At 71.1% G+C, this 55,704-nt stretch carries 55 protein-coding genes and 5 tRNA genes (2 of these 60 only partly in view); 27 read left to right on the top strand and 33 right to left on the bottom strand.

Annotated elements, in window-relative coordinates:
• Together AXK61_RS17525 and AXK61_RS17520 are read right to left on the bottom strand one after the other, a co-directional pair.
• Positions 1-187, bottom strand: the 5' end (the start) of a protein-coding gene (locus tag AXK61_RS17525) for a CoA transferase (protein WP_068569328.1). 1,301 nt of this gene lie to the left of the window's left edge; 187 of the gene's 1,488 nt are visible here — the first part of the coding sequence; its start codon is at positions 185-187; its stop codon lies off the left edge, out of view.
• Positions 184-1,971, bottom strand: a complete 1,788-nt coding sequence (locus AXK61_RS17520; protein WP_156485729.1) for an acyclic terpene utilization AtuA family protein — start codon at positions 1,969-1,971, stop codon at positions 184-186. Before AXK61_RS17520 ends, AXK61_RS17525 begins: the two co-directional genes overlap by 4 nt.
• Before the next feature lie 120 nt (positions 1,972-2,091).
• Between AXK61_RS17520 and AXK61_RS17515 the strand changes: the two genes are divergently transcribed.
• Positions 2,092-3,012 (top strand): LysR family transcriptional regulator, encoded by a 921-nt coding sequence (locus AXK61_RS17515; RefSeq protein ID WP_068569327.1) that lies wholly within the window; start codon positions 2,092-2,094, stop codon positions 3,010-3,012.
• On the opposite strand, the gene AXK61_RS17510 is transcribed toward AXK61_RS17515, so the two are convergent.
• Positions 2,975-3,412: a VOC family protein gene (locus AXK61_RS17510; protein ID WP_068569326.1), complete on the bottom strand. Its 438-nt coding sequence runs from the start codon at positions 3,410-3,412 to the stop codon at positions 2,975-2,977. The genes AXK61_RS17515 and AXK61_RS17510 overlap by 38 nt on opposite strands.
• Positions 3,413-3,492: 80 nt before the next feature.
• On the opposite strand from AXK61_RS17510, the gene AXK61_RS17505 reads away from it, so the two are divergent.
• Both AXK61_RS17505 and AXK61_RS17500 read left to right on the top strand, forming a co-directional pair.
• Positions 3,493-4,353 carry a helix-turn-helix domain-containing protein gene (locus tag AXK61_RS17505; protein WP_139057704.1) on the top strand — a complete coding sequence of 287 codons (861 nt, stop codon included), beginning with the start codon at positions 3,493-3,495 and terminating at the stop codon, positions 4,351-4,353.
• Between the two features lie 22 nt (positions 4,354-4,375).
• Positions 4,376-4,789, top strand: a complete 414-nt coding sequence (locus tag AXK61_RS17500; RefSeq protein ID WP_068746481.1) for a VOC family protein — start codon at positions 4,376-4,378, stop codon at positions 4,787-4,789.
• A 127-nt stretch (positions 4,790-4,916) separates the two neighbouring features.
• Here the strand turns inward: AXK61_RS17500 and AXK61_RS17495 are convergent, their stop codons facing one another.
• Positions 4,917-6,221, bottom strand: coding sequence for a KasA/KasB family beta-ketoacyl-ACP synthase (locus AXK61_RS17495; RefSeq protein WP_068569323.1), 1,305 nt, complete (start codon positions 6,219-6,221; stop codon positions 4,917-4,919).
• Positions 6,222-6,701: 480 nt separating this feature from the next.
• Here AXK61_RS17495 and AXK61_RS17490 point away from each other — a divergent pair, with 480 nt between their 5' ends.
• The gene (locus AXK61_RS17490) at positions 6,702-7,064 is read left to right on the top strand and encodes a hypothetical protein (RefSeq protein ID WP_231855588.1); all 363 of its coding nucleotides are present in this window, start codon (positions 6,702-6,704) and stop codon (positions 7,062-7,064) included.
• Between the two features lie 68 nt (positions 7,065-7,132).
• Here AXK61_RS17490 and AXK61_RS17485 read toward each other — a convergent pair.
• The 3 genes from AXK61_RS17485 to AXK61_RS17475 all read right to left on the bottom strand — a co-directional run bounded on the left by AXK61_RS17485 (position 7,133) and on the right by AXK61_RS17475 (position 7,417).
• Positions 7,133-7,204 (bottom strand) — tRNA-Val (locus AXK61_RS17485).
• A 49-nt stretch (positions 7,205-7,253) separates the two neighbouring features.
• A tRNA-Cys gene (locus AXK61_RS17480) sits at positions 7,254-7,327 on the bottom strand.
• 17 nt (positions 7,328-7,344) lie between these two features.
• A tRNA-Gly gene (locus AXK61_RS17475) sits at positions 7,345-7,417 on the bottom strand.
• A 258-nt stretch (positions 7,418-7,675) separates the two neighbouring features.
• Here AXK61_RS17475 and AXK61_RS17470 point away from each other — a divergent pair.
• Positions 7,676-7,747, top strand: a tRNA-Val gene (locus AXK61_RS17470).
• Positions 7,748-7,834: 87 nt separating this feature from the next.
• Here the strand turns inward: AXK61_RS17470 and AXK61_RS17465 are convergent.
• Positions 7,835-8,341 carry a hypothetical protein gene (locus tag AXK61_RS17465; protein WP_068746480.1) on the bottom strand — a complete coding sequence of 169 codons (507 nt, stop codon included), beginning with the start codon at positions 8,339-8,341 and terminating at the stop codon, positions 7,835-7,837.
• Positions 8,342-8,768: 427 nt separating this feature from the next.
• Here AXK61_RS17465 and AXK61_RS17460 point away from each other — a divergent pair, with 427 nt between their 5' ends.
• The 4 genes from AXK61_RS17460 (at position 8,769) to AXK61_RS17445 (ending at position 11,164) form a co-directional block, all read left to right on the top strand.
• The gene (locus tag AXK61_RS17460) at positions 8,769-8,999 is read left to right on the top strand and encodes a hypothetical protein (protein ID WP_068572634.1); all 231 of its coding nucleotides are present in this window, start codon (positions 8,769-8,771) and stop codon (positions 8,997-8,999) included.
• 95 nt (positions 9,000-9,094) lie between these two features.
• The gene (locus AXK61_RS17455) at positions 9,095-10,003 is read left to right on the top strand and encodes an acetoacetate decarboxylase family protein (RefSeq protein ID WP_068572636.1); all 909 of its coding nucleotides are present in this window, start codon (positions 9,095-9,097) and stop codon (positions 10,001-10,003) included.
• Between the two features lie 49 nt (positions 10,004-10,052).
• Positions 10,053-11,024 (top strand): NAD(P)H-quinone oxidoreductase, encoded by a 972-nt coding sequence (locus AXK61_RS17450; RefSeq protein WP_068572892.1) that lies wholly within the window; start codon positions 10,053-10,055, stop codon positions 11,022-11,024.
• Positions 11,025-11,088: 64 nt separating this feature from the next.
• Positions 11,089-11,164, top strand: a tRNA-Gly gene (locus AXK61_RS17445).
• A 38-nt stretch (positions 11,165-11,202) separates the two neighbouring features.
• On the opposite strand, the gene AXK61_RS17440 is transcribed toward AXK61_RS17445, so the two are convergent.
• A complete protein-coding gene (locus AXK61_RS17440) occupies positions 11,203-11,424 on the bottom strand; it encodes a hypothetical protein (protein ID WP_068572638.1) in 222 nt (73 codons plus the stop codon).
• A gap of 105 nt (positions 11,425-11,529) precedes the next feature.
• Between AXK61_RS17440 and AXK61_RS17435 the strand changes: the two genes are divergently transcribed.
• Positions 11,530-13,092, top strand: a complete 1,563-nt coding sequence (locus tag AXK61_RS17435; protein ID WP_082789410.1) for an acyl-CoA carboxylase subunit beta — start codon at positions 11,530-11,532, stop codon at positions 13,090-13,092.
• 22 nt (positions 13,093-13,114) lie between these two features.
• On the opposite strand, the gene AXK61_RS17430 is transcribed toward AXK61_RS17435, so the two are convergent.
• Together AXK61_RS17430 and AXK61_RS25110 are read right to left on the bottom strand one after the other, a co-directional pair.
• On the bottom strand, positions 13,115-13,633 hold the full coding sequence (locus tag AXK61_RS17430) for a CGNR zinc finger domain-containing protein (RefSeq protein ID WP_068572641.1): 519 nt from the start codon (positions 13,631-13,633) through the stop codon (positions 13,115-13,117).
• Between the two features lie 7 nt (positions 13,634-13,640).
• Positions 13,641-13,808 carry a hypothetical protein gene (locus AXK61_RS25110; RefSeq protein WP_156485728.1) on the bottom strand — a complete coding sequence of 56 codons (168 nt, stop codon included), beginning with the start codon at positions 13,806-13,808 and terminating at the stop codon, positions 13,641-13,643.
• A gap of 113 nt (positions 13,809-13,921) precedes the next feature.
• Here AXK61_RS25110 and AXK61_RS17425 point away from each other — a divergent pair, with 113 nt between their 5' ends.
• On the top strand, positions 13,922-16,177 hold the full coding sequence (locus AXK61_RS17425; protein WP_082789409.1) for a heavy metal translocating P-type ATPase: 2,256 nt from the start codon (positions 13,922-13,924) through the stop codon (positions 16,175-16,177).
• Positions 16,178-16,182: 5 nt separating this feature from the next.
• Positions 16,183-16,491, top strand: coding sequence for a metal-sensitive transcriptional regulator (locus tag AXK61_RS17420; protein WP_068572646.1), 309 nt, complete (start codon positions 16,183-16,185; stop codon positions 16,489-16,491).
• A gap of 198 nt (positions 16,492-16,689) precedes the next feature.
• Here the strand turns inward: AXK61_RS17420 and zapE are convergent, their stop codons facing one another.
• Positions 16,690-17,715 (bottom strand): cell division protein ZapE, encoded by a 1,026-nt coding sequence (zapE, locus tag AXK61_RS17415; RefSeq protein ID WP_068572648.1) that lies wholly within the window; start codon positions 17,713-17,715, stop codon positions 16,690-16,692.
• Between the two features lie 59 nt (positions 17,716-17,774).
• On the opposite strand from zapE, the gene AXK61_RS17410 reads away from it, so the two are divergent.
• From AXK61_RS17410 to msrB, 4 genes are all read left to right on the top strand, one after another.
• Positions 17,775-18,386 (top strand): dihydrofolate reductase family protein, encoded by a 612-nt coding sequence (locus AXK61_RS17410; RefSeq protein WP_068572649.1) that lies wholly within the window; start codon positions 17,775-17,777, stop codon positions 18,384-18,386.
• A 76-nt stretch (positions 18,387-18,462) separates the two neighbouring features.
• The gene (locus tag AXK61_RS17405) at positions 18,463-20,010 is read left to right on the top strand and encodes an alpha/beta fold hydrolase (RefSeq protein WP_156485727.1); all 1,548 of its coding nucleotides are present in this window, start codon (positions 18,463-18,465) and stop codon (positions 20,008-20,010) included.
• 74 nt (positions 20,011-20,084) lie between these two features.
• The gene (locus tag AXK61_RS17400) at positions 20,085-21,320 is read left to right on the top strand and encodes a glycosyltransferase family 87 protein (protein ID WP_068746476.1); all 1,236 of its coding nucleotides are present in this window, start codon (positions 20,085-20,087) and stop codon (positions 21,318-21,320) included.
• Between the two features lie 9 nt (positions 21,321-21,329).
• Complete coding sequence (gene msrB / locus AXK61_RS17395) at positions 21,330-21,746, top strand: peptide-methionine (R)-S-oxide reductase MsrB (RefSeq protein ID WP_068572654.1); 417 nt, start codon at positions 21,330-21,332, stop codon at positions 21,744-21,746.
• 18 nt (positions 21,747-21,764) lie between these two features.
• Here msrB and hemQ read toward each other — a convergent pair whose 3' ends face one another.
• The 3 genes from hemQ to hemE are packed head-to-tail and all read right to left on the bottom strand — an operon-like array spanning position 21,765 to position 24,835.
• Complete coding sequence (gene hemQ, locus AXK61_RS17390; protein WP_068746475.1) at positions 21,765-22,466, bottom strand: hydrogen peroxide-dependent heme synthase; 702 nt, start codon at positions 22,464-22,466, stop codon at positions 21,765-21,767.
• A gap of 33 nt (positions 22,467-22,499) precedes the next feature.
• Positions 22,500-23,765, bottom strand: a complete 1,266-nt coding sequence (gene hemG / locus AXK61_RS17385) for a protoporphyrinogen oxidase (protein ID WP_068746474.1) — start codon at positions 23,763-23,765, stop codon at positions 22,500-22,502.
• Positions 23,762-24,835, bottom strand: a complete 1,074-nt coding sequence (gene hemE / locus AXK61_RS17380; RefSeq protein ID WP_068746473.1) for a uroporphyrinogen decarboxylase — start codon at positions 24,833-24,835, stop codon at positions 23,762-23,764. Before hemE ends, hemG begins: the two co-directional genes overlap by 4 nt.
• Positions 24,836-24,930: 95 nt before the next feature.
• On the opposite strand from hemE, the gene AXK61_RS17375 reads away from it, so the two are divergent.
• Both AXK61_RS17375 and AXK61_RS17370 read left to right on the top strand, forming a co-directional pair.
• Positions 24,931-25,548, top strand: coding sequence for a DUF3000 domain-containing protein (locus AXK61_RS17375; RefSeq protein WP_068572663.1), 618 nt, complete (start codon positions 24,931-24,933; stop codon positions 25,546-25,548).
• Between the two features lie 7 nt (positions 25,549-25,555).
• Positions 25,556-26,776: an HRDC domain-containing protein gene (locus AXK61_RS17370; protein WP_068746472.1), complete on the top strand. Its 1,221-nt coding sequence runs from the start codon at positions 25,556-25,558 to the stop codon at positions 26,774-26,776.
• An 11-nt stretch (positions 26,777-26,787) separates the two neighbouring features.
• Here the strand turns inward: AXK61_RS17370 and dxs are convergent, their stop codons facing one another.
• The 3 genes from dxs to AXK61_RS17355 are packed head-to-tail and all read right to left on the bottom strand — an operon-like array spanning position 26,788 to position 30,626.
• The gene (dxs, locus tag AXK61_RS17365; protein WP_068572667.1) at positions 26,788-28,713 is read right to left on the bottom strand and encodes a 1-deoxy-D-xylulose-5-phosphate synthase; all 1,926 of its coding nucleotides are present in this window, start codon (positions 28,711-28,713) and stop codon (positions 26,788-26,790) included.
• 40 nt (positions 28,714-28,753) lie between these two features.
• Positions 28,754-29,956 carry a class I SAM-dependent RNA methyltransferase gene (locus tag AXK61_RS17360; RefSeq protein WP_068572669.1) on the bottom strand — a complete coding sequence of 401 codons (1,203 nt, stop codon included), beginning with the start codon at positions 29,954-29,956 and terminating at the stop codon, positions 28,754-28,756.
• Complete coding sequence (locus AXK61_RS17355) at positions 29,940-30,626, bottom strand: DUF3159 domain-containing protein (protein ID WP_068746471.1); 687 nt, start codon at positions 30,624-30,626, stop codon at positions 29,940-29,942. Before AXK61_RS17355 ends, AXK61_RS17360 begins: the two co-directional genes overlap by 17 nt.
• Positions 30,627-30,664: 38 nt before the next feature.
• Between AXK61_RS17355 and AXK61_RS25920 the strand changes: the two genes are divergently transcribed.
• Positions 30,665-31,363 (top strand): hypothetical protein, encoded by a 699-nt coding sequence (locus AXK61_RS25920; RefSeq protein ID WP_068572671.1) that lies wholly within the window; start codon positions 30,665-30,667, stop codon positions 31,361-31,363.
• Here the strand turns inward: AXK61_RS25920 and AXK61_RS17345 are convergent.
• The gene (locus AXK61_RS17345) at positions 31,347-32,168 is read right to left on the bottom strand and encodes a DUF3710 domain-containing protein (RefSeq protein ID WP_068572673.1); all 822 of its coding nucleotides are present in this window, start codon (positions 32,166-32,168) and stop codon (positions 31,347-31,349) included. The genes AXK61_RS25920 and AXK61_RS17345 overlap by 17 nt on opposite strands.
• A 57-nt stretch (positions 32,169-32,225) precedes the next feature.
• A complete protein-coding gene (gene dut, locus AXK61_RS17340) occupies positions 32,226-32,687 on the bottom strand; it encodes a dUTP diphosphatase (RefSeq protein ID WP_068572675.1) in 462 nt (153 codons plus the stop codon).
• A 23-nt stretch (positions 32,688-32,710) separates the two neighbouring features.
• On the opposite strand from dut, the gene AXK61_RS17335 reads away from it, so the two are divergent.
• Positions 32,711-33,202, top strand: coding sequence for a DUF3093 domain-containing protein (locus tag AXK61_RS17335; RefSeq protein WP_068572677.1), 492 nt, complete (start codon positions 32,711-32,713; stop codon positions 33,200-33,202).
• A gap of 69 nt (positions 33,203-33,271) precedes the next feature.
• Here the strand turns inward: AXK61_RS17335 and AXK61_RS17330 are convergent, their stop codons facing one another.
• Entirely contained in the window at positions 33,272-33,571 is a 300-nt protein-coding gene (locus AXK61_RS17330) for a DUF4193 domain-containing protein (protein WP_068572678.1), read from the bottom strand.
• Positions 33,572-33,814: 243 nt separating this feature from the next.
• On the opposite strand from AXK61_RS17330, the gene cei reads away from it, so the two are divergent.
• The gene (gene cei, locus AXK61_RS17325; RefSeq protein ID WP_068746470.1) at positions 33,815-34,540 is read left to right on the top strand and encodes an envelope integrity protein Cei; all 726 of its coding nucleotides are present in this window, start codon (positions 33,815-33,817) and stop codon (positions 34,538-34,540) included.
• A gap of 27 nt (positions 34,541-34,567) precedes the next feature.
• On the opposite strand, the gene AXK61_RS17320 is transcribed toward cei, so the two are convergent.
• Complete coding sequence (locus tag AXK61_RS17320; protein WP_197466852.1) at positions 34,568-35,440, bottom strand: inositol monophosphatase family protein; 873 nt, start codon at positions 35,438-35,440, stop codon at positions 34,568-34,570.
• Positions 35,441-35,529: 89 nt separating this feature from the next.
• Here AXK61_RS17320 and ppgK point away from each other — a divergent pair, with 89 nt between their 5' ends.
• Positions 35,530-36,273 carry a polyphosphate--glucose phosphotransferase gene (ppgK, locus tag AXK61_RS17315; RefSeq protein WP_068572683.1) on the top strand — a complete coding sequence of 248 codons (744 nt, stop codon included), beginning with the start codon at positions 35,530-35,532 and terminating at the stop codon, positions 36,271-36,273.
• A 218-nt stretch (positions 36,274-36,491) separates the two neighbouring features.
• Positions 36,492-37,949: an RNA polymerase sigma factor gene (locus AXK61_RS17310; protein WP_068746469.1), complete on the top strand. Its 1,458-nt coding sequence runs from the start codon at positions 36,492-36,494 to the stop codon at positions 37,947-37,949.
• Positions 37,950-38,254: 305 nt separating this feature from the next.
• On the opposite strand, the gene AXK61_RS17305 is transcribed toward AXK61_RS17310, so the two are convergent.
• On the bottom strand, positions 38,255-38,818 hold the full coding sequence (locus tag AXK61_RS17305) for a hypothetical protein (RefSeq protein ID WP_068572687.1): 564 nt from the start codon (positions 38,816-38,818) through the stop codon (positions 38,255-38,257).
• A gap of 107 nt (positions 38,819-38,925) precedes the next feature.
• Here AXK61_RS17305 and AXK61_RS17300 point away from each other — a divergent pair, with 107 nt between their 5' ends.
• The 3 genes from AXK61_RS17300 to AXK61_RS17290 all read left to right on the top strand — a co-directional run bounded on the left by AXK61_RS17300 (position 38,926) and on the right by AXK61_RS17290 (position 41,188).
• Positions 38,926-40,044 (top strand): sensor histidine kinase, encoded by a 1,119-nt coding sequence (locus AXK61_RS17300; RefSeq protein WP_068572689.1) that lies wholly within the window; start codon positions 38,926-38,928, stop codon positions 40,042-40,044.
• Complete coding sequence (locus tag AXK61_RS17295; RefSeq protein WP_068746468.1) at positions 40,041-40,697, top strand: response regulator; 657 nt, start codon at positions 40,041-40,043, stop codon at positions 40,695-40,697. The genes AXK61_RS17300 and AXK61_RS17295 overlap by 4 nt, the downstream gene beginning before the upstream one ends.
• 62 nt (positions 40,698-40,759) lie before the next feature.
• Entirely contained in the window at positions 40,760-41,188 is a 429-nt protein-coding gene (locus AXK61_RS17290) for a DUF6069 family protein (RefSeq protein ID WP_068746467.1), read from the top strand.
• A 69-nt stretch (positions 41,189-41,257) separates the two neighbouring features.
• On the opposite strand, the gene AXK61_RS17285 is transcribed toward AXK61_RS17290, so the two are convergent.
• From AXK61_RS17285 to AXK61_RS17270, 4 genes are read right to left on the bottom strand one after another with little or no spacing between them, the layout of a single operon-like run.
• Positions 41,258-44,431: an acetyl-CoA carboxylase family protein gene (locus AXK61_RS17285; RefSeq protein WP_068746466.1), complete on the bottom strand. Its 3,174-nt coding sequence runs from the start codon at positions 44,429-44,431 to the stop codon at positions 41,258-41,260.
• Positions 44,428-46,161, bottom strand: coding sequence for an AMP-binding protein (locus AXK61_RS17280; RefSeq protein ID WP_068746465.1), 1,734 nt, complete (start codon positions 46,159-46,161; stop codon positions 44,428-44,430). The genes AXK61_RS17285 and AXK61_RS17280 overlap by 4 nt, the downstream gene beginning before the upstream one ends.
• An 8-nt stretch (positions 46,162-46,169) precedes the next feature.
• Positions 46,170-46,802 (bottom strand): TetR/AcrR family transcriptional regulator, encoded by a 633-nt coding sequence (locus tag AXK61_RS17275; RefSeq protein WP_231855587.1) that lies wholly within the window; start codon positions 46,800-46,802, stop codon positions 46,170-46,172.
• Positions 46,803-46,854: 52 nt separating this feature from the next.
• Positions 46,855-48,237 carry an MFS transporter gene (locus AXK61_RS17270; RefSeq protein ID WP_068572701.1) on the bottom strand — a complete coding sequence of 461 codons (1,383 nt, stop codon included), beginning with the start codon at positions 48,235-48,237 and terminating at the stop codon, positions 46,855-46,857.
• Between the two features lie 173 nt (positions 48,238-48,410).
• Between AXK61_RS17270 and AXK61_RS17265 the strand changes: the two genes are divergently transcribed.
• Complete coding sequence (locus AXK61_RS17265; RefSeq protein WP_068572702.1) at positions 48,411-49,343, top strand: alpha/beta fold hydrolase; 933 nt, start codon at positions 48,411-48,413, stop codon at positions 49,341-49,343.
• A 62-nt stretch (positions 49,344-49,405) separates the two neighbouring features.
• Here AXK61_RS17265 and AXK61_RS17260 read toward each other — a convergent pair whose 3' ends face one another.
• The 6 genes in view from AXK61_RS17260 to AXK61_RS17235 are tightly spaced (at most 49 nt apart) and all read right to left on the bottom strand, a layout consistent with a single transcriptional unit that may run on beyond the window.
• The gene (locus AXK61_RS17260; RefSeq protein WP_068746464.1) at positions 49,406-50,923 is read right to left on the bottom strand and encodes a long-chain-fatty-acid--CoA ligase; all 1,518 of its coding nucleotides are present in this window, start codon (positions 50,921-50,923) and stop codon (positions 49,406-49,408) included.
• Positions 50,924-50,927: 4 nt separating this feature from the next.
• Positions 50,928-51,908 carry a phosphotriesterase family protein gene (locus AXK61_RS17255; RefSeq protein ID WP_068572706.1) on the bottom strand — a complete coding sequence of 327 codons (981 nt, stop codon included), beginning with the start codon at positions 51,906-51,908 and terminating at the stop codon, positions 50,928-50,930.
• Positions 51,909-51,957: 49 nt separating this feature from the next.
• A complete protein-coding gene (locus tag AXK61_RS17250) occupies positions 51,958-53,043 on the bottom strand; it encodes an acyl-CoA dehydrogenase family protein (protein ID WP_068572708.1) in 1,086 nt (361 codons plus the stop codon).
• The gene (locus AXK61_RS17245) at positions 53,040-54,227 is read right to left on the bottom strand and encodes an acyl-CoA dehydrogenase family protein (protein ID WP_068746463.1); all 1,188 of its coding nucleotides are present in this window, start codon (positions 54,225-54,227) and stop codon (positions 53,040-53,042) included. Before AXK61_RS17245 ends, AXK61_RS17250 begins: the two co-directional genes overlap by 4 nt.
• A complete protein-coding gene (locus AXK61_RS17240) occupies positions 54,224-55,456 on the bottom strand; it encodes an acyl-CoA dehydrogenase family protein (protein WP_068572712.1) in 1,233 nt (410 codons plus the stop codon). Before AXK61_RS17240 ends, AXK61_RS17245 begins: the two co-directional genes overlap by 4 nt.
• A 2-nt stretch (positions 55,457-55,458) precedes the next feature.
• A protein-coding gene (locus AXK61_RS17235; protein ID WP_068572714.1) for a phosphotransferase family protein crosses the window boundary here: on the bottom strand, positions 55,459-55,704 show its final stretch. 771 nt of this gene lie beyond the right edge of the window; the window shows 246 of its 1,017 coding nt (coding positions 772-1,017); its start codon lies off the right edge, out of view; it ends in the stop codon at positions 55,459-55,461.

Genomic DNA, 55,704 nt, shown 5'->3' with positions numbered 1-55,704 from the left:
CGGCGAGGCGCAGTGTGCTGGGCACCACGGGATCGGCTCCGCGGAACCGGATCTCACCGCCGATGTCCGCGGCAGTCATGCCGAGGGCGGCGAGCACCTCGTCCAGTGCTGCGTTCAGGTCGTAGCCGTCGTCCGTCGCCGGGTTCGCGACGGTGGCGCGAATGCGCTCGGCGAGTGGGTCGGTCACCGTCGGGCCTCCGGTCCGGTTGCCGCGAGGACGGACTCGGGCACCGGCACGATCCGGGACCGCAGGTACTCGCCCACCGCCTTGCCCACCTGGTCGATGCGGTCGTTCGACGATCCGCCCGTCCCCAGCAACCCTCGGAACACGAAGTGGACCGCATGGAGCTCGGGGAACTCGTGCCGCACGATGTCGAGGCCCTTGGCGTCGGGGAACAGGCGCCGCACCTCGTCGGTGGAGAGGAAGCGGCGCAACCACGGCCAGGCGGCCGCGTCCGGCGCCCAGATCCCGACGTTGCTGTTCCCACCCTTGTCCCCGCTCCGGGCGTGGGCGACCGTGCCGAGCGGAACCTCCTGCACCGGACCGGTGTCGGGCACCGGGTCCGGCTCCGGGTGCACGGGCTGATCCGGCGCCAGGGTCGCGTCCGGAGGCGCGATCTCGATCACGCTCCCGTCGTCGAGGACCGCGCGGTGAGACAGCTCCGCCGTCGGGAGCAGGCCGGGCCAGTAGTCGATGGTCGGCACGGGCGCGCCCTGGAGCACCGAGGCGCCGTCGTGGAAGATGCCGGGGAAGCTCTGCAGGTAGAGGCTGCCCAGGCGGCGGATCAGCCCGTACGCGGTGAGAGCCTCCGCCGTGGGGGCCGTGGCGAGCACGCGCAGCGCGACGGTCGCCTCCCACTGGGTCTCGGGGTCGGCGGCGGGAACGCCCACCTGGGTCACGGTCACCTCCACTCCGTCGGGCCGGTCGAGCTCGAGCTGCGACCGCAGCAGGTCCACCTTCGCGGGAACCTCAGTGCCCGTGGCGAAGACGGTCCCGACCACCCGGTACCCGACGATTCCGAAGGTCGCGACCTTGGTCGTCGCGGGTGGCGGCGAGCCGGCGGCGCCGGACACCCGCACTCGATCGGGCCCGTCCTGCTCCAGGCGCACGCCCTGCAGCCCGACGGTGACGTCCGGGTTCAAGTAGGTCGGGCCCTGGATCTCGTAGACCAGCTGCGCGGTCACGGTGTCGACGGTGACGGCGCCGCCGTCCCGCGCGTGCTTGGTGATCAGGGCGGAACCGTCCGCCGAGATCTCCGCGATCGGGAAGCCGGGCCGGCGCAGGTCGCCGAGTCCGGAGAACCCGGAGAAGTTGCCGCCCACGGCCTGCGGACCGCACTCGATGATGTGGCCCGCGACGACGGCGCCGGCGAGGGCGTCGAAATCCTCGCGGTCCCAGTGATGCCACCAGGCTGCGGGGCCGGTGATGAGGGAGGCATCGGTGACGCGGCCGCAGACGACGATGTCCGCCCCCTCGGCCAGAGCCGCGGTGATGCCCCATCCGCCGAGATAGGCGTTGGCCGCCAACGGTTCCGCGCGCCAGGTATCGATCGGGGCGCCGGTGTCGAGGTTGTCGAGGCGGTGTCCTGCGGCGGCGAGCTCCTCGAGTCGCTCGAAGACGGCATCTCCTTCGACGTGCGCGATCCGCAGGTCCGCTCCGGCCTCCGCCGCTTCCTCGCGGAGCGCAGCGGCGAGTGCCGCGGGATTGAACCCGCCCGCGTTGGTGATCACCGTGATCCGGCGGTCCGCGATCGCCGTCAGGTGCGGTCGCAGCTGCTCGACGAACACGGGCACGTAGCCCGCCCGCGGGTTCGACCGGAACGCGCCGACGAGCCCGGCGAGCGTGATCTCGGCGAGGTAGTCGCCGACCATGACGTCGACGGGGTCGCCCGCCATCACCTCGTCGATCGCCGTCGCGCGATCCCCCAAGTACCCCGAGAAATTGGCGATCCGCACCGGTCGCTGCTCCATGACCGCCTCCATCGTCGCGTCGTCCAGGTTCGACGGTAGGCCGCTCCGGCACCGTCGGGCCAGGACCGTTCGGGCCCGCGAACCGGACCGCAACGGTCCGGTGGCGCGTAGGGTCCGGGGATGGAGATCTGGCATCTGCGCTACTTCGTGGCGGTGGCGGAGGAGGGCACCGTCGCCCGCGCCGCCGAGCGGCTGCACATGACCGCGTCGCCCCTGAGCCGCCGGATCCGCGACCTCGAACGGGAACTCGGCGCCGCATTGTTCGTGCGGTCGCACCATAGCCTCGACCTGACGTCCCGCGGCTCCGAGCTGCTGCCCCGGGCGACCGACGTACTGGCCCGGTTCGACGCCATCGCGTCCTCCGCCGCGCCCGCGCGGATGTCCCTCGGCATCGCGCCGGACGTGTCCGGAGCGGCACGCGATCTCGTGCTCGGCGCGATCGCCGAGATCCGCCCCGGAATCGAGGCGTTGCTGTCCCCCGCCCACACCGGGCCGCTGCTCGCCGCCGTCCGCGCCGGCGAGCTGGAACTCGCCGTCGCGCACGGCCCGATCGAGGAACCCGGTGTCGACGCCGTGCTCCTCGAGCGCCGGGCGACGTACGCCGTCGTGGGTCGCGGCACCGCGTTCGGGGACCGGACCTCGGTGCACCTCTCCGAGCTCGCGGACCTCGCGTTCGCATCGATCGACCGGACGGCGGCACCGGCGCTGTACGGGAGACTGGACGAGACACTGCGATCCGCGGGCGTGCACCGCCGCGCGACGGTCCCGGACTCCAACTTCGCCGGTGTCGCACAGCTCGTCGCGGCCGGGCAGGCGTTCACCCTGTCGACGCGGGACACCGGCACCACCGCGCGCCTGTTGCGCGACGAGGACGTCGTCTTCCTCGAGGTCGACGGTGGCGGTCACCTCTCCACGTACGCGACCTGGAGCTCCGCGCGCGCCGCAGCGGACCCGCGGGTACGCGACGCAGTGGCCGCGATCCGTCGGGCTGCGGCCGGAGTCGTCAGCGCTTCCCGAGTTCCTCCGCGAGCATCACGATGATGCCACTCGGCCCGCGGACGTACGTGAGCCGGTAGACGTCCTCGTAGGTGCCGACGCCACGGAGCGGGTGGCAGCCGTGCTTCGCGGCGATCGCGAGGGCCTCGTCCAGGTCGTCCACCGAGAAGGCGACGCGGTGCATCCCGATCTCGTTGGGCAGAGTCGGCTCGGTCTCGATGGCGTCGGGATGGATGTACTCGAACAGCTCGATGTGCCCCTGCCCGCCGGGTGTCTCGAGCATCGCGATCTTCGCGTGGTTGCCGTCGAGCCCGACGGCGGTGTCGGTCCATTCACCACTGACCGTCTGGCGGCCGATGACGGTGAGGCCAAGGTCCGTGAAGAACGCGATGGTCGCTTCCAGATCGCGCACCGCGATCGCGACGTTCTCGAGTGTGATCGGCATGTCCTCGAGGCTATCGGCCCACGACGAGGTCCAGCCGATTTCGAACCGATCCCCTGCGCCGGCGGGACTACGCTCAAGCGGTGTCATCGGAACGACCGGCCGTCGTGGTGAGCCACGAATCGGACCTGGGACGCTGGACTCAGGTCCTGTACCGTCCCGATCCGCTGCTGGCACCGTTCGTGCGGTCGATCGAGGGATTCGACGAATCCACGCCCCGAGCGGTTCGCCGCATCGAGCCGGCGGCTGCCGAGGCCGTCATCATCTTCGGATTCGGGGACCCCGTCGTGGTGAGTCCTACTGCGGCTGCCGCCGGCACCCCGATGTCCTCGTTCGTGGTTCCGCTCCGGGACCGCCCACTGTATGTGGACTTCGCCGGATCCCAGGCGGGCGTGCAGGCGAACCTCACGCCGCTGGGGGCTCGGGCGATCCTGGGAACGCCGCTCGGGGACGTACCCGGCGCCGTGGACACCGGCGAGTTCCGGCCCGACCTCGACGCCCTCGCCGACCGGCTCGCCGATACTCGCGACTGGATCGAGCGGTGCCGGATCGTCGAATCCGCCCTCCGTGCGCGGGTCGCGATCGCCGGTGATCCAGCGCCGCAACTCGTGGCGGCATGCCGGGCGATCACCGCCGGCGGATCCGTCCAGGAGGTCGCGGACGCGGTCGGGTGGAGCCGACAGCACCTGCATCGTCGGTTCGCCCGCGAATTCGGGCACGCGCCGAAGGTCGTCCACCGACTCGTCCGATTCGGTCGTGCCGCCGACCTTCTCGGGAGTACGGATCTCGTCGACGTCGCGACCCGCTGCGGCTACTACGACCAGGCCCACCTCAGTCGCGAGTTCCGGGAGTTCGCCGGGTGCTCGCCACAGCAGTTCGCCGACCGGCGTCTCCCCGACCTCGGGGGTTTCGAGGACGTGACATTCGTCCAAGACGCGCAGTGACGGCGATCGCGATGATGGCTTCATGAATGAAGATCCGTCTCCGACGACGACAGCCATCGCGATGCTCTTCTACAACGACGTCGCGGCGGCTCAGGAATGGTTGTGCACCGCCTTCGGCTTCGAGGCCACGGCCGTACACAGGGATCCGGACGGTGCCGTCCTCGGCGTGGAGATCGATACCGGCGGCGGGCGCGTCATGCTGCTCGGCGGCAGCGACGAGGCGGCGCTCGGGATGCGCAGCCCCTCCGCGCTGGGCGCGATGACCGGCGGCGTCTACGTCACGCTGGCCGATGTGGACACGCACCACGACCGCGCGGTGCAGGCGGGCGCGACCATCGCCATGCCGATCCAGACGATGCCCTACGGCTCCCGGGAGTACGGCGTACTCGACTGCGAAGGGCACTACTGGAGTTTCGGCAGTTACACGCTCGTGTGACAGCGACGCGCACGGTTCGAGGTTGTGGCTCACCCCGCCCGGATGCGAGCAGCCGTGACAATGCGGGAACACTCATCGAGTCCGCACGGGCGTGATATACGAAACTCGAGCGTCTTTCGCGCGTCCGTCAGTACCTTCCCAGTACCAGCGCCACGTCGTGGCCACCGAACCCGAAGGAGTTGTTGAGCGCATAATCGATCCGTCCGCGACGAGCATCGCCGTGGACGATGTCGAGGTCGATGTCCGGGTCCTGATTGTCCAGATTGAGCGTCGGGGGAATCACCTCGTCACGCAGGGCCAGAGCGGTGAGGGCGGTCTCCAAGGCGCCCACGGCACCGATCGAGTGGCCGAGCGCGCCCTTCGGCGCGTACACCGCGGCGTCGGTACCGATCGCCCGGATCGCCTTGGCTTCAGCGACATCGCCGATCGGCGTCGCCGTCGCGTGTGCGTTGATCAGATCGATGTCTGACGGGGTCAATCCGGCAACCTCGACCGCACGGCGCATCGCGCGCTCCCCGCCGCGCCCCTCGACATCGGTCTGCACCATGTGGAACGAATCGGATGTGATTCCCGCACCCATGAGTCGGGCGATCGGCTTCGCACCTCGTGCCAACGCGTGCTCCTCGGTCTCGACGATCATCAACGCTTGGGCCTCGCCGAACACGAAGCCGTCGCGATCCGTGTCGAAGGGGCGAGATGCCCGCGCGGGGTCGTCGTTCCTCGTCGACAGTGCTCGCATCATGGAGAAGGGGGCGATCACCGGACTGTCGATCCGTCCTTCGATTCCGCCGCAGACCGCGATGTCCGCGTCACCCAACACGATCTGGCGCCAGGCGTGCGCAATCGCTTCGTTGCCGGTCGAGCAGGCGGAGACTGGCGCGATGGCGCCGGCGCGGGCACCGATCTCCAGTGCCGCGACAGCGCAGGCACCGTTGGGCATCGCCATCTGGACGGTGAACGGTGAGACCGTCCGTACCCCGCCATCACGGAGGGCATCGACAGCCTGGACCATCGACTCTCCCCCACCCAGTCCCGTCCCGACGACGGCAGCCAGTCGAGTCGGATCGACGTCCGGTCGACCGGCGTTGTCCCACAGCCGTTTCGTCATCACGTGCGCAGCTTGCTCGACGTACGACATCCGTCGTTTCGAGACGTGTTGCTTACTGATGTCCCCCGCGTATCGGCGATCCGGGCGTTCCGGGACCTCCGCCGTCGGGTCTTCGAGAAGTTGCCCACCGATACGGACGGGAAGGTCGGCGATCTCGACCCCGACGAACTCGCCGGTCAGCGGACGAATACCACTTCTACCTGCGACCACACCGTCCCACGTCGACTCGGTGTCGGTTCCGATCGACGTGGTCAGTTCGATCGCGGTGATCACGACACTCGGGAATCCGCCGCCGAGAGTGGTGAAACTTCGAATGTCTGCCATAGGTTCGATGGAACCCCAGTCCGCGATGGAAAGCTCTGCGGAGCGAACCAGAATCGGAGCCGAAACCTTGTGGGACATCAACGAACTGATCGGTTCACGCACCGATCAGTCCACATCCGGGACGTCGTCCGCCTCAACGGTTTCGCCACTGGCGCGGGAAACCGTGCAATCCTCGGCACAGCGCCTCATCCACCTGCCACGAAGGTCTACGAGGATTCCGGCGCGCGATCGTCCGACTCCCATCGCTCTGCTACGGTGCAACTCAGAGCTGCTCGCACAGCCACCCGAGTTGTCAGGCGCCCGCGTCGCCACAGACAGCGCTCGAGGGCAAGGTCCACCGGATCTGCGACATCGCAACCACCACCGAACAGGGTGGCGGAGGACGCGGACAACTCCGTCACCGAATCCGGATGGTGATCGACGATGACATCGAACTCAGCACGCAAGCGCGCCGCACGGGACTTCAGCCGGCGCCACGGAGTGAATTACCGCGTCGCGCTGCAAGCTGTGGGAACCCATGATCCGGACCGGTTCCATGCCTTCGCCACACGAGTCCTGATCGAGGCTGTTGAGGGATGCGGAATCCGGCACTGGGCCGATGTGGAGCACTGGGACGGCTCGTCGCGAATGACCATCACCGACCTCGGCGGGGAGTCGTTCGAGGTGACCGTCTCAACGATCCGCCCGGCGTTGACCGCGTTCCTGGAAGCCGATCCCGGTGCCGATCTGATGGACCTCGACGGCTATCTCGCGGACGAGTTCATCCAGCAGGGGCTGTTCGGACTGGTCATCTACCGCAGCGAGGTCACCCATCGCCCGAGAACTGCACACCGGGCCCGCTGACCGGCGCGCCGCACACTCCGGGCTGCAGATACAACGAAACCCCCTGGACTCCAGGGGGTTTCGTGTTGTGCGCGATACTGGGATTGAACCAGTGACCTCTTCCGTGTCAGGGAAGCGCTCTCCCACTGAGCTAATCGCGCCTACATGAAGTGGGGCTCAGCCGCTCCATTGCGGAGTGGCTGAGCGTGTTGGAGGCGGCGACGGGAATCGAACCCGTGTGCACGGCTTTGCAGGCCGTTGCCTCACCACTCGGCCACACCGCCACGGTAAGCCCACTTCGAGCGGATGACGGGATTCGAACCCGCGACCCTCACCTTGGCAAGGTGATGCGCTACCAACTGCGCTACATCCGCATTCGTCCGAACCGGCGCTTGAAACGCCTTTCCGGTGCGAGAGAGAACACTACGTGAACATCGCGCGCTCTGCCAAATCGGCAGGTCACCCCATGTTTCGTGTGCAGTCGGCGTGGTCGGAACGCACCCGAGGCCCCGTCGGCTTACGGGTTGAAACTGTAATCGCTGATGGGGCGCCCGATTACCCTTTCGCTCAGCGGTCGTGTTAGTGTTCTCTCTCGTTCGCCTCCCTGGTAACACGGAGTCGCACGCAGCTTCGGTCCTATGGCTCAGTGGGAGAGCGTCCCCTTCACACGGGGAAGGTCGCTGGTTCGATCCCAGCTAGGACCACCGAGAAACCGCCTGGTGACAGGCGGTTTTTTCGTTTTCGCCCCAGCTCGCCACACGGATCGCGACATGGGGACCGCCGAAGACCACCTACTCGTTCGGCACAGAGCGCTCCGGAAGGCCGTGGCACGAGCATCGCGCGCGGCGCCCATCGGCGCTGTCCGCACGAGCAGAATCGGTCTGGAGATCGATGCCGAGAGATCCACCGAAGGCGTCGACGGCGACCCCGACCGGCTCCGGCTCGGTCCGCGGGACCGCCTCCGCCTCCACGACCGCGTCCGTCAGCACGACCACGTCCGTCGGCACAGCCACACCCGCCGGCACGGGCGTCTCACCCGCCACCGTGGAGCGCTCCGCCCCGTCGACCCCAGGACCGCGACCCGAACGCAACCCGCCGAGCACCTGGGCGATGTAGAGCGGGATACCGACGAGACCTGCGGCCACCCCGAGTACGCACAGCGCGATAGACAGGTTCGTGGGGAGCGCATCGATGAACACGGTCGCGATCGCCAGAGCGATCAACGCGACGCAGAGGCCGTTCCAGAACAGGGCACGATCACTGACACCGTTCGCGCGTGAGAAGAGTCGGGTCGACACGGGTACCTCTGCCAGGTGCACGATGCGCGATGGGCCGAGTGGCTCCAGCCCCGGGACGGAGATCGATCTGACCCGCGCCGTCAGCGCCGGCGCGGCACGTCATGCATCATAACCGGTCAGACCCCTTCTCGCTCGGCAGCGCCGACCACCGATTCTCGAAACGTCAAGCGTTGCAACCACATATGTCAACTCGGCCTGCGCCTCCCTACTCGAATCCGGCGCCGCTGACACCAGAAACGGCGATCCGCACCGACGGACCGCCCCGCAACCCCGCGCAACCCTTGCCGCAGGTCTCGCGGCGGACGTCTGATGAGCCGCCACGATCGGTCCCGAAACCTGCTGAGGGAGAATGCAAATGCCCCAAAGAGAGCAAAGCGGTCACGACGGAGCCCGACCCCGCGACACCGATCGGACCCAACGTCACGCCGTGGCGGCGCCCCGCTGGGATTCCTGGGCACGCCCCGCCGGCTTTCCCAGCATGCAGGCGGCACTGATCTGGGCGGCGCGCCACGCCCCCGATGCGAGCGATCCGATCCGCCTCCTCGCTCGCCGCCTCGGGGTGCCCTACGAGGTCCTGCACTCGACGGAGGTCGTGCAGCGGTTCCTCCATGCCGGCGGCGTCCTGGACGCACGGCGCAACCTCGGACGCTTCCGCTAGACACTCGACTCCACCTTGGTGTTGACACTGCTTACATGCCGCTCTACTCTCATGTAAGCAACGCATACATCACCGAGGCGAGGAGCCACGAAGACATGACCACCACAGCAACGGGCACCGTCGAGGTCGATCTGGGCGGGCGCACCGTCACCGTCCCCAAGGACGGCCTGTACGACCGCTTCCGGATGGACACCCCGCTGGACGAGGTCGCACGGGACCCGCGGGTGCCGGGCGTCGACTTCTTCCGCACGCTCCCCAAGACGCAGGTGGACTCCCCCATCGGGCCCACGCGCACACCGAACTTCTACTACGCGATGTCCTCCGCGCGGCTGACGATGCTGGCCCCGACCAGAGCCATCCGCAAGCGCCTGCCGGCCGAGCTCGCGCCCCTCGAGGTCGCGCCGGGTCTCGGTCTTGCCTCGGTCATGCTCTTCCGCTACGACGTGTGCGACATCGACTTCTACACCGAGGCAGCCGTCGGCGTGGCGGTCCGGCCGGCCCGGCACGGCGGCCTCGGCCTGGCCGACCTCGCGTCCGCGCTCGGCGACGACCACCTGCACTCCTACGTGTTCTCGCTGCCCGTGAACACGCGGATCGCCCAGGTCCGCGGGCACGACGGCTACGGCTTCCCCAAGTGGGTCACCGAGCTCGACGTCGACATCGACGAGACCCGCACGACCGCGCGGATCGCCAACGCCGACGGTGGCGTCGACCTCGCCTTCTCCGCCCCTACCCCCAAGCAGAAGCGGCACGCGAGCGGCGCGAAGGTCTCGACCCTCACCTCGTACACACAGCGCGACGGCTCCTGGTTCTCCACGCTCAACCAGACCAACGTGCTCGCCAGCGGGACCTCGCTGCTCCCCCGCGGTATCGACCTCACCCTCGGCGAGGGCCGCGTGTCCGACGACCTGCGTTCGCTCAAGCCGATCCGCGCGATCCAGTTCGACGTGAACACTGGAGCCCAGGCCGCGTTGCACATGCCGGTTCCGTTCTCCGTCCGCTGACCCCGCCCCCTCCGAAAGGCGCACCATGAGCACCACCGCCCCGACATCCATGCGCGCGATCGTCGTCGACGACGAGAAGAACCTCGTCGTCGACGAGGTGCCCACGCCCGCGCCGGCCCCCGGCGAGGTGCTGGTCCGGATCGCGGCCGCGGGGATCAACCGCGCCGACCTGATGCAGCGCCAGGGCCTCTATCCGCCCCCGCCCGGGATCACGGACATCATGGGCATGGAGATCTCCGGAACCGTCGTGGCGCTCGGCCCGGACGTCGACGGTGCCGCCGTCGGCGACGAGGTGTGCGCCCTGTTGGCGGGTGGCGGCTACGCCGAGTACGCGGTCGTCCCGGCCGCCCAGTTGCTCCCCGTCCCCGCGGGCGTCTCCCTCGTCGATGCGGCTGCACTCCCCGAGGTGGCGAGCACCGTCTGGTCCACGATCGTCATGGACGCCGGCCTGAGGGCCGGCGAACTGATCCTCGTCCACGGCGGCGGAAGCGGCATCGGCACCCACGCGATCCAGGTCGCGAAGGCGCTGGGCGCACGGGTCGCGGTCACCGTGGGGTCCGAGGGTAAGGCCCAGCGGGCCCGCGAGCTCGGCGCCGACATCGTCATCAACTACCGCGAGCAGGACTTCGCGGCCGAGCTCGCGGGCCAGGTCGACGTGATCCTCGACATCATGGGCGGCAGCTACGTTCCCCGGAACGTCGACGCACTCGGCATCGGCGGCCGCCTGGTGGTCATCGGTATGCAGGGCGGGTACACCGGCGAGGTCAACGTCGGGGCGCTCATCGGCAAACGGGCGCGCATCATCGGCCTCAACGTGCGCAACCGCCCGCTGACCGGGCCCGGGTCCAAAGCCGAGATCGTCGCCGCGGTCGCCGCGGACGAGTGGCCACTGGTCGCGGAGGGACTCATCGCGCCGGTGATCTCGGCGCGACTCCCGCTCGCGGAGGCGGAACAGGGCCAGGCGCTGCTGGAGTCGAAGGATTCCGTCGGGAAGGTCCTGCTCCTGCCCCGGGAACCGTGACGCCACCAGGCGATTCGCCTCTCGCCGCAACAGTCGTGTAATTTGTTGTTCGCCCGAGAGGCACGCGGATGTAGCGCAGTTGGTAGCGCATCACCTTGCCAAGGTGAGGGTCGCGGGTTCGAATCCCGTCATCCGCTCCAGGAGCCCCGATCGCGTACGCGGTCGGGGCTTCAGCCATTCACGGCCGGGTATCGCCAGGGGGCGAAGGGAATTCGGCCTGCGGGAACTGCGGGGGAACGGGTCCTCCCTGCTGCACCGGCGGGTACCCGGGGTACGGCGGGTACGGCGGCTGGGGGCGCGGTTTCGACGCCCGGACGATGAGGATCACCACACCGGCGACGGCCGCGATGACGATCGCCAGCACGACCAGCACGATGAGCGCCCCGAGAACGATGACCATGGCCTTACCCTACTGCGCCGGGCACCGTCGGGCATCCGACCTGCGGACATGGACGGAACCGGCCCGGCTGTCCAGTCGGGCGTGATCGCCTGCTAACTTCCGACTGTGAGTGATTCCACACCGGAGCAGGTGCTCAACGATCGCGTCCGGGTCGCCTACAACGCCGTGTCCGACGAGGCACGGGCCGAGAAGGTGGCCAAGCAGCACGGGCGCGGCAAGATGACCGCGCGCGAGCGAGTGGCGGTGTTGGCCAACGGAGGCTTCCACGAGTTCGGTGCGCTCGCCGGTCCGGGACCGGCGCAGCAGGGTGCCGCTCCCCTGGTCGCGCCCGGCGACGGCGTGGTCACCGGAATCGGCTACATCGACGGCCGGCCCGCCGCGATCGCCGCCTTCGACTTCACCGTGCTCGGCGGCAGCAACGGCGCCACCGGCATGGCCAAACTCGATCGCTGCGCCGAACGCGCACTCCTCGACGAGATCCCGCTGATCATGCTCATGGACGGCGGCGGGCACCGCATGCAGGAGGCGCTCGACTCCCGCCTCGCGGCACCGGGATCCCAGCTCCTACTGCGCCTCGCCGACCTCTCCGGGCACGTGCCGCTCGTCGCGGCGATGATGGGCCCCGGCTTCGGCGCCCCCGCGAACATCTCCGCGTGCTGCGACTTCGTGACGATCGTCCGCGACATGGGCACCATCGGCATCTCCTCCGCGCCGCTCGTCCAAGCGGCCACCGGCGAGAACCTCACCAACGACGAGATCGGCGGCGCGGACCTGCAGGCGCAGCGCGGCGTCGTCGACATGGTGACCTCCGACGAGCAGGAGGCGCTCGATTCGATCCGCGCGTTCCTGAGCTACCTCCCGCCGTCCGCAGCTGGACAGCCGCTGATCAACGCGGGCCCGCACGAAGCCGGCGACGGTGCGGAGACGATCGACACGATGATCCCCGCATCGATGCGGCAGGCCTACGACGTCGTCGAGGTCATCGAGGCGATCGCGGATATCGACAGCGTCTTCGAGCTCAAGCGCACGCACGCACCGAATCTCGTGACGACGCTGGTGCGCGTGGACGGCCGCCCGATGGGCGTCGTGGCCAACCAGCCGCGGGTGCACGCCGGCGCGCTCGACGCGCACGCGTGCGAGAAGGCGGCGCACTTCATCGCCGTGTGCGACGCCTTCGGCCTGCCGTTGCTGATCCTCATCGACCTGCCCGGCTTCCTCGTCGGCGCGGGGGCCGAGGAGACGAACCTGGTGCGGCGCAGCGCCCGCCTCGGCTACGAGCTCGGCGCGGCCACGGTGCCGCGCTTCGTGATCGTGACCCGCAAGGCCTACGGCGCCGCGTACATCGCGATGGGCGGCGGGCGCAGCATCCACGCCGACCTGTCCCTCGCGTGGCCCACCGCGGAGATCTGCGCGATCCCCATCGAGAGCGCCGTCGACCTGGCGTTCCGGTCGCAGTACGAGTCGGCGCCGGATCCCGCGCAGGCGCGGACCGATCTGATCACCCTGTTCAAGGCCAATGTCGACCCGCTGCTCGCCGCCGACGGCTTCGGCATCGACGACGTCGTGCTGCCCTCGGCCACCCGCCCGATGCTCGCCGAGGCCTTGAGACGGGTGAAGCGTCGCCCGCCGCGCGTTCCGCAGAAGCGACGCTCGATCTCCCCCATCTGACCGGCGCTCGGACCGCGGTCGATCAGGCCCGACGGTGCCGCCGCACCGCGTCGGTGTTCGCGCAGCGCGGCGAGCAGTAGGACTGACGCCCGCCGCGGCTGGTATCGGCGAACACCCGATCGCAGCCCGCGCGGGCGCACGTCCCGAGCCGAGCCCCCTCTGCCTCGGTGGTGAACACGGCGAGCCCGCCGGCGGTGACGGCCCGCACCCGCCCCAGCAGTGACTCCGTCTCCGGGGTGAAGTGCAGGTGCGGGCGCCAGTCGTCGTGCGCGGTCAGGTAGATGCCTGCTGTTCCCTCGGCCAGCAGTGTGTTCACGGCGTCGCACCGCGCGGCAACGGTGTCCGCCTCGAAGGGCCCACGCAGCAGCGCGGTCCAGTCGTGCACGCCGGCGATCGTGTCGGCGTCCACGTCGATCCGACGGATCTCGTGGTCGCGCAACGCCCCCACCACCCGCTCGGGCGTCCAGGCCCCGTCGACCCGGAGATTGACCAGGTCGACCGAGAGCCGAACACCGGTCATGTTGTCGTGATCGAACTGCACGTGTCGATCATCCCGCCTGCGCCGCGATCTCGGGCCAGACGGCGGGGTACTCGGGCGCGACGAGCTTGATCCGCCGCACGCCGCAGGAGCAGAGCTGGTACATCACCACCCCCTCGCTGGTCGGGTGGTGCGACTCGGTCTCCCAGGAATGGGCCAGGTGCGTGATCTCGTTCATGCCGACCAGCGTGGAACGAGGTCATCAAGCGTTTCAACCATTACATCCGGCGTTCGGGTCACCCGCGCGTCCCGCAACGCCTGCGCGTACCCTAGGGGGGTATAGTTCGGTGGATGTCGACGGAAGGAGCCGCGATGGCCACCCATGCCCCTGCCGTCGTGGACCTCGAGATCGACGGCATGACCTGCGCATCGTGCGCGAACCGCATCGAACGCAAGCTGGGCAAGCTCGACGGGGTCACCGCCACCGTCAACTTCGCCACCGAGCGGGCGCACGTCACCGCCCCGGCCGACCTGCCGGTCGAGCGCCTCGTCGAGGCGGTCGAGGGCGCCGGGTACGGCGCGCGCGTGCCGGCACCGTCGGCCCCGGACGGCGAGGCCGCCGCCGGGCGCGACCGGGACCCGGTCGACGAGCTGCGCCGGCGACTCCTGGTGAGCCTGGCGCTCGGCGTCCCCGTGATCGCCCTGGCGATGATCCCGGCGCTGCAGTTCCCGTACTGGCAGTGGGTCTCGCTCGCGCTCGCGACGCCCGTCGTGCTGTGGGGCGGCCTGCCCTTCCACCGCGCCACCTGGACCAACCTGCGGCACGGCGCGGCCACCATGGACACGCTGATCACGCTCGGCACCCTGGCCGCGTACGGCTGGTCGGTGTACGCCCTGATCTGGGGCACCGCGGGGATGCCCGGGATGACGCACCCCTTCCGGCTCACGATCGAGCGGACCGACGGTGCCGGCAACATCTACCTCGAAGCGGCCGCCGGCATCACCGTCTTCCTCCTCGCCGGCCGGTACTTCGAGGCCACGAGCAAGCGCCGGGCCGGCGCGGCGCTGCGTACCCTGCTCGAGCTGGGCGCGAAGGACGCGACGCTGCTCCGCGACGGCATCGAGACCTCGATCCCCGCGGATCGGCTGGTCATCGGCGACGAATTCGTCGTGCGGCCGGGCGAGAAGATCGCCACCGACGGGATCGTCGTCTCCGGCCAGTCCGCGATCGACTCCTCGCTGCTCACCGGCGAGTCCGTGCCCGTCGAGGTGCATCCCGGCGACGCCGTGACCGGCGCGACCGTCAACGCCGGAGGCCGCCTCGTGGTCCGCGCGACGCGGGTCGGATCCGGCACCCAGCTCGCCCGGATGAGCCGGCTCGTCGAGGAGGCGCAGGCCGGCAAGGCCCAGGTGCAGCGGCTGGCGGACCGCGTCTCCGCGGTCTTCGTGCCGATCGTGATCGTGCTCGCCATCGCAACGCTCGGATTCTGGCTCGGCACCGGGGCGTCGGCGTCGACGGCGCTCACCGCCGCCGTGTCCGTGCTCATCATCGCCTGCCCGTGTGCGCTCGGCCTCGCGACGCCGACGGCCCTGCTCGTCGGCACCGGGCGCGGCGCGCAGCTCGGGATCCTCATCAAGGGGCCCGAGGCCCTGGAGTCCACGCGCCGGATCGATACGGTGCTGCTCGACAAGACGGGCACCGTGACCACCGGGGTCATGCGGCTGCAGGCCGTGCACGTCGCCCCCGGCGAGGACGAGGACGAGGTGCTCACGGTCGCAGCCGCGATCGAGTCCGCGTCGGAACACCCCGTCGGCCGTGCGATCGCCGCCGCGGTGGCCGCGCCGGGCACCGTCGAGCGGTTCGCGAACGTTCCCGGCCTGGGCGTGCGCGGCACCGTCGGGGGCCGGACGGTGACCGCCGGACGTCCCGCGCTCCTCGGCGAGGAGGGCATGCCGCTGCCCGCCGAGCTGCGCGCACGGTTCGACGAGGCACAGGCCCTCGGTGGGACGGCGGTGCTCGTCGGCTGGGACGGCGCCGCCCGCGGCGTGCTGGTCGTCGCCGACGAGGTCAAGCCCACCTCCGCGGACGCCGTGGCACGCCTCGTCGGCCTCGGCCTGCGTCCGATCATGCTGACCGGCGACAACGAGCGCGCCGCGCGGGCCATCGCCGCACGGGTCGGCGTCGACGAGGTGATCGCCGACGTGCTCCCCACCGAGAAGGTCGACGCCGTGCGGCGCCTCCAGGCGGAGGGCCGGGCGATCGCGATGGTCGGCGACGGCGTCAACGACGCGGCGGCGCTGGCACAGGCGGACCTCGGCATCGCCATGGGAACCGGGACGGACGCGGCGATCGAGGCCGCGGACCTGACCCTGGTGAGCGGCGACCTGCGCACCGTCGTCGACGCGATCCGGCTCTCGCGTCGCACCCTGGGCACCATCCGGACGAACCTGTTCTGGGCCTTCGCCTACAACGCGGCCGCACTCCCCCTCGCCGCGGCCGGACTGCTCAACCCGATGCTCGCCGGCGCCGCGATGGCGCTGTCCTCGGTGTTCGTGGTGAGCAACAGCCTGCGACTACGGGGTTTTCGACCCCAGAAGGAATACTGATCGTCATGACCACTGAGACCGGCCACGAACACCATCATGGCTACATGTCCGACAAGGACGAGTACCTCAAGCGCCTGCGGCGCATCGAGGGCCAGGCCCGCGGGCTGCAGCGCATGGTCGAGGAGGAGAAGTACTGCATCGACATCCTGACGCAGGTCTCCGCGATGACCAAGGCGCTGCAGGCGGTCGGGCTCGGGCTCCTCGAGGACCACATGAGCCACTGTGTCGTGGATGCGGCACGGTCCGGCGACGAGGCCGAGACCGCCGCCAAGCTCAAGGAGGCGACGGACGCGATCGCCCGGTTCACGCGCTGAACCACTGTTGCAGAAGGGCAGGTACGGGCGTCCGATCATGCCCCGCACGGATTTTGCGCAATCCGCTCGCGAAGGGGCGGCCGATTACCGTACTATCAGTGTTGTCAGCGAAGTGAGACCTCTCTCACACTCCGGCACCCTCACCCTTGCACCCGCCCGGCCCACACCTCGCCGGGCGGGTGCTGGTGTGTTCCGGGCCTACTTCGCGTCGGCCGAGGCGAAGCGCGACAGCGCGAGCAACCGCGAGGTGGCCCGCAGGTACTTCTTGCGGTAGCCGCCGGCGACCATCTCGGGGGTGAAGATCTCGTCCAGCTTCGCACCCGACACGAGCACGGGGATGCCCGCGTCGTACAGCCGGTCCGCGAGCACGACGATGCGCAGCGCGACGGTCTGGTTGTCCGCGGGGTGCACACCACTGATGCACACCTTGGAGATCCCCTCGACCAGCTGCTTGTACCGCGACGGGTGCAGCTTCGACAGGTGCTCGGACAGCGCGTCGAAGCTGTCGAGAGTCGCCGTGGGGTCCGCCTCCGCGATCGCGACCAGCTCCTCGTCGGTGAGCGGATCGGGTGCCGGCGGCAGGTCGCGGTGCCGGTAGTCGGGGCCGTCGACCCGCACCGACTCGAAGACCGAGCTGAGCTTGTTGATCTCGCGCAGGAAGTCCTGGGCCGCGAACCGTCCCTCGCCCAGCTGCCCGGGCAGGGTGTTCGACGTGGCCACGATGGACACTCCGCGCGCCGCGAGCTCGGTGAGCAGCCGCGACATCACCATCGTGTCGCCCGGATCGTCGAGCTCGAACTCGTCGATGCAGAGCACCGTGTGGTCGGAGAGGTACTCGACGCACCGGTTGAAGCCCAGCGCGCCCACGAGATGGGTGTACTCGACGAAGGTGCCGAAGGACTTCGGCGACGGGACGCTGTGGAAGATCGACGCGAGGAGGTGGGTCTTGCCGACGCCGAACCCGCCGTCGAGGTAGAGGCCCACGCCGTGCGGGGGCGTGCTCTTGCGGCCGAACAGCCCCTTCTTGTTCCGCTGCTTGGTCAGCTTGATCACGTCGTCGACGAACCGCCGGCCGATCTTCACCGCCGCGGCCTGCGTGGGCTGGTTCGGGTCCGGGATGTAGCTGTCGAAACTGACCTCGCTGAACATCTCGGGCGGGACCAGTTGCTCCACCATCTGCTCCGGCGTCACCGTCGGGTTGCGATCCACGAGATGCAGCGTCATGGGTGGTGATCATATCCGCTGGTCCGCCGCGTGATGAAATCTCGCGCTACCGTCGTGACGTGATCGACCACCTTCCTCCGGACGATGCCGCCCTCGCCCACCGCTACGCCCACCCGTTCGCCGACGGACGGGCCTTCGTGCGGGCCAACATGATCAGCTCGCTCGACGGTTCCGCGACCGCCGCGGGCCGGTCCGGCGGGCTCGGCGGCGACGGCGACCGACGGGTGTTCCGGGTGCTGCGCGAGCAGGCCGACGTCGTGCTGGTCGGGGCGGCGACGGTACGCGATGAGGACTACGGCACGCCGGAGCACCCCGCGCTGGCGATCGTCACGCGGGGCGAGGTCGCGCACACTCCTCGCCTCTACCCGGCCGACGGGGCCGAACCCCTCGTCTACTCGGGTGGGGGCTCCTCCGTGGACCTGCGGGAGGTCCTCGCCGACCTGTACCGGCGCGGCTTCCGGCGCGTGCTCGCCGAGGGCGGCCCCGGCGTCCTCGGCGCCCTCCTCGCCGACGGCCTCGTCGACGAACTGTGCCTGACCGTCGCCCCGATGCTCGTCGGCGGCGACGGCCGACGCATCGTCACGGGCCCTGATCTGCCGACCGAGCACTGGCGCCGCCTGCAGATCCTCGGGGACGACGAGGGCTACCTCTACACGCGCTGGGCGCGGTGACACCGCACGGTGTGTCGACGCAGCGCGCGCGACACGGTGCCGCGCCGTCGACGCCGATCTGGCTAGGGTGAACGACATGTCCCACCCGCGCACCCGTGCACTCGCCGTCGGCGCGTTCGCCGTGGCTCTGGCCGCGTCCGCGTGCGCCCCGATCCCCGCGTCCGCCCCCGAGTACGTGAGCGACCTCGGCAAGGGTGGCCGCACACCGTCGTCGGCGGGACCGCAGGCGCCGAAGGGACCGGAGTGGAAAGCACCCGGCAAGGACGCGCTGACCTGGCAGGACTGCACGGAGCGACTCGCGACTCGCTACGCCGCCCCGGCGGCCGGGAACGCGACACTGCAGTGCGCATCGCTCACCGTCGAGGTCGGTGCGTCGCAGTCGCCGCTGCAGCTCGCGCTGACGCGTGCCGAGGTCCCCGGCACACCCGACACGGCCGCCCCGCTCGTCCTGGTCGGCGGCACCGAGTTCACGGGGCAGCGGGCGATCGCGACCCTCGCGTCGGCCGACTCGCCGATCCTGAAGAACCGGCCCGTGGTCGCCGTGGAACGGCGCGGTATCGGCGCCTCCGCTGCGCTGACCTGCCGGGGCGCCGCCGACCGAGCCGTGCTGCGCAGCGGATTCACTGCGGGAGCGGACCTGGACACCCGGATCCGCAAGATCGGAGAGGCGGCCCAGGGCGCGGCCACCGCCTGTGGCGACGCCTACCCCGCGACCCTCACCGAGTACACCGCCACCGCCGCCGCCGACGACCTCGAAGCCCTCCGGACCACGTGGAACGTGCCCGCGCTGGGGCTCCTCGCCGTCGGTGACGGCTCCACGACGGCGCTCGCGTACGCCTCGAAGCATCCGAAGCAGGTCGCGCGCCTCGTGCTCGACTCCCCCGTCCGCTACGGCGGCACCGAGCTCCAGCGTGCCGAGGACGCCGCGCGGGGCCTGTCGGCGACCGTCGACGCCTTCGCCGCGCAGTGCGGCCCGGCCTGCGCACTCGGCGCCGACCCCGCCGCCGCGATGCGCGGCATCATCGACGACGCCGTCGCGGGTCGCCTGGGCACGTTCACCGATACCGATGTCCGACGGGCCGTCCTCGTCACGCTCGGCATCGGGCCCGGGGACCGCGATGCGCGGATCACGCGCCTGGCGACCGCCCTGCAGGGCGCCCGCACGGGCGACGCGGCCCCTCTCCGCGCCCTCCTCCGCACCGCCGACGACGCGCTCGGCAGTGACGGTCAGTTCGTGGCCCGCTGCTCCGACGCCGCCACCAAGGCGTCCCCGGACCAGATCAAGGCGTCAGCGCTGACGTGGGGCCCGCAGTACCGGCTCGGCGCGGCGACGGCGCTGGACCTCACCGTCTGCTCGGCCTGGCCCGCGATGCCCGCCCCTCCGAAGCTGACCGACCTGGAGGTGAAGTCGGTGGTCGCCACCGCGGCGGCGGACCCGCTCAGCGCGCGTACCGCGCTCGACACGCTCACCGGCCAGCTCACGGTCATCGGGGCGCAGCCCTCGGCGGTCACCTGGGCCGGCATCGGCGACGGTGCCGTCATCCGGTCGTCGTGCGTGCAGAAGTCCCTGATCGCCTACCTGGACCGCCAGGACGCGCCGACGGTGCGGGGTTGCCCGGCCTGATGCGGCCGGGCCCGGCCGGACCCGCGCGCACCGTCGGATACGGTTTAGCGGTGTCGTCCCATGCCCTGTCTCGGATGAAGTCCGATCCCGCGCTCGTCGCCAAGGCCGTCCTGTGGCCGCTCGCGATCCTCACGCTGCTGCAACGGTTGATCATCCTGGTCCCGAACGGCAACAAGACCGACGATTTCACCACCGTCTACGCGGCCGCCGTCCGCTTCCTGCGGCACGAGGCGGTGTACACCGAGAATTACGACACCGTCGACCCGCACTACCTGTACCCGCCGTCGGGCACGCTGGTCATGGCCCCGTTCGGGTACTTCGACCCGGAGACCGCGCGGTACATCTTCGTGGCGTTCAGCGCGATCGCACTGCTCGCGGCGCTGTACATCATGCTGCGGATGTTCGGCTACGGACTGAACTCCGTGGTCGCACCGGTGGTGCTGTTCTTCGCGGTCGCCACGGAGGCGGTCACGAGCACTCTCGTGTACACGAACTTCAACTGCTTCGTGCTGCTGGCCGAAGTGGCGGCGATGGCGCTGCTGCTCAAGCGGAAGGATCTGTGGGCGGGCGTCCCGCTGGGCCTGTCCTTCGCGGTCAAGCCGCTGCTGTTCGTGATGCTCATCCTGATCGTCGTGAACCGGCAGTGGAAGGCGCTGATCGCTGCGGTCGGCATCCCCGTCGTGTTGATGGCCGGGGGCATGCTGCTGTCCGCGGACCGCACCGAGTTCTTCCACAAGACGCTCCCCTACCTCAGCGAGGCGCGGGACTACTACAACAGCTCGATCGCCGGGAACGCGCAGTACTTCGGCCTGCCCACCTGGCTGGACCTGTTCCTCCGCGCGGCCGTCGTGGTCATGGCCGCGGTCACGCTGTGGCTGCTGTGGCGCTACTACCGCACGAGCAACGAGCTGCTGTGGCTCGCCACCTCCACCGGCACCCTGCTCACCACGTCGTGGCTCGTGCTGTCGCTGGGCCAGGGCTACTACTCGATGCTGCTGTTCCCGATGCTGATGACCGTGGTCTACCGCAGCTCCGTGCTCGGCAACTGGGCGTCCTGGGTCGCGGTGTACGGCTTCCTCAGTTACGACAACTGGCTGTCCGGGAAGTGGCCCGCGTTCGGGCGCTCCCTCGCCTACCTCAAGTGCACGCTCGGCTGGTCGCTACTGATCATCGTGCCCCTCTGCGTGCTGCTGTTCCGCTACCTCGACGCCCGGGCCGAGAACCGGCTCGACGAGGGCATCGACCGCCCGCTGCACCCCGATGAGGAGCCCGGTCGGCACGAGCTGGCACAGTCCACCGCGCGCGGTTAGTATGGAACCATGACTGAGCCCAAGCCCAAACTGCAACTGAGCGATTCGGAGTGGCGCCAGCGCCTCTCGGCGCCGGAGTTCCGCGTGCTGCGGCAGGCCGGCACCGAGGCACCGTTCACCGGCGAGTACACCGACACCAAGACCTCCGGCGTGTACCGCTGCCGCGCGTGCGGTGAGGAGCTCTTCCGATCGGACAGCAAGTTCGAGTCGCACTGCGGCTGGCCGTCGTTCTTCTCCCCGCTCGCGGGCGAGAAGATCATAGAGCGGGAGGACACCTCGCTCGGCATGCGGCGCGTGGAGGTGCTGTGCGCCAACTGCGGCAGCCACCTCGGCCACGTCTTCGAGGGCGAGGGCTACGACACCCCCACCGACCTGCGTTACTGCATCAACAGCATCTCGATGCGCCTGGAGCCGGACGAGGCCTGAGCCCCGTCCGGCCGGGCATCACGGTAGGGCGTTGACGAGGTCGCGGACCTCGACGCGCGGGCCCGAGAAGAACGGCGTCTCCTCGCGGGTGTGGCGCCGCGCGTCCGTGGCCCGCAGGTCACGCATGAGGTCGACGATGCGATGCATCTCGGGCGCCTCGAAGGCCAGCAGCCACTCGTAATCGCCGAGCGCGAAGGCCGGCACGGTGTTGGCCCGGACATCGGGGTAGCCGCGCGCGGCGCGCCCGTGGTCGGCCAGCATCTTGCGGCGCTCGTCATCGGGCAGCAGGTACCACTCGAGGCTACGCACGAACGGGTACACGCAGATGTACGCGCCCGGGTCCTCCCCTGCGAGGAAGGCGGGGATGTGGCTCTTGTTGAACTCCGCGGGGCGATGCAGCGCGGTGTTGGACCACACCGGGTCGCTCGCTCGGCCCAGCGCAGTACCCCGCCGGAACTCGTTGTAGGCGGCCTGCAGATCCTCGAGCCGCTCCGCGTGCCACCAGATCATGAAGTCCGCGTCGGCCCGCATCCCGGCGATGTTGTAGACGCCGCGGACCACCAGATCGCCCTCCTGGATCTTCGCCAGGAAGGCCTCCGCCTCGGTCGCCGCCGCCGCGCGCTGCTCGTCGTCCCCGAGCTCCCCCGGGGAGATCGAGAACACCGAGAACATCAGGTAGCGAACAGTCGAATTGAGCTCCGCGTAATCCAGTTTGGCCATATCCCCGATCGTAGTCCCGTGACCGGGACCGGCTCAGGACAGGTCGGCCAGGACGCGCTCGACCGCGCGCTCCGCGCGCGCGATGCAGGCCGGCACCCCGACACCGTCGAAGTAGGCGCCCGCCAGCGCCAGGCCGCTCGGCGTGGCGGCATCGATCGCCGCGAGCGTCTCGCGGTGCCCGGGCAGGTAGACCGGGATCCCCTCGTACCACCGCTGCACGTGCGCATGGGTCGGTTCGACGGTGACCCCCAGGATGTTCGCCAGATCGTCCCGCGCCGCGGCGATGAGGCCGGAGTCGAGATCGTCGACGATCCGGCTCACGCCGAGACGCCCGAAGGACAGCCGGACCGTGCCGTCCGGCAGGTGGTCCCACTTACGGCCGGACAGCGTCAGGGCCTTGGCGCTGACCTGCTCACGGCTCGCCACCAGCACGCCGGAGAGGTCGGGCAACTCGACATCGTCCGGAAGGCGCAGCGTCACCAGGGCCGAGCTCGCCGCGGGGATCTTCGACACCGCGGCACCGAGCTCCGGCAGGTTCATGCCCACGAGCCGAGCCACCTGCGGCGCGGGCACGGCGAGCACGACCGCGTCGAACATCGAGCCGCGCAGACTCCACCCCGGCCGCACCTCCGGGACCGGAGCGCCGAGCATGATCCGGTCGCCGAGCCGCTCGGTGAGCGCGTCGAGGAGCTGCTGGTACCCGCCGCGGAACGCGCCGAAGACCGGACTGTCGTCGGGCTCGCCGAGCGCATCGCGCACCGCCTCCCCCAGCGACGGCGCACCGTCGTCGAGGCGGGCGGCGAGGGCGGGCAGGGCGGCGCGGACGGAGACGTCGTCGGCGTGCGCCGCGAACACCCCCGAGACCATCGGATCGACGCTGCGCTCGACCACCTCGTCGCCGAGCCGCGAGCGGACCAACGCACCGATCGACGCGTCGGCACCGGGATTCCAGCGCAGCGGGATCCGCACCTCGTCCGCGTCGCTCGGGACGCCCATCAGGGTGCGGCCGAAGCCGCCCCGGAGACCACCGTCGGCGAACAGCGCCGGGCGGCGCCCCGCGGGCTCGACCACCTCGTCGGCGAGGCCCAGCTCGGCCGCGAGGTCGAGGACCTCGGGACGACGCCGGAGGAAGGCCTCCGCGCCCACGTCCAGGCGCTGGTCGCCGAGCATCTCCGAGCGCAGCTTCCCGCCGACCCGGTTGCCCGACTCGAACACCGTGACCCGGGCGCCCGCCTGCTGCAGACGGAGCGCGGCCACCAGACCCGAGATTCCCGCCCCGACGACGGCGACATTGCTCACAGTTCGTGCACCAGGTCGACGACGCGGGTGAGCACGTCGGGATCCGTCGCGGGCAGGACGCCGTGCCCGAGGTTGAACACGTGCCCCGTCGCGCCGGCGGCGACCGCCGCGTCGCCCTCGGCGACCACGCGCCGGACCTGCGCCTCGACGGTGCCCCGATCGGCCATGAGGACGGCGGGGTCGAGGTTGCCCTGCAGCGCCCTACCCGGCCCGACCCGACCCACCGCGACGTCGAGCGGCGTGCGCCAGTCGACACCCACGACATCGGCGCCGGCCTCGCCCATCGCGCCCAGCAGCTCACCCGTGCCCACGCCGAAGTGGAACGCGGGCAACGCGGGAGCGGACTCCCTCAGTGCGGCGAAGACGCGCTCCGAGTGCGGCTGCACGTACGTGCGGTAGTCGGCGAGCGAGAGCGCGCCCGCCCACGAGTCGAACAGTTGGAAGGCCTGCGCGCCGGCCTCGGCCTGCGCCCGCAGGAAGGTGATCGCGATGTCGCCGAGCTTGCCCAGCAACGCGTTCCACGTGTCCGGATCCGAGTACATCAGCGCCTTGGTGCGCTCGTGGTTGCGGCTGGGACCGCCCTCCACCAGGTACGAGGCCAACGTGAAGGGCGCACCCGAGAAGCCGATGAGCGCGACGCCCGCGGGCAGCTCACCGCGCAGCATCCGCACAGCCTCCGCCACCGGCGCGACCTGCTCGGGATCGAGCTCCGGCATGGCCGCGACGGCGGCGGCGTCCCGGACGGGCTGCTCGATGACGGGGCCGATCCCGCTCACGATGTCGAGGTCGATGCCCGCTGCCTTGAGCGGCACGACGATGTCGGAGAACAGGATGGCGGCGTCCGTCCGGTGCCGGCGCACCGGCTGGAGGGTGATCTCGCACACCAGATCGGGGCGGAAACACGACTGCAGCATGCCGATTCCCTCGCGCACCTTGCGGTACTCGGGCAGCGAACGGCCCGCCTGGCGCATGAACCACACCGGCCGGCGCGAGGGCGTGGCGCCCGTCGCGGCGGCGAGCAGCGGGTAGGCGACCGCGTCGTCCCTCGTCGACTCGTCCTTGGTACTCATCGCCGTCGATCATGTCATGAGTGCGGCGCCGTGGGCTTCAGGCCTGCGGCGCGCCTCCGCCGAGAGCGCCGGCTTTGCGGCTACGGTCACGGTTTGTGAGCCAACCAGGAACGGGTGCCGATGGGGCGACCGACGGAGCGGGGCAGCGCGGCACCGAGCCGGAGCCCTTCCGCGTCGCCGTCGAATCCCTGCACACGGCGACGGTCCGCCCGGAGATCGAGATCGGGAGCATCCGGCCACCGCAACGGCTCGCGCCCTACAGCTACGCGCTCGGCGCCGAGGTCCGCTCACCGGAGACCGACGTCGTCCCCGAGTACTCCGACGGGGAGACCTTCGGCCGCCTGATCCTGCTGTACGACCCGCACGGGCACGAGGCGTGGAACGGCCTGATGCGGCTCGTCGCGTACGTGCAGTCCGAGGTCGACGAGTCGCTCGCCTCCGATCCGCTGCTTCCCGAGGTCGCGTGGAGCTGGCTGACCGACGCGCTCGCCGAGCGTGGCCAGGAGGTCACCGCACTGGGCGGCACCGTCACCGCCACGGCGTCGGTGCGCTACGGCGACATCGCCGGACCGCCCCGCGCCCACCAGCTCGAACTGCGCGCGTCATGGACCCCACTGGGAGAGAACCTGTCCGGGCACGTCGAGGCGTTCTGCTCGGTGCTGGAGATGGCTGCCGGGCTGCCCCCGGCCGGCATCACCCGACTCGGGTCGTAGGCCGGCCGTGGCGAAGGGCCCCGCGGAACCCGTTCCCGGCATTCCCCTGACCGAGCCCGACGAGGGCGTCCCCGAGCCCCTCACGACCGTCGAGGAGTTCGCCGACTGCGCGGCCGCGCTACTGCGCGGGACCGGCCCCATCGCCCTCGACACCGAACGCGCCTCCGGATTCACCTACTCCTCCCGCGCGTACCTGATCCAGATCAAGCGGACCGGTTCCGGACTGTTCCTGCTGGACCCGATCCACGAGCCCGAGGGGCTCGCACCCGTCATCGGCGCGCTGCGGGGCGTCGAGTGGGTGCTGCACGCCGCCGACCAGGACCTGCCCTGCCTGCGCGACGACGGTTTCGTCTGCGACGAGCTGTTCGACACCGAGCTCGCCGGGCGGCTGTTGGGTGCGCCGCGGGTGAACCTGGCCGCGATGACCTCCGAGTACACGGGATACGCGCTGGCGAAGGGGCACGGCGCCGCCGACTGGAGCACTCGCCCGCTGCCGCACGATTGGCTCAACTACGCCGCCCTCGACGTCGAGGTCCTCGTGGACCTGCGCGACGAGGCCTACGAGCGCCTCGAGGACGCAGGGAAGCTCGAGTGGGCCCTCGAGGAGTTCGAGTACGAGCGCACCCGGCCGGACCCGCCGCCGAAGCAGGATCCGTGGCGTCGACTGTCGGGCCTGAGCACCCTGCGCAACCGCCGCCAGTTGGCCCGCGCCCGCGAGCTGTGGCTCGCGCGCGACGAGATGGCCGAGCAGCGCAATGTCGCGCCGGGACGCACCCTGCCCGATGCGGCGATCGTCAACGCCGCCGCGAAGAACCCCACCTCGGAGGCGGAGCTGACCGCGCTGCCGGTGTTCGGCGGGCCCAGGATGCGCCGATCGGCGAAGCGCTGGATGTCGGCGATCGACCGTGCCAACGCACTGTCGGACGCGAAGCTCCCCCCGCTGCACGGCCCGCGCAACGGCATGCCCGCCAACAACCGGTGGGCCAAGTCGAATCCCGAGGCCGCCGAGCGGCTCGCGAAGGTCCGGGCAGCGCTGGCCGGGATCTCCGACGAGGTCGCGGTGCCCGTCGAGAACCTTCTGCCCACCGACGCCGTCCGGCAGTTGTGCTGGGAGGGCACGGCCGCGGGCGTCACGCAGGTCGACGATGCCCTGGCAGCGTCGGGTGCGCGGGACTGGCAGCGTCGCCTGACGGTGCCCGCCGTCGCCGCCGCCCTGGCGACGGCGTAGGTGCGAGCGGCTCAGCGCACCTGCTCCCCCGCCACCTCCGCGGCGGGAAGGCTCACGTGGGCGCACGCTGTGACCCAACCGGTGATGCGGAACGCGATCTCCGACGGGGTCAGGCCCAGGTCACTGAGGATCTCGCCACGGGAGGCGTGGTCGAGGAAGGCCTGCTCGATGCCGAGCACCCGGGTGGGGACGTCCACCTCGGCGGTCTGCAGCGCCGCGGTCACCGCAGAACCGATGCCGCCCGCCACGCCGTTGTCCTCCAGGGTGACCACGAGCTGATGCGTGCGGGCCAGGTCCACGACGGACGCCGGCACCGGGAGCACCCAGCGCGGATCGACGACGGTCACCGAGATGCCCTGGTCCCGCAGGCGGGCGGCCACGTCGACGGCGGTGTGCGCGAACGCACCGACCGCGACGAGGAGCACGTCCGCGCCGCGACTGTCGTCCTCGACCAGCACGTCGACACCGTCGGGCAGGCGGCGGAGGGCCTCGAGGTCCGCGGGCACCGCGCCCTTGCCGTAGCGGACGAGCGTGGGCGCATCGTCGACCTCGAGGGCCTCGGCGAACTCCTCGCGCAGACGGGCGGCGTCGCGCGGCACCGCGGCACGCAGGCCGGGCACGATCGCGGCGAGCGAGAGGTCCCACATGCCGTGGTGGCTCGCACCGTCGGGACCCGTCACGCCGGAGCGGTCGAGCACGACCGTGACGCCCTGCTTCAGCAGCGCGACGTCCATGAGGAGCTGATCGAAGGCCCGGTTGAGGAAGGTGGCGTACAGCGCGACCACCGGGTGCATGCCGCCCAGCGCGAGGCCGGCGGCGGAGGTCAGCGCGTGCTGCTCGGCGATGCCCACGTCGTACATCCGGTCCGGGAACTTGCGCCCGAAGTCGGCGACGCCCGTCGGTTCGGCCATCGCACCGGTGATGGCGACGATGTCCGAGCGCTTCTCGCCGTGCGCGACCAGTTCCTCGGCGAACACCGACGTCCAGTCGGCCCCGCTGCCCCCGCCCACCGGCAGGCCGGTGGCGGGATCGATGACGCCGATGCCGTGCATCTGGTCGGCCTCGTGGTTCTCCGCGTGCTCGTAGCCGTTGCCCTTGCGGGTGATCGCGTGCACCACGACGGGGCCGCCGAAGTCCTTGGCGCGCCGCAGCGCGGCCTCCACGGCCGCCTCGTCGTGCCCGTCGATCGGACCTAGGTACTTCAGGCCGAGGTCCGCGAACAGCGCCTGCGGGCTGACCATGTCCTTGATGCCGGTCTTCATGCCGTGCAGCACGGAGTACGCGGGCTCGCCGAGCACGGGGACGTTGCGCAGCCGACGCCGTGCCTCCCCCAGCAGCCGCTCGTACTCGGGCTGGGTGCGCAGGCCGGAGAGGTGGGTGGCAAGGCCGCCGATCGTGGGCGCGTAGGACCGGCCGTTGTCGTTGACGACGACGACCACCGGCCGGTCGGACGCGGCGATGTTGTTGAGGGCCTCCCAGCACATCCCGCCGGTCAGGGCACCGTCACCGACGACCGCGACGACCGTGCGCTTCTCCCCCTTCAGCGCGAAGGCCTTCGCCAGGCCGTCGGCGTAGCTCAACGCCGCCGAGGCGTGCGAGGACTCGACCCAGTCGTGCTCGGACTCGGCCCGGCACGGGTAGCCGGAGAGCCCCCCGGCCTGTCGCAGCGTGTCGAAACCGTCGCGCCGGCCGGTGAGGATCTTGTGCACGTACGCCTGATGACCGGTGTCGAAGAGCACCGGGTCCACCGGCGAGTCGAAGACCCGGTGGATCGCCATCGTGAGCTCGACCACGCCGAGGTTCGGGCCGAGGTGCCCACCGGTGGCCGAGACCTTCTCCACGAGGAAGTCACGGATCTCCCCGGCCAGCGCAGTGAGCTGGTCCTGGTCCAGCCGACGCAGGTCGCGTGGGGACTCGATGGTGCTCAGCAGGTTCATATCCCTCGTGTCTACTCCCGTGAGAGGTGCTCCGCCCACCTTACCGGCCACGACGGTCCTCGTGCCCCGGCACCAGCACGGCGAAGGCCTCCAGGTGATGGGTTCCGGGGAAGGCGTCGTAGGCCGAGAGTTCGGCCACGCGGTAGCCGTTCTCGCACGCCGCGCCCAGGTCGCGGGCGAACGCCGCGGGATCGCAGCCGACGTGCACGATCGCCCGCGGGGCGGACGCGGTGATCGCGGTCATGACCGCCGCCCCGGCACCGGTGCGCGGTGGGTCCAGCACCACGGTCGACGGTGCGCGCAATCCCTTGAGCCGCGAGGCGACGTCGCCACGATGGAACACGACCGGCTCCTGTGCCAGGGTCTGTTTCCCGGCGGCGATGGCGCCGCCCGAGGTCTCCACGACGTCCACGGTCATGCCCTCGTCGACCAGCGCGCCGGCGAGCACGCCCGCGCCGCCGTACAGGTCCCAGGCATGGCCGGCGCCGCCGCCGTACTGCCCCGCGTATCCGCCGACGAGCGCGGCATAGCGGGTGGCTGCGTCGCGATGGGCCTGCCAGAAGCCGCCCACCGGGACCTTCCACGAGCGGGTGCCGACACGGTACTCGGCGAGCCCGTCCCCGGACAGCGCCTTCGCCGGCCGCCCGCGCCGGGCGGGCACCGCGGCGTGCGCGGCGCCGGCGTCGTCGAGCACGAGCGCGACCTCGGTGCCGGGCTCGGCGCGCACGGCTCCCGCGAGGTCCGTGAGCGCGGCGGGCAGCTGCACACAGGGCGCGGCGACGACCGCGGCGCTGCGGAACGCGTGTTGCCCGAGCGCGCCGGCACCGTCGGCCACCAGACGCGCGCGGTGCCGCCATCCGGTGACCGGGGCGCCGGACAGGGGCTCGACGGTCGGCTCGAACGCGCCCGGATCGAAGCCCCCGAACCGCGCGAGGAGGTCGTGGAGGACGTCGGCCTTGAGTTCTCGCTGGTAGGCGGGGGTGGTGAAGGTCAGGTCGCAGCAGCCCGCTCCGGCCGCCGCGGCGGCACAGGCCTCGGCGACGCGGTGCGGCGACGCCTCGAGGACCTCGACGGTGCCCGCGCGGGCGTAGGACTTCTTGACCTCGGTGACCCGGGCGCGCACCGTCTCCCCTGGCAGCGCGCCGCGCACGAAGACCGCGCGGCCCTCGTGCCGGGCGATGACGAAGCCGCCGTGCCCGGGCGCGCCGCAGGTCAGCTCGAGCAGGTCATTCGGCGCGAGCATGCGTGAACCTCCGGGCGACGAGGAAGACGATGAGCAGGCCGGCCGCGAACATCGGCCAGCCCATGAGGATCCGCGCGATGCCGAGCCCGCCGACGTTGTCGGTGACGTACAGGTAGAACTGGACTCCGAAGCGGAACGCGAACATGGCCGTCCACATCAGCGTGAGCCAGGTGAACGCCCGGAACTGCCGGAGGTCCGCACGCCAGTCCTGCGGTGCCGTCGGCGCATCGTCGTCGGTCTCGCCCGCGTCCTGCCGCTCGGAGAACAGGTGCCACAGCACCCCGACGAGGGGTCGCCGGACCAGGATCGACACCAGGCACGCGACCGCGAGCACGGCCTGCATCACGATGCCGTAGAGGAAGTAGCCCTTGCCGTTGCCGCCCACGAGCAGGGCGATCACGACGCACACCGCCACCCCGAAGAACCCCGAGATCGCGGGCTGGATCGAGCTGCGGGTCGCGAGCCGGACCACGGCCACCAGTGCGGCCACGACGAGCGCGGCGATGACGCCGCCCCACAGTCCCCACAGGGCGTTGGCGGGCACGAACGCCACGACCGGCAGGGCCGAGTACACCATGCCCTGCCAGCCACCCATCTGCTCGAGCACCTGGTCCTTGATCGAGGGTTCGGCGGTCTCCGCCGTCGTGTCCCGTTCCTCGCCGTCCGTCACCCGTCCACCCTACGTGGCGGCCCTGGCATGCTCGTCCCATGCAGTTCCTCGAGCGCACCACCGCCGTGCTCCTGCCCGGTTCGGGCTCGGACGCCGACTTCGTGCTCCGCGCCTTCGCCCCACTCACCCGGCTGTGCGCGCGGACCGTCGCCGTGGACGCGACGCCACCGTCGGTGGTGGCCGGGTACCGCGCCGCCCTCACCGCCGCAGCGTCCGACGGTCCGCTGTTGGCCTGCGGCGTGTCCCTGGGCTCGGCGGTCGCGGCGGGCTGGGCCCTGGAGAACCCCGACGCGGACATCACGCTGGTCCTCACCCTGCCGCCGTGGACGGGCGCCGCGGGCCCGGAGATCCCGGCGGCGATGTCGGCGCGGGTGACCGCGGACGTCGTCGATGAGGTCGGTGCGACCGAGGCCATCGCGCGGATGCGGGCGGGCAGTCCGCCATGGCTCGCGCGCGAGCTGAGCCGGTCGTGGGCCGCCCACGGGGACTTCCTCGCGCCCGCGCTCCGGGAGGCGGCCGTGTACGTGGCCCCGACGGAGGCCGAGTTCGGGCGGCTCTGCGCGCGCACCGTCGTCGTCGGCGCCGAGGGCGACCTGATCCACCCGGTCGCCGTCGCGCGGCAGTGGGGCGCGGCGATCCCGGGGGCGGCGGCGACGGCCGTCGACCTGGCCGACCTCGGCCCGGACCCGGAGGTCCTGGGCCGGGCCGGGCTCGCGGCGCTTACTGCTGGTTGTTGAGCCGGCTCAGGGCCGAGCCCTGGGTGAGCCGGTCCTGGTTGTTCTGCCGTAGGGCCGCGGGGCCGTCCGCGGCGGCGCGCTGCGCGACCTGCGCCGCGATCGACGCGGCGGCCTCCTCCTGTTGCGCCTGCTGCTGGGCCATGGCCTGCTGCAGCTGCTGCACCAGCTCGGCCGGCAGCTCGATCTCGAGGTGGTCGCGAGCGGGGCGCGGGTCGGTGCCGCGCCGGATCACGGTCTCCGCGAGCATCGCCCGCGCCAACTGCGCGGCCTGATCGGCGCTCTCGAGCGGCGAGGCCACGACGAACCGGACCATCCACCGCGGACCGTCGACGCCGATGAACCGGAGCACTCCGTCGGGCTGGACACCGACGACCTCGCGGCCCCAGTGACCGTCCTCGATCGTGACCTGCGCACCGTTCTCGCGGAGCGAGTCCGCCAGCTCGGTGACCACCTCACGCCACTGGCCGCCCGACTTCGGGGCAGCGAAGACGCCGGGCGTCACGCGGCCGGCGGGCGTGTCGAGGTGCACACCGATGGGCACACCCTCGGGGCTCATCTCCACCTGCAGCTGCGACTCCGGCGGCATCGCCAGAATGATCGAACCCAGGTCGAGGCGGCCCTCGTCGAGGCCCTCCTCGCTGCTCAGCGACGAGAGGTCGTACGGGCCGGCGCCGCTGCCCAGCTCCTGCGCCTCGTCGTCCTCGGCGGGCGCGGGGACGGTGTGGTGCTCCGGCTGGCCGATCGTGGCGTACGGGTCGACGCTCGAGGTGCTGCGCGGCTTGGACTTACGGCGGCCGAGGGCCATGGGGACTCGCTCCTGAGGTGTGTGGATCGGGTGGGACGGGGTGTGACCGGGCGCGGTCTACGACGAGGATTCGAGGCTGGCGTGGCCACCGGACGAGCCGTAGCCGCCGGCGCCGCGCACCGAGTCGTCGAGGAAGGTGACCTCGAGGAAATCGGGCAGTTCCACCCGCTGGACGAGCAGTTGGGCGATCCGGTCGCCCCGCTTGATCTCGACGGCGCTCTCGCGATCGGTGTTGAGCAGGCACACCTTGATCTCGCCGCGGTACCCGGCGTCGATCGTCCCGGGCGTGTTCACCACGGTGAGACCGTGTTTCGCGGCGAGGCCGGAGCGAGGGTGGATCAACCCGACGGTGCCGTAGGGCAGGGCCATCGCGATGCCGGTGGGGACCAGCGTGCGGGCACCGGGCTCGAGCCGGACGTCCATCGTCGAGTAGAGGTCCACGCCCGCGTCGCCGGGATGTGCGCGCTTGGGAAGTGGGAGGCCTTCGTCCAGCCGCAGTAGGGGTATCTGGCTCACCATGGGATGCAGACTACGCTGAGGGTGTGTCGGAAGATCGTGCAGTGAAGACCTCGAAGCCGGGAACCGGGTACTTCGAGAGGCTCACGGTGCCGTGGTACTGGTGGCTCGCAGGCGCGATCGTGGCCGGTCTGCTCTGTTTCGAGGTCACCCTGGCCACGCGCTGGGGCGATTGGATGATCGGCGTGTTCGTGGTGATCGTGGCCGTCATCGCCGTCCTGCTCTGGTCGATGGGGCGGGGCTCGGTCGCCGTGCGCGACGGTGAGCTGTGGGCGGGTAACGCCCATCTCCCGCTGGAGCTCGTCTCGCGGGCCGCGGCCGTGCCCGCGGCCGCGAAGAGTGCGGCGCTCGGTCGGCAGCTCGATCCCGCCGCCTTCCTGTACCACAAGGGGTGGATCAAGACGATGATCGTCGTGGTGCTGGACGATCCCGAGGATCCGACGCCCTACTGGATGGTGTCCACGCGGCACCCGGAGAAGATGCTGGAGCACATCCCGGCCGCGACGACGCTGGGCTGACCGAGGGTCGAACCCGACGGTGGGCCGCCGCGCACGGCGAGGCTGATGCCGCCGCGGTGGCCCTGATCGTCAGGCGCAGTCGACGCAGATCAGCTCGCTGCCGTTCGGGTCTGCGAGCCGGCTGCGGTGGTACACCAGGAAACAGCTGGTGCACGTGAATTCGTCAGCCTGCTTGGGCACCACTCGGACGCTCAGTTCCTCGCCCGAGAGGTCGGCGCCGGGCAGCTCGAAGGACTCGGCGGTCTCGCCCTCGTCCACGTCCACCGTGCCGGACTGGCCCTCGTTGCGGCGGGCCTTGAGCTCCTCCAGCGAGTCCTCCGAGACCTCGTCGGCCTCGGACCGCCGTGGCGCGTCGTAATCAGTTGCCATACCGTGTCATCCCCATCCTTGCTCGTGCCCCCGGTCTCGGGGTTTCCGAGACCGCCGGGCGCGTTGTCCCGCGCGAGCGGCCCAGAGTGTAGCTCACTCACGGATCGTTGTCACGGGGTTTGATCCCGGGCGCCGAATCCGCCGCTTGCAGCCGGTCTAACGCACGACGGGCCGGGATGATTCCCGCGCCGCGTCCGCGCCGCCTCCCCTGCTCCGGCGGCGTGCTCCCGTACAGTCGGGGCCGTGGTTTCCCAGCTCACCGGCGCAGGCCGGCGATTCGACCGGAACGGTGAACCGTTCCGTCGGCGCAGCATGCTGCCGATCCTCATCGTGATCGCGGTTCTCGCCGTCATCGCCATCGCCACCTGGGCGCGGGCCATGTCCTCCCAGGAGGAGGTCGCCGCGCCGGTGTCCTGTCCTCCCCCGGCCGCACCGTCGGCATCGGCCACCGCGACCGCCGGGACCACCGCTCCGGCCGGCGCCACGCCGCCGCCCGCGGCGCCCGCCCGGTTCGAGGTGGTCGCGCCCGACGACCTGATCTCCGTGCGGCCGGCACCCCTGGCCTCCTCGACGGTGCGTGTCCTCAACGCCTCGGGTCAGTCGGGGCGCGCCGAGACCACTCTGAACAAGCTGGCCGACTACGGTTTCCAGGCTCCCAAGACCGGCGGCTACGGCAACGACCCGCTGTATCCCCAGATGGAGTGCCAGGCGCAGCTGCGGTTCGGCGACGCGGGCCGGGCCGCCGCCGCCGCGGCGTGGATCATCGCCCCGTGCGCGGAGCTCATCAACGACGGCCGGCGCGACAACACCGTCGACCTGGTGCTGGGTACCTTCTTCACCGATCTCGAACCCAGCACCGACGCGCAGGAGATCCTGCGGATCCTGCGTGCCGCGCCGGCGGGAGCGGCCGACGGCGGCGCGAACCCGGCCCTGGTGTCGGCGGTGCACACGCAGTCCTGCAACCGCTGATCGTCGGCGCTCCGTGCCGGCCCGCGGCTACAGGTTCTGCAACCCGCCGACGGCGGCGAGTGCCGCGATCAGCCGATCGGCGATCCCGGGCGCTGCGGCGAGGGTGAGCGCACCGTCGGCGCTGGACGAGTCGGGACGCGGCACGATGACCCGGGCACCGGCCTCCTGCGCGATGAGCGCCCCTGCGGCCCAGTCCCACGGGCTCAGGCCGTGCTCGTAGTGGGCGTCCGCGCGGCCCGCCGCGACCATGCACAGATCGAGCGCGGCGGAGCCGATCCGACGCACGTCACGCACCTGCGGCAGCAACTCCGCGAGCACGCGTCCCTGCTTCTCCCGGCGCTCGCGGGCGTAGCCGAATCCGGTCGCGACGAGCGCGAGCGCCGGATCGGTGATCGGGTTCGCGCGCAGCTCCCGGAGGGCGCCGTCGGGCGCGATCTCCCGCGCGCCCGCACCGAGCGCCGCGGCGTAGACGGTGCCGTGCACCACGTCGGCGACGGCACCCGCGACGGACACCCCGTCGACCTGAGCACCGATGGAGACCGCGTAGGCGGGCACGCCGTAGAGGAAGTTGACGGTGCCGTCGATCGGGTCGACGATCCACCGCACCGCTCCCGGCTGCTCGTCCTCGCCGCCGAACTCCTCACCGAGGACCGTGTCGTCGGGGCGGAGCTCGGCGAGGCGATCCCGGACGAACCGCTCCGTCTCGGTGTCGACGACGGTGACCGGGTCGGTCGGGGTCGACTTGGTGGTCACCGCTTCCGGGGCCGCGCCCTCCGATTGATCGAATGCGTTGGCGCCGAACACCTCCGCCCGTCGGGAGGCCACCCTGTGCGCGGCCTCCCGCGCGACGGTCACGGCGATCTCGGACAACTCCCACCGGTTGTGTTGCACGCCCTCCACAGAACCACAATCCGCGGTACTTTGACAGCGCCGGGTCACTCCGGCCGGAGGACGAGACGTCCGGAACTTCGAGGAATGCGGAGCAGGCAATGGCGGAGAATCTGGGGTTCGGCGTCGACATCGGCGGCAGCGGGATCAAGGGCGGGATCGTGGACCTGGACACCGGCGAACTGGTCGGCGAGCGGTTCAAGGTGCTCACGCCCCAGCCGTCCACGCCGGGCGCCTGCGCCGGCGCGGTCCGCGAGGTCATCACCCACTTCGGCTGGGAGGGTCCGGTGGGCATCACGGTGCCGGCGGTCGTGACCAGCGGCACGGTGCGCAGCGCCGCGAACATCGACCCGGGCTGGGTCGGTACCGACGCGAACGAGCTGTTCACGTCGACCCTCGGCCGGCCGGTCACCGTGCTCAACGACGCCGACGCGGCCGGCCTCGCCGAGGACCGCTACGGCGCGGGCCGCGACTTCGACGGCGTGATCCTGCTGCTCACCCTGGGCACCGGGATCGGTTCCGCCCTGCTGTACCGCGGCACGCTGGTGCCGAACACGGAGTTCGGCCACATCGAGGTCGAGGGCAAAGAGGCCGAGCACCGCGCCGCGAGCTCGATCAAGGAACGCCGCGGGTGGAGCTACGAGAAGTGGGCCGGACAGGTCAGCCGGGTGTTCCGCGAGTACGAGAAACTACTGTGGCCCGACCTGATCATCGTGGGCGGCGGCATCAGCCGCAAGGCCGACAAGTGGGTGCCGTTGCTCGAGGTGAAGACGCCCGTGATCCCCGCGAAGCTGCTGAACACCGCGGGCATCGTCGGAGCGGCGATGGCATCGCGGCAGGTGTGATTCCGCACGCTTCCGGCGCTTTGACCGCAGGTGAATGCGGGCGGAGCTACCGAATCGTTACAATGGGGGCCCGGCGTCGATGCGCCGGACCAGACGCCGGACCTCCTCGCCCCCGGACGCCGCAGCCACCACCGACGCCCCGTAGGCACGGGACCGGTGCTGTTGTCGCGCCCGGGAAGCGGTTCCGGCGCACGCAGGCACAGTAGGAAAGGGCGTACGTGGCAGCGACGCAGACCAGCTCCAGCGCACCGTCGGCGGACGGCGTGGACGGTTCGGCCACCTCGGCGGAGACCCCCGCCAAGAAGACCACCGCCAAGAAGGCACCCGCGAAGAAGGCCCCGGCCAAGAAGGCTGCGGCGAAGAAGGCCCCCGCCAAGAAGGCCCCGGCGAAGAAGGCTGCGGCCAAGAAGGCCGCCGGTCCCGTCAAGCGCACGGCCAAGAAGGCCGCGGGCAAGAAGGACGCCTCCGCGGCCGGTGCCGAGGGCGGCGCCGAGGACGAGGAGGACGTCGAGCTCGACGGCGATCCCGATCCCACCGAGCTGTCGGACGAGGACGTCGCGATCGATGCCGATGACGCCGACGACGCGGGCGAGTCCGCCGACGCGGCCAAGGGCAAGAGCGCCGTCACCAAGCCCGCCCCGGCGGACGCGGAGGACGAGGAGCCCTCCGAGGCCGACAAGGCGTCCGGCGACTTCGTCTGGGACGAGGAGGAGTCGGAGGCGCTGCGCCAGGCACGCAAGGACGCCGAGCTCACCGCCTCGGCGGACTCGGTGCGCGCCTACCTCAAGCAGATCGGCAAGGTCGCGCTCCTCAACGCCGAGGAGGAGGTCGAGCTCGCGAAGCGGATCGAGGCCGGCCTCTACGCCGAGCAGATGATCGGCCGCTGGCTCGAGCGCGGCGAGAAGCCGGCGATCGGCATCCGGCGCGACATGAACTGGATCTCCCGCGACGGCAATCGCGCGAAGAACCACCTGCTGGAGGCCAACCTGCGCCTCGTGGTCTCGCTCGCCAAGCGCTACACCGGCCGTGGCATGGCGTTCCTGGACCTGATCCAGGAGGGCAACCTGGGCCTGATCCGTGCGGTCGAGAAGTTCGACTACACCAAGGGCTACAAGTTCTCCACGTACGCCACCTGGTGGATCCGGCAGGCCATCACCCGCGCCATGGCCGACCAGGCCCGCACCATCCGCATCCCGGTGCACATGGTCGAGGTCATCAACAAGCTCGGCCGCATCCAGCGCGAGCTGCTCCAGGACCTGGGCCGCGAGCCCACGCCGGAGGAGCTGGCCAAGGAGATGGACATCACGCCGGAGAAGGTGCTGGAGATCCAGCAGTACGCGCGTGAGCCCATCTCGCTCGACCAGACCATCGGCGACGAGGGCGATTCCCAGCTCGGCGACTTCATCGAGGACTCCGAGGCCGTGGTGGCCGTGGACGCGGTGTCGTTCACCCTGCTGCAGGACCAGCTCCAGTCCGTGCTCGACACGCTCTCCGAGCGCGAGGCCGGCGTCGTCCGCCTGCGGTTCGGCCTCACCGACGGCCAGCCGCGGACTTTAGACGAGATCGGTCAGGTCTACGGCGTCACGCGTGAGCGCATCCGCCAGATCGAGTCGAAGACGATGAGCAAGCTGCGGCACCCGTCGCGCTCGCAGGTCCTCCGCGACTACCTGGACTAGGTCCCGTTTCCGAACGCCCGACGGTACGCCGTCGGGCGTTCGGCGTCTCGCGGACCGAACCGTTCCTCGTGGAGCGGGTGATACCTCCCGCGCAGCGCGATTCCTCCGAGGAGGGAGCCGGTCAGCGGGTGATTCGGGTGCGGATGGCCACTCGCACCCGTTTCGCCCGGTCGCACCCTGCGTGCCGGGTGCGCTGGCGCATTTCGGGTGCGGATGGCTTCCCGCACCCGTTCTGCCCGGCGCAGCGGCTATCGCCGGCACGGTGATCCTCACGAAGGCCGATCGCAGGACGACTTCAGCCACGGTCACTGGCCGCCGGCGGTCCGCTCCCCTCGTCCCGCCACCCACAGCGGACCGGTGAGGAGCCAGATCACGGTGATCACGCCGAGCGTGCCGAACACGCCCATGAGCGCCTCGCGCTGGGTGTCGTCGGCCACGGTGTAGCCCAGCCCCAGCGACACGGCGCCCGCGATCGCCACCGCGCCGAGCCAGCGGTAGAAGTCCGACCACTCCTTGCGGGTACGTTCCGGGCCGAGTTTCGGCACCCTGTGCGGCGTGGGGCCGCCCGCGAACCGGTGGGCGAACCGCTCGTCGGCCCAGGTGATCATGCGGTGCCCGAACATCAGGGTGCAGCCGAGGTAGATGCCCGCGAGCCGGTGCGCGAAGCCGACCTCGCCGCCCCGGTAGAGGTCGATCGCGACGGCGGCGATGAGGACCACGTCGAGGGCCGGCACGAGGGCCAGCGCGACCATCCCCGCCCGGCGCGCCCGCACGATGTAGCGGAGCGTCAGGCCGCCCAGCACCAGGACCCAGAACCCGATCTCGCACCCGGCGATCGTCCACAGCACCGGACTGTTCAACTCGTTCATACGCCCCACTCTGCCGGGCCGGCGCACAGTCGTCGTCCCCCCGACGATGCGCCGGCCTCCCCCGATCGGCGGACCCCGCCGGGGGCGTCGTGTGTTGGAATGAGGTCATGACGGGGGACGGACGCGACGCGTCGAAGGTGTTCGCCGCCGTGCCCGCGTTGGGTGCCGCCATGGTGGGCGCGCTGTTGTGGGCGGCGGGCGGGTGGTCCGCACGGGCGGTGAACGAGGACCTGTACCCGTGGCCGGTGAAGGCCGCACTCCTGTGCGCCGCACTCGCCTTCCAGATCCTGGCCCGCCGGCGTCCCGCGCTGGGGTTCGGCCTCACGCTGGCGCTCGTGCTCGCGGATCTTCCGTTCGGGCCGTCGGTGCCTCTGTGGATCGCACTGTCCGACCTCATCTACCTCGCCACGGCGCTCGGCTCCGAGCGGCTCGTCCGAGTGGTCGCGGGGGTGTCCTTGGCCCTCACGATCGGCGCGGCGGTCACCGCCACCGCGTTCGAGGGGGTCAAGGCCGGCGTGTACGCCGCGCTGATCCTCGTGGCCCTGACGTGGTCGCCGATCGGCTACGCGAGAGCCCTGCGCGCCTACCGGAAGCTCGCCGAGATGGAGCGGCAGGAGAGCGAGGCACGGCGCACGAACACGATCGCGGAGGAGCGCCGCCGGCTCGCACGGGAGCTGCACGACACGGTCGCCGGGCATCTCTCCGCGGTCGCCATCCTGGCCGATGCCGCCCAGCGAACGCCGCGGAATCCAGCCGTGCTGCAGTCGATCCGGTCCGGTAGCCTGGCCGCGCTCGAGGAGATGCGATCCACGATCAACCTGCTCACCTCTCCGGACGATGCGGCGGTCCGCACCACCCTCACGTCCCTCGAACCGCTCATCGAGACCGCCGGGGCGGCGGGCGTGAACGTTCGGTTGCGCGTGCCCGACGGTCCGCTGCCCACCGCCGCCGAGGCCGTGCTCACCCGCATCCTCGGCGAGGTCATCACGAACGCCACCAAACATGCGCCGGGCTCTCCGTTGGAGGTCGTCGTGGACACCGACCGGGAGGAGCTCACCATGACTGCGACCAATCCCCTGCCCGCCGCTGCGTGGTCGGAAGGCGCCGGCGACGGCCTGCGCAACATCGCCTTCCGCGCCGAGTCGGTCGGTGGCACCGCGACCGCCGGCCGGCAGGGCGACACCTGGGTCGTCCGGGCGAGCGTACCGATGGAGGTCGTGCGGTGACGGTCACCGTCGTCCTGGCGGACGACCACGCGGCGATCCGGGCCGGCCTACGTCTGCTCCTCGAGTCCACCGGTGAGGTCCGGGTCGTCGGTGAGGCGGCCGACGGTGCCGCCGCGCTCCGGCAGGCCCGAGCCCTGAAACCGGACGTGGTGGTCATGGACGTCCGGATGCCGCGCGTCGACGGCCTCGCCGCCACCGCGTCGGTCGTGGCGGAGACCGACAGCGCCGTACTCGTTCTCACGACCTTCGATCTCGACGAGTACGTGCTCGGCGCCCTCGGTGCGGGCGCGAGCGGCTTCCTGCTCAAGTCCGCCGGCGGCGATGAGCTGATCCGCGCCGTGCAGGCGGTCGCGGACGGTGACGCGGTGCTGGACCCGAAGGTGACCCGCGCCGTGATCGGCGCACTGCCCCGTCCGTCCGACGAGCCCGCGCCGGTGGACCTGTCCGCGCTCACCGATCGCGAGCGCGACGTGCTGGCCGGGCTGGGCGACGGGCTGTCGAACCAGCAGATCGCGCGGCGTTTGGACATCGGCGAGGCCACGGTGAAGACCCACGTCTCGCGCGTGCTGATGAAGCTCGGCGTGCAGTCGCGGGTGCAGGCCGCGGTCATCGCTGCGCAGTCCGGAACGAGCGACGCCGGACCGAGAGCTTGACCTCAATAATGCTTCAGGTTGTCTGATGGAGTCGTTCCAGAGAAACGACACGAGGAGACACCATGACCGCCATCGACACCGCAGCCCCGTCGACGTTCCGCATCACCCGCACGACAGTCGTGCTCGGCACCGTCGGCCTCGCGCTGCTCGGCAACCTGATCCTGTGGCTCGTCGGCCTCGCCGCCGGCGGCGACTTCACCATGACCGACGAGGCCGGTGCCCGCGCGTCGGTGGCGCCCGGTGGCGTCGTACTCATGACGGTGGCGCCGCTCGCCGTCGGCATGACCGCGGCGGTGCTGCTCTCGAAGCTCTGGGCCCCGATCCTGCGCGTCGCGGCCGTCGTCGGCGCGGCCGCGTCGTTGGGCACCGTCGCGGGAACGCTCGCCGCGGACTTCGACGGTGCCTCCACGACGACGCTCGCGCTCATGCACGTGGTGATCGCCGCCGTGCTGGTGATCGCCCTCGAGGCCCTCTACCGTCGGGTGCGCTGACCGCGGACCGCGGACGATCCCACCGTCACCCGGTGGGACCGCCCACGGCGGATCCGTACCCTCATCCCCTCACCGGGTGAGGGTACGGATCCAGTTCCGGGTGGCGGCGGGGTCGATCACGTCGTCCAGCTCGAAGGTGGTGGCGGCGTGCAGGGCCCGGCCCCGCTGGTACGCCAGCGCCAGCAGCTGGTCGAAGAGCTCGGCGCGGGCGGCCTCGTCCGGCGCCGCGGCGAGTTCCTTGCTGAACCCCAGCCGCACGGCCCCCTCCAGGCCCATGCCGCCGATCTCGCCGGTCGGCCAGGCGACGGTGAACTGCGGGGCGTGGAAGCTGCCGCCGGTCATCGCCATGGCGCCGAGACCGTATCCCTTGCGCAGCACGAACACTCCGAGCGGGACCGTCAACCGGGCCCCGAGCACGAAGAGCCGGGAGAAGCGGCGTACCGTCGCCTGTTCCTCGGCGTCGGGGCCCACCATGAACCCCGGGGTGTCGCAGAGCGAGACCACCGGAAGCCCGTGCGCCTGCGCCAGTTCCAGGAAGTCCCCGAGCTTGTCGGCGCCCTCGGCATCGATGGCACCGCCCAGGTGCCGGGTGCTGTTGGCGATGAGGGCGTAGGGCACGCCCTCCACCCGCACCAGCGCCGTGATGACGCCGACCCCGTAGTCGCGGCGCAGCTCCAGGACGGAGTCCTCGTCGACGATCGCGGCGATCGCGGCGCGGACGTCGTAGGCGCGCAAGCGGTTCTCGGGCACCACATGCCGAGCCCTGCGCGGATCGGGGGCGGTCCAGTCGTCGACCGGGCCCGCGAAGTAGCCGAGGTACCTCCGCGCCTGCCGAACCGCCTGCACCTCGTCGTCCGCGACGACGTGCACGACGCCGTTGCGGCGCTGCACGTCGATCGGACCGATCGCCTCCGGGCGGAACTCGCCGAGCCCGCCCCCGGAGATCATGGCCGGGCCGCCCATGCCGATGTTCGCGTCCGGCGTGACGATGATCACGTCGCAGATGCCCGCGAGCGCGGCGTTCCCCGCGAAGCAGCGTCCTGAGACCACCGCGATCAGCGGAACCCGCCCGCGCAACGCGCCGAGCGAGCGGAAGGTCGGGACGTCCAGGCCCGCAACGATGTCCAGGTCGGTGTCGCCGGGCCTGCCTCCGCCGCCCTCGGCGAAGAGCACGATCGGGACGCCGCGACGCTCCGCCACATCGATGAGCCGGTCGGTCTTGGCGTGGTTGCGCCAGCCCTGCGTGCCGGCCAGCACCGTGTAGTCGTAGGAGATCACCATCGCCTCGGTGCCGTCGATCGTGGCGAGGCCGCCGATCAGGCCGTCCGCGGCGCCGGTGGCGATCAGGTCCTCCTCGGACCGGCGGGCGCGCTGCGCCGGCAGGAGCAGCGCCCCGTACTCGGTGAAGCTGCCCTCGTCCACGAGGTCGTCGATGTTCTCGCGCGCGGTGCGCCGCCCGATCTTCCGCCGCTTGGCCACGGCGTCCGGGCGGCCCTCGTCGCGGGTCACACGGTGTCGCTCACGCACCTCGTCGAGGTCCGCGCGGGACCGGTCGAGGTCCTGCTCGTCCCCGCCGGCGCCGCTGCCGCTCGAGCCGTCCGCCGGCGTGTACGCCACGAGCGGCGTCCCCGCGCTCACGGTCTGCCCGGGTCGCACGAGCACCTCGCCGACGGTGACCGGCACCGCCAGCACCTGCTCGTGCTCCATTTTCATCGCCTCGAGGACGACCAGTGCGGTGCCCGGTTCGGCGGTCGCGCCCTCCTCCGCCACGGCGACGACGGTGCCCGTCATCGTCGCGACCAGGACGTCACCGTCGAGATCGACCGACGGTGCCGGGCCCGCGTCCACCGCGGGCGCGAGTTCCGCGATCCGGCGGCTGAGGTAGCCCGTATCGACGGGGCCCGAACGGAATTCGGCGTCCGCGAGCACGGCGCGCAGCAGCGCGATGGTGGTTCCGGGGCCGTCGATGACGAACTCCCCCAGCGCCGCGTCGAGCTTGGCGAAGGCGCGCTCCGCGGTCGCCGCGCGCACGATCACCTTCGCGAGCAGGGAGTCGTACCGGGCCGAAGTGGTCAGGCCGGGCCTGCCGTAGCCGTCCACGCGCACACCGGGCCCCGTCGGGGGCGTGTACCCGGTGAGCTCCCCCGCCGACGGGAGGACGGTCCCGTCGGGCTGCGGCACCTCGAGGTTGACGCGCGCCTGCACCGCGGTCCCGAGCGCGGCGGCCGGTGCGCCGGTGACGATCCCGTCGCGGCAGGTGATGCCGTCGGGCAGGCCCACCGAGGCGAGCGCGGCGCCGTCGGCGAGGGCGAGCTGCGCGGCCACCAGGTCGACGCCGGTGACCTCCTCGGTCACGGTGTGCTCCACCTGGATCCGCGGATTGACCTCCAGGAACACTGCCGCAGCGTCCCGCACGAGGAATTCGACGGTCGCGAGGCCGCGGTACCCGGCCGCGGCGCACAGGCGGGCGGCGTGGCCGTGCAGGGAATTCCGCAGCTCGTCGGTCAGTGCGGGCGCCGGCGCGATCTCGATCAGTTTCTGGTTGCGGCGCTGCACGCTGCAGTCCCGGTCGCCGAGCGCGAGGGCGCTCTGCCCGTCGCCGACGATCTGCACCTCGATGTGCCGGGCCCCGGTCTGCAGTTCCTCCGCGAAGACCCGGCCGTCGCCGAAGCCCAACTCGGCCTCGGAAACGCAGGCGCGGTATGCGGATTCGAGGTCGTCCTCGAACCGCGGCCCGGGCAGGACGGCCCGCATGCCGCGCCCGCCGCCACCGGCGACGGCCTTGATCATGACGCCGCTCGGGCGGCCGGCGGCGAACGCTCGCACCGTCGCGAGGTCGGCGCCGCCGTCGGTGGCGGCGGGCACGGGAACGCCCGCCGCGACGGCGGCCGCTCGGGCGGCGGCCTTGTCACCGAAGGCGCGCAGCACCTCCGGGGCCGGGCCGACGAAGACGAGCCCGGCGTCGGCACACGCCGCGGCGAAGCCCGCGTTCTCGGCGAGGAATCCGTAGCCCGGGTGCACGGCGTCGGCCCCGGTCCGCGCGGCGGCCGCGAGCACGGCGTCGACGTCCAGGTACGCCGCAGGGCCGGATCCGTCCAGCGCCACGGCGTCATCGGCCGCGGCGACGTGCGGGGTGTCGGCGTCGTCCGCGGCGTACACCGCCACGGTGGGGACGCCCAGATCCCGTGCCGTGCGGATGATCCGCAGCGCGATCTCGCCCCGGTTCGCGATGAGCAGTTTCACTTCGACTCCCCCTCGGCGGCCAGTGCCGCCGCGCGCTCGAACAGATCACCCTTGCGGATCTTCCCGGTTGCCGTCATCGGCAGCGAATCCACCACGACGAAATCGGGAACCTTGTAGGCCGCCATGTTCTCCCGGGACCACGCCCGCAGCTCGGCGACGTCGACCCGTCCCTCCGCCACGACGAACGCCAGGGGCACCTGCCCCTTCCGGGCGTCGGGGCGCGGGACCACGGACACCGCGCCGATGGCCGGGTGATCCTTGAGCAACGCCTCCACCTCCGACGGGAAGACCGACATGCCGTTCACCTTGATCATCTCCTTCGTGCGAGCGAGATAGTGCACCGCGCCCCACTCGTCGAGCCTGCCGACGTCACCGGTGTGCAGCCAGCCGTCGCGGATCGCCTCGGCGGTGGCCTGGGGGCGGCGGTGGTATGCAGTGAGGATGGACTGGCTCCGCACGACGATCTCCCCGGTCCCGCCGACGGGGACGGGCGCACCGTCGGCGTCCACGATCAGGATGTCCGTGCCGGGCACGGGAAGTCCGCAGAACACGGGGTCGGCCGTGAGGTCCCGGTCGTCGTCCTGGAAGCCCAGGGTGAAGGTGTCGGCGGTGTGCGTCTCGGTCATGCCGTAGGAGGCCTCGCGGAGCGTCCCGCCGGTCAGCCCGCGCCACCGGGCGCGCAGCTCCGGGGTCAGCTTGAGCACGAAGGAGACCGCGAGGGGGTTGACGACGGTGCCGAACGCGGCGCCGTCGAAACCCGGGAGTTCCATCAGCTCGACGTAGTTGTCGACGGTGCCCACGAGGTCGGTGACCGCGTAGCGGGCGACGAGCGCCGCGACGGCGACCGGGTCCCAACGGGTCAGGAGTACCACCGTCTGGCCGTTGATCAGCGGCTTGAGGATGCCGAAATCCTCTCCGGCGATCCAGAACACGGGCAGGAAGTTCAGGCCGACCGCGACGGGGTCCCCCACCGGCGCGCCGCCCGCGAGCGTCGCGGTGGCGGCGGTGTAGGCCATGTGCCGCTGCGTGTGCTCGCACCCCTTCGGCAGACCCGTGGTGCCCCCGGTGTAGTTCAGCGCGGCGAGCGCGTCGGGGTCCGATCCACGGATCGGCGCGGGCGCGACTGCGGCCACGCGGTGCCAGTCGCTGCGCGGGTCCGGCGCGGTGTCGAAGGGCGGCAGCGCATCGGCGAACGGCGCTGTGCCGTCGAGGAGATCGCCCACGGCCGTGGCTATCACGGTGTGCACGGGCGTCTGCGCGCGCACGGACTGCACCAGGTCCAGCAGGTCCGTCTGGGCCAGGAGCACGCCCACACCGGCGTCCTCCAGCTCGTGCTGCAGCTCACGCCCCTTCAGCAACGGATTGACGGGGACGTGGACGGCACCGAGCTTGAGGATCCCGAGCATGGCGATGGCGAACTGCGGGCAGTTGCCCAGGTACACACCCACCGCGTCACCCGGCCGCACCCCGTACTCGGCCAGCAGTCCGGCGAACCGGTCGGACAGGTCGTCGTACTCCGCGTAGGTCACCTCCCGCCCGTAGAAGGCGATCGCGACGGTGTCCGGGCGCTGCTGCGCCCAGTGCCGCAGGTGCTCGACCATCGCCGGCGCGCCGGCGGGGTATTCGACGGTGCGCGGCACCTGCGCCGGCCAGTTCCGCAGGCGCAGCGCGCGGATCTCCTCAGCGGCGGCGTCGAGCGCGGCGGCACCGTCGGTGATCGTGTCGGACATGCTTCTCCTTAGCCGACCGGCACCTCTCGGATGCCGATCAATCGCTCTGCGACGCGGATCTGGTCCGCGATGAAGCGCTCGCGCTCGGCCGCACTGCCGCGGGCCACGCGCTTCGCGCCGTGGTGGATGATGTCGTTGAGGATGCGGACCAGGGCCGCGGGCTCGAGGCACAGGTCGACGGTGCCGGGATCGAGCGCCGCGAGGTAGGCGGTGTAGCGGCGGTGAGTGCGCCGGATCATCCGCTCCCAGATCACGGCCACGTCGTCGCGGACCGGTGCCATCGCGTCGAACAGAGCGACCAGGCCGCCGTTCGCGAACACCCCGTCGGCGTAGGCCCGCATCGTCGCGGCGATGACCTCGCGCGGGTCCGTGGTGTCGATCCCCGCGAGCGACTGCGTCGCCTCGAGCTCGGCCGCGACCCGGTCCACGAGGGCCAACAGGATCTCGTCCTTGGACCGGAAGTAGGCGTAGAACGTGGGCCGCGAGGTCTGTGCGCGGGCCGCGATGAGCTCGACGGTGGTGGCCGCGTAGCCGAGGTCGTCGAAGCACTCGGCCGCCGCCCGGAGGAGTTCCTCCCGGCGGGCTCCCCCGGCGTCCTTGCGGTTGGCGCGGGCCCGCTCCTGCGATTCGCTGATCGTCACGCTCACGAGTCTGCTCGGCTCCGCTCGGACCTTCAAGGACGCCGGGGACGCGTCACGCCGATGCCGGGACGCCGGGCACGGCCTCCGGATCCTCGCGGACGGCCTTGCCGTTCGTCTCCGTGAGGAAGTACGCGCTGGCCAGCGTGACCAGGCCCATCGCCGCGAGGTACACCGAGACGAAGGTGGTCGACCGGGTCTCGGCGATGATCGCGGTCATGATGAGCGGCGCCACGCCCGAGACGCCGACGGCCGCGAGCTGGTAGGCCAGCGAGGCTCCCGAGTAGCGGATCCGCGGTTCGAACAGCTCCGCCATGAACGCGGCGAGCGGGCCGTAGGTGAGCGCCTGTCCGAAGCTCGAGACGAACATCGCGACCAGCAGCAGACCGATGTTGGTGGTCTCCGCGAGCCAGAAGAACGGGAACGCCCAGACCATGAGGACGGCGGCGCCGACGAGGATCAGCGGACGGCGCCCCACCCGGTCGGAGACCGCGCCCGCGGCCATGATCACCAGCGGCATCACGACGGAGGTCACGAGGACGCACATCAGGATGGAGTTGCTGCTCATGCCGAGGCCGCCCGCGGAGGGCTTCTTGCTGCCGTAGCTGACGAAGCCCGCGATGGAGACGTAGAAGGCGGAGTTGGTGCCGGCCAGCAGGCCCGCGCCGAGCAGGATCTTGCCCCAATGGAAGCGGACGGCCTCGGACAGCGGCGCCGCCGCGACCGCCTCCTTGCCGGCGTTCTTCGCCGCGACCTCCTGCTGCAGGGCGAGGAACTCGGGCGAGTCCTCGATCTTGTTGTGGATGTACATCACGACGGGCACGAGCACCGCGCTGGCCCAGAACGGCACGCGCCAGCCCCAGCTGAGGAACGCGGCATCGTCGAGGATGCTGTTCATCAGGATCATCATCAGGTTGCCCATGAGCAGGCCCAGCGGGACGCCCATCTGGCCGAAGGTGCCGGCGAAGCCGCGCTTCTTCGGACCGGCGGACTCGGTCAGCAGCAGTACCACGCCGCCCCACTGGCCACCGCAGGCGAGGCCCTGTACGAATCGCAGCGTCACCAGCAGGATCGGCGCGAGCGAGCCGATCGCCGAGGCGGTCGGCAGGCAGCCGATGAGGAAGGTGGCCGCGCCCATCGCGGTGAGGCACCAGATGAGCATCGGCTTGCGGCCGATCTTGTCGCCGAAGTGGCCGGCGAGGATGCCGCCGAGCGGCCGGGCGATGAAGCCGACCGAGAACGTGGCGAAGGCCATCAGGGTGCCCATCAGCGGCGACAGGTCCGGGAAGAAGACCTTGTCGAACACGAGGGCGGCGGCGGTGCCGTAGACGAAGAAGTCGTACCACTCGATCGAGCTGCTGATCAGCCCGGCGGTGAGGAGTTTGCCGTGCGACTTCTTCACCGGCACGACCGCACCGGACTCGCTGGTCTGTGTCATGGATAACCCTTCGTGAACGTTGTGATCCCCACCACAGAGAATGCTTGACGTTGACGTTCGTGTCAACCGCTTTCGAGAAATCGCTAAGCGTTTGCTTATGCAGATGGCGTGGTGTTTCCGCGACCTGGCACCGTTCCGCCGCGATGTCCGCACCGATCACGTAGAACTGGTCCATGGCGCTCCTCGAACCCGATTTCCCCTCCGCGAACGGCCGCGACACGATCCGCGCGTGGATCTACACCCCCGTGCGCGAGCCCCGCGCGATCGTCCAGCTGATCCACGGTCTCGGCGAGCACTCCCGCCGCTACCTGCGGCTGATCACCGCGCTCCTCGACGAGGGCTTCGTGGTGGCCGCCGAGGACCACGCCGGGCACGGCGCCACCGCGATGACCTCGGGCGTGTGGGGCGACGCGGGCGTCGACGCCGGGCACGTCATGGTGGCCGACGCCCGTTCACTCGGTGCGACGGTGCGCGCACGTCACCCGGGCCTGCCGTACGTGGCCTTCGGCCACTCGATGGGCTCGATGATCGCCCGCGGTGCGGCGATCGAGTCTCCGTCGGAGATCGACGGTCTCGTCCTGTGCGGCATCGCGGCGCAGATCCCCGGTGCCGACACGGGCATCGACCGGGCGGCGCTGGCCGCGGAGCCCGACCAGGCCGGGGCCGCCCCGCTCGAGTACGTCGGAACCCTGTTCGACGGCTTCGTCTCCCGGTTCGGCGCGGGCGCGGGCCCGACGGACTGGGTGGCCCGCGACCCCGACGTGGTCCGCGACCACGCGGCGGACCCGTTCAACAACTTCGGAGCGCCGCTGTCGGTCCGCTTCCTGCGCGGCTTCATCGACCTCTACGACGCCGCGAACGGCGACGGCTTCTACGCGGCCCTGCCGTCCACGACGCCCGTCCTGATCCTCGCCGGCGACCAGGATCCGGTCGCCAACTACGGCGAGGGCGCCTACCACGTGGCGAACCGCCTCGTCGCCACGGGACATCCCGACGTCCGGACCCGCGTCTACCCCGGCGTCCGGCACGAGGTGCACAACGAGCCCGAGACGCGCGACGACGTGGCGGCCGAACTGATCGCCTTCATCGAGCGCGTCATCGCCTGAGACGCCGCGGAGCCCCGTCGTGATCGACGGGGCTCCGGGGCATGGGGCTTGGGGATCGGGTTCTAGCGCGTGCGCAGCTCCCGCTTGAGGATCTTGCCGGTACCGCCCTTGGGCAGCTCGGCGACGAGATGGATCTCGCGCGGGTACTTGTACGCCGCCAGGCGTTCGCGGCTGAAGTCCGTCAGCGCCTCGGCGTCGGCGCTCGCGCCAGGCCGGAGCACGACGAAGGCGACGACCTCCTCCCCCAGCCGGTCGTCGGGACGCCCCACGACGGCGGCCTCGACGACATCGGGGTGGCTGTAGAGCACCTCCTCGACCTCGCGCGGGTAGACGTTGTAGCCGCCGCGGATCACCAGGTCCTTGAGCCGGTCGACGATGAAGAAGTAGCCGTCCTCGTCGCGATAGCCCAGGTCTCCGGTGTGCAGCCAGCCGTTCCGCAATGCCTCGGCGGTCGCCTCGGGCCGCTTGTAGTAGCCCTTCATCACGTTGTGCCCGCGGACCACGATCTCGCCGACGTTGTCGGCGCCGGGCGGGAGTTCCGCACCGTCGGCATCGACGGCCCGCAGCTCGACTCCCCAGATGGGCTTGCCGATGGAGAGCACCTTGCGCTCTTCCGCGCTGATGTTGAAGGTCGCCGTCGACGCGGTCTCGGAGAGCCCGTAGCCCTCCAGGATCGCCAGGCCCGGGAACTTCTCCTCGAAGGCCCGGATCACGCCGCCGGGGATCGACGCGCCACCGGACACGGCCGCGCGCAGACTACTCAGATCGCGGCCCGCGGTGTCCTCGCCGAGGAGCGCGACGTACATCGTCGGGACGCCGGACAGCACGGTGACGCGACGCCGTTCGATCACGTCGACCACCGCGCCCGCCTCGAACCGCGGCACCAGCGCGACCGAACCACCCCACCGCACAGCGGCGTTGAGCACGCTGGACAGCCCGAACACGTGGAAGAGCGGCAGCGCGCCGAGGGCGACGTCGTCGTCACGCATGCCGAACAGTTGCGGCGCGACGGTGCAGTTCATGTAGAGCTCGAAGTGGGTCAGTTCGGCGCCCTTGGGGCGCCCCGTCGTCCCCGAGGTGTAGAGCAGGACCGCGGTGTCGTCCGAGCTCGTGGGATGGATCTCCCCGGTGTCCGGCTCCGCCAGGAGCTCGGCGAAGGGCACGGCGCCCGACGGTGTCGGTGCGCCCAGCGAGACGACCACCACGTCGCCGACCGAGGCCTCCGCGGCGCCCGCCAGCGCGGCCTCGGCGGAGAAGTCGGACGCGATGAGCAGCTTCGCGTCGCTGTCGCCCACGTGGTACGCCACCTCGCGGGCGGTGAACAAGGGGTTCAGCGGCACCATCGTCAGCCCGGCCTTGAGGAGGCCGAAGTAGACCAGCACGAACTCCGGGAGGTTCGGTAGCTGCACGGCCACCTTGTCCCCCGGCGCGAGCCCGCGCTCCAGCAGCGAGGCGGCGACCCGCCCCGACTGCTCGTCGACCTCGCGGTAGGTGATCTCGCGGTCGCCGAAGTACAGGGCCGGAGCGTCGGGCGTCGCGGAGGCCGACTCCCGCAGCATGACCGCCAGGTTGAACGACATGCGCCTACTCCCCCGCCAGCACGCGACGCGGGACGTCGACCAGCATGGTGTCGATCTGCGCCTGCGTCACGCCGCGCTCGAGCACGTACGGGAAGACGTCCTCGAAGACGTGCGTGTAGTGCCACTGGAGCATGCCCGCCTTGACGTTCGGGTCGATCCAGTCGATGTAGCAGGACGCGTCCTGCGAGAGCACGATCTTCTCAGTGTAGCCGCGGCGCACCATCTCGATGAGGGTGTCGTTGCGCGCCTCGAAGGTCGTCTCCAGGTTGATGCCGAACCGGTCGAAGCCGAGCGTGAAGCCGGCGTCGGCGAGCGCCGAGAGGTGGTCGACGTCGGTGGAATCGCCGCTGTGCCCCAGGACGATCCGCGCCGGATCCACGCCCTCCTCGTCGCACATCACCCGCTTGACGAGCAGACCGGTCTCCGAGCCGGGGTGGGTGTGCACGGTGATGGGGACGCCGGTGGCGGTGTGCGCCTTCGCCACCGCGCGCATCACCCGTTCCACCCCCTCGGTGAGGCCGTGATGGTCGATGGCGCACTTGAGCATGCCCGCCTTCACGCCCGTCTCGCCGATACCCTGCTCGATGTCGCGGACGAACATGTCCGCCATGGGATCCGGGAAGTCGACGCCCGTCATCGCCGTCAGGGCCGGGCCGCGGTACATGAAGTACCGCGGCACGTCCCGGTAGGTGTAGACGCCGGTGGCCGCGACGATCTTGACCGGCGTCCGCTCCGCGATCCGCTGGATGCGCGGGATGTAGCGGCCGAGGCCCACCACCGTCGGATCGACGATGGTGCGCACCCCGGCGTCGTACGCCTTCTGCAGCTGCGCCACCGCGTCGTCCGCGCGGGCGTCCTCGTCACCGAAGTCCTCCGGATAGTTCTGCTGGATATCCGGGGTGAGCACGAAGACGTGCTCGTGCATCAGCGTGACGCCGAGGTCGGCTGCGTCGATGTCTCCGGTGACGGTGTGGACGGCTCCCATGGTTCCTACTTTCCGACGGTGACTCGTGATGGGGCTGGGCGGGTTTCGGTCAGGCGGGCAGGTCGATCAGGCCCGCGAGCGCGGCGCGATGCCGGCCGGCGGTGCCCAGCCCGATCTGATCGGCCTTGGCGCGCTTGAGATACAGGTGCACCGGCGCCTCCCAGGTCATGCCGATGCCGCCGTGCAGTTGCACCGCCTCCTCCGCCGCACGCACGGCGAGGTCCGAGCAGTACGCGGCGGCCACGGCGACCGCGATGACGCTCTCGGGATCCTCGGGCCCCAGTTCCGCGAGCGTGACGACGGCCGAACGGGCCGCCGCGGACGCGGACTCCGCATCGGCGTACAGCTCGGCGAGCCGGTGCTTGAGCGCCTGGAAGCCGCCGACGATCCGGCCGAACTGCCTGCGTTCCTTGAGATACGCGACGGTGGTGCTTACGCACCAGCGCGCGACACCGGCCTGCTCGGCGGCGAGCAGTGCCGCACCGGTGAGCAGGCCCGCGCGGATCGCGGCGGCACCGTCGGACGTAAGGACGTCGCCCCGCGCGCCGTCGAGGACGACGTCGGCGACCTGCCGCGTCATGTCCAGGGAGGAGACGGGCTCGATGCGGGTGTCGGACGCCGGAACGGCGTACAGCGCACCGTCGGAGCCCGGGACGAGGAGGACATCGGTACCGATCACCCCGGCGACGGATCGCACGGTGCCCGACAGCGCACCGTCGACGACGGGGACCGTCGGAACCGGCCCGTGCGGGTCCACGGAGAAGGGCACGACGAGTGCCGCGGACCGCTTCCCCGACGCGAGCGTCTCGGCGAGAACGCCGGCGCCGGCGGCCAGCGCCGTCGCGGTGGCGATGCCCGCGCAGGTGAGGAAGTCCGTTGCCGCGCAGGCGGCCCCGAGCTCCTCCGCGACGACGCCGGCGACGGCCGCACCGGCCCCGGCGCCGCCCAGGTCCTCGGGCACCAGCAGGCCCGCGACGCCCATCTCGGCGAGCTCGCCGTCGATCCCGGGGGCCGGGGTCCCGTCGTAGGCCGCGATGAGATCCGACGGTGCCGTGCGCCGCCCGAGGAGGTCGCGCACCGCCGCCCGCAGGTCGTCCTCGACGTCGGTGTTCAACAACTGCGGTGTGAAGCTCACTTGGGCACGTCCTTCCACGGCAGGTCCTTGTCGACCCGGTGCTCCGGCGGCAGGCCCAGCACGCGCTCCGCCACGATGTTCTTGAGGATCTCGGAGGTCCCGCCCTCGATCGAGTTGCCCTTGGCACGCAGATAGCGGTACCCCGCGTCGCGGCCGTAGAAGTCGACCCGGTCGGGGCGGACCATCGTCCAATCCGCGTACCGCAGGCCGTCCTCGGCGAGCAGCTCCAGTTCGAGCCCCGACAGCTTCTGGTTGAGCCGCGCGAAGGACAGCTTCATCGCCGCGCCCTCCGGCCCGGGTTGCCCGGACGCGAGCTTCTGCCCCAGCCGCTGCGCCGTGACGCGAGCGACCTCGCTGTCCACCCACAGGCGGAGCAGGTCGTCGTGCAGGTCGGGCGTGCGCAGCTCAGGACGCTCGCGCCAGGTCCTCGCGACGACGCCGATCATGCCGTCCTCGCGCTGCGCGGCGCGGCCGCCGATCGCGACCCGCTCGTTGTTGAGCGTGGCGTTCGCGACCTGCCAGCCCTGACCCACCGCACCGAGGCGATGGACGTCCGGGATCCGCACGCCCTCGAGGAAGACCTCGTTGAACTCGGCCTCGCCGGTGATCTGCCGCAGCGGCCGCACGTCGATGCCCGGGTCGGACATGTCGCACAGGAAGTACGTCAGGCCCTTGTGCTTCGGCAGGTCGGGATCGGTGCGGGCGACCAGGATCGCCCACTGCGCGTTGTGCGCGCCCGAGGTCCAGACCTTCTGGCCCGTGACCACCCAATCGTCGCCGTCGCGGACCGCGCGGGTCGCGAGGCCCGCGAGGTCGGAACCGGCGCCGGGCTCGCTGAAGAGCTGGCACCAGATCTCCTCGCCCGTCCAGAGCGGGCGCAGGAAGCGGTCGATCTGCTCTGACGTGCCGAAGGACAGGATCGTGGGCGCGGCCATGCCGAGACCGATCCCGTTGACGTGACTGCGGTTGTCGGGCGCGCCGGCGGCGGCGAACCGCGCGTCGACCGCCTGCTGCAGGGCCCGCGAGAGCCCCAGTCCGCCACGGCCTTCCGGGTACGCGACCCACGCGAGACCGGCGTCGTACCGGGCCCGCAGGAACTCCAGCGGGTCGGTCTCGGCCGGCGGATGCGCGGCGAGGAACTCGCCGACCCGCCCGGCGAGCTCCTCCGGACCCGGCACCGTCACCGCTGTGCCCGGGCCGCCGCGCGCTTCTTCAGCTCCGCGCGCGCGAGGGAGTTCTTGTGCACCTCGTCCGGCCCGTCGGCGAACCGGAGGGTGCGGATGCCGGCGTAGTACTCGGCGAGCGGGAAGTCCTGCGACAGGCCGCCGGCGCCGTGCGCCTGGATGGCCTTGTCCAGGATCCACTGCACGGTCTGCGGCGTCGCGATCTTGATCGCCTGGATCTCCGTGTGGGCGCCGCGGTTGCCCACGGTGTCCATCAGCCACGCGGTCTTGAGGACGAGCAGGCGCAGCTGCTCGATCCGCACGCGGGACTCGGCGATCCAATCGCGGATCACGCCCTGCTCCGAGAGCGGCTTGCCGAAGGCGGTGCGCTCCGAGACCCGGTCGCACATCGCCTCGACCGCGCGCTCCGCCACGCCGATCGAGCGCATGCAGTGGTGGATGCGGCCGGGCCCGAGGCGGGCCTGCGCGATGGCGAAGCCGTCACCCTCCTCGCCGATCAGGTTGCTCGCGGGCACGCGCACGTCGGTGAACCGCAGCTCGGCGTGGCCCCCGTGGCTGTGGTCGTCGTAGCCGAAGACGTGCATGCCGCGCAGCACCTCGAGGCCAGGGGTGTCCCGCGGCACGAGGATCTGCGACTGCTGACGGTGGCGCTCGGCGTCGGGGGCGGTCTTGCCCATGACGATGAAGATCTTGCAGTTCGGGTTCATCGCGCCCGTGATCCACCACTTGCGGCCGTTGATGACGTAGTCGTCGCCGTCGCGGACGATGGACAGGCCGATGTTGGTGGCGTCGGAGCTCGCGACGTCGGGCTCGGTCATCGCGAAGGCGGAGCGGATGTCCCCGTTCAGGAGCGGCTTCAGCCATTGCTCCTTCTGCTCCGCGGTGCCGAACTCGTTGAGCACCTCCATGTTCCCCGTATCCGGCGCGGCGCAGTTGAACACGGCGGGCGCGAGGTGCAGGCTGCGGCCGGTGATCTCGGCGAGCGGCGCGTACTGCAGGTTGGTCAGGCCCGCTCCGTTCTCGCCGGGCAGGAAGAAGTTCCAGAAACCCCGGCTGCGGGCCTCGGCGCGCAGCTCGGCGAGCACCGGGGCGCTGTCCCACGCCCAGCGGTCGTCCAGCTCTTCCAGCTCGCGGTGGAAGGTCTCCTCCGCCGGGTAGACGTGGCTGTCCATGAAGTCGTCGACCCGCCCGATCAGCTCGGTGGTCTTGGCGTCGTACGCGAATTCCATTGTCAGTTCTCCTTGAGTGCGGCGAGTCCGGCGTCGAGCAGCGGGTCCACTGCCTGCCCGGCCTCGGCGAAGCCTGCGCCCACGGTCTGGCCGTTGACGTAGCGGTAGTGGATGCCCTCGACGATGCCCGCGAGCTTGAAGCTCGCGAGGGCGATGTAGAAGCCGAGGTCGCCGAGGTCGCGGCTGGACCCGGCGGCGTAGCGGTCGATGATCTGCTGCTCGCTGAGGAAGCCCGGGGCCTCCGAGAC

The sequence above is a fragment of the Tsukamurella pseudospumae genome, assembly GCF_001575205.1.
Taxonomy (GTDB): domain Bacteria; phylum Actinomycetota; class Actinomycetes; order Mycobacteriales; family Mycobacteriaceae; genus Tsukamurella; species Tsukamurella pseudospumae.
This window is presented reverse-complemented; position numbering and strand designations above follow the sequence as displayed.

Coding starts and splice junctions, on each gene's coding strand:
- AXK61_RS17520 (WP_156485729.1), bottom strand. CDS start 1,971: ATGGAGCAGCGACCGGTGCGGATCGCCAATTTCTCGGGGTACTTGGGG.
- AXK61_RS17515 (WP_068569327.1), top strand. CDS start 2,092: ATGGAGATCTGGCATCTGCGCTACTTCGTGGCGGTGGCGGAGGAGGGC.
- AXK61_RS17510 (WP_068569326.1), bottom strand. CDS start 3,412: ATGCCGATCACACTCGAGAACGTCGCGATCGCGGTGCGCGATCTGGAA.
- AXK61_RS17500 (WP_068746481.1), top strand. CDS start 4,376: ATGAATGAAGATCCGTCTCCGACGACGACAGCCATCGCGATGCTCTTC.
- AXK61_RS17495 (WP_068569323.1), bottom strand. CDS start 6,221: ATGGCAGACATTCGAAGTTTCACCACTCTCGGCGGCGGATTCCCGAGT.
- AXK61_RS17455 (WP_068572636.1), top strand. CDS start 9,095: ATGACCACCACAGCAACGGGCACCGTCGAGGTCGATCTGGGCGGGCGC.
- AXK61_RS17450 (WP_068572892.1), top strand. CDS start 10,053: ATGCGCGCGATCGTCGTCGACGACGAGAAGAACCTCGTCGTCGACGAG.
- AXK61_RS17440 (WP_068572638.1), bottom strand. CDS start 11,424: ATGGTCATCGTTCTCGGGGCGCTCATCGTGCTGGTCGTGCTGGCGATC.
- AXK61_RS25110 (WP_156485728.1), bottom strand. CDS start 13,808: ATGAACGAGATCACGCACCTGGCCCATTCCTGGGAGACCGAGTCGCAC.
- AXK61_RS17425 (WP_082789409.1), top strand. CDS start 13,922: ATGTCGACGGAAGGAGCCGCGATGGCCACCCATGCCCCTGCCGTCGTG.
- AXK61_RS17420 (WP_068572646.1), top strand. CDS start 16,183: ATGACCACTGAGACCGGCCACGAACACCATCATGGCTACATGTCCGAC.
- zapE (WP_068572648.1), bottom strand. CDS start 17,715: ATGACGCTGCATCTCGTGGATCGCAACCCGACGGTGACGCCGGAGCAG.
- AXK61_RS17405 (WP_156485727.1), top strand. CDS start 18,463: ATGTCCCACCCGCGCACCCGTGCACTCGCCGTCGGCGCGTTCGCCGTG.
- AXK61_RS17400 (WP_068746476.1), top strand. CDS start 20,085: ATGAAGTCCGATCCCGCGCTCGTCGCCAAGGCCGTCCTGTGGCCGCTC.
- msrB (WP_068572654.1), top strand. CDS start 21,330: ATGACTGAGCCCAAGCCCAAACTGCAACTGAGCGATTCGGAGTGGCGC.
- hemQ (WP_068746475.1), bottom strand. CDS start 22,466: ATGGCCAAACTGGATTACGCGGAGCTCAATTCGACTGTTCGCTACCTG.
- hemE (WP_068746473.1), bottom strand. CDS start 24,835: ATGAGTACCAAGGACGAGTCGACGAGGGACGACGCGGTCGCCTACCCG.
- dxs (WP_068572667.1), bottom strand. CDS start 28,713: ATGAACCTGCTGAGCACCATCGAGTCCCCACGCGACCTGCGTCGGCTG.
- AXK61_RS17360 (WP_068572669.1), bottom strand. CDS start 29,956: ATGCTCGCGCCGAATGACCTGCTCGAGCTGACCTGCGGCGCGCCCGGG.
- AXK61_RS25920 (WP_068572671.1), top strand. CDS start 30,665: ATGCAGTTCCTCGAGCGCACCACCGCCGTGCTCCTGCCCGGTTCGGGC.
- AXK61_RS17345 (WP_068572673.1), bottom strand. CDS start 32,168: ATGGCCCTCGGCCGCCGTAAGTCCAAGCCGCGCAGCACCTCGAGCGTC.
- dut (WP_068572675.1), bottom strand. CDS start 32,687: ATGGTGAGCCAGATACCCCTACTGCGGCTGGACGAAGGCCTCCCACTT.
- AXK61_RS17330 (WP_068572678.1), bottom strand. CDS start 33,571: ATGGCAACTGATTACGACGCGCCACGGCGGTCCGAGGCCGACGAGGTC.
- ppgK (WP_068572683.1), top strand. CDS start 35,530: ATGGCGGAGAATCTGGGGTTCGGCGTCGACATCGGCGGCAGCGGGATC.
- AXK61_RS17305 (WP_068572687.1), bottom strand. CDS start 38,818: ATGAACGAGTTGAACAGTCCGGTGCTGTGGACGATCGCCGGGTGCGAG.
- AXK61_RS17300 (WP_068572689.1), top strand. CDS start 38,926: ATGACGGGGGACGGACGCGACGCGTCGAAGGTGTTCGCCGCCGTGCCC.
- AXK61_RS17290 (WP_068746467.1), top strand. CDS start 40,760: ATGACCGCCATCGACACCGCAGCCCCGTCGACGTTCCGCATCACCCGC.
- AXK61_RS17280 (WP_068746465.1), bottom strand. CDS start 46,161: ATGTCCGACACGATCACCGACGGTGCCGCCGCGCTCGACGCCGCCGCT.
- AXK61_RS17270 (WP_068572701.1), bottom strand. CDS start 48,237: ATGACACAGACCAGCGAGTCCGGTGCGGTCGTGCCGGTGAAGAAGTCG.
- AXK61_RS17265 (WP_068572702.1), top strand. CDS start 48,411: ATGGCGCTCCTCGAACCCGATTTCCCCTCCGCGAACGGCCGCGACACG.
- AXK61_RS17260 (WP_068746464.1), bottom strand. CDS start 50,923: ATGTCGTTCAACCTGGCGGTCATGCTGCGGGAGTCGGCCTCCGCGACG.
- AXK61_RS17255 (WP_068572706.1), bottom strand. CDS start 51,908: ATGGGAGCCGTCCACACCGTCACCGGAGACATCGACGCAGCCGACCTC.
- AXK61_RS17240 (WP_068572712.1), bottom strand. CDS start 55,456: ATGGAATTCGCGTACGACGCCAAGACCACCGAGCTGATCGGGCGGGTC.